Source organism: Serratia sp. TSO36, assembly GCF_057808395.1.
On the sequence record NZ_JBJZOU010000021.1, the window covers coordinates 284434 to 340705 of the forward strand.

55 protein-coding genes and 1 riboswitch (2 of these 56 running past the window's edge) are annotated in these 56272 nt (G+C 58.2%); of the genes, 19 read left to right on the forward strand and 36 right to left on the reverse strand.

What is annotated here, in order from left to right; translation table 11 throughout:
* Together srlR and gutQ are read left to right on the forward strand one after the other, a co-directional pair.
* Positions 1-720 carry the 3' portion of a glucitol operon DNA-binding transcriptional repressor SrlR gene (gene srlR, locus ACK3CV_RS18850; RefSeq protein ID WP_033635559.1) on the forward strand. Its footprint begins 54 nt before the window's first position, so only the last 720 of its 774 coding nucleotides appear in the window; the start codon falls outside the window, past its left edge; its stop codon occupies positions 718-720.
* Positions 713-1684, forward strand: a complete 972-nt coding sequence (gene gutQ / locus ACK3CV_RS18855) for an arabinose-5-phosphate isomerase GutQ (RefSeq protein WP_049194889.1) — start codon at positions 713-715, stop codon at positions 1682-1684. The genes srlR and gutQ overlap by 8 nt, the downstream gene beginning before the upstream one ends.
* Positions 1685-1723: 39 nt before the next feature.
* On the opposite strand, the gene ACK3CV_RS18860 is transcribed toward gutQ, so the two are convergent.
* From ACK3CV_RS18860 to thiM, 3 genes are all read right to left on the reverse strand, one after another.
* Positions 1724-2182, reverse strand: a complete 459-nt coding sequence (locus tag ACK3CV_RS18860; RefSeq protein ID WP_033644072.1) for an inhibitor of vertebrate lysozyme family protein — start codon at positions 2180-2182, stop codon at positions 1724-1726.
* A gap of 84 nt (positions 2183-2266) precedes the next feature.
* Positions 2267-3067, reverse strand: a complete 801-nt coding sequence (gene thiD, locus ACK3CV_RS18865; protein ID WP_033648851.1) for a bifunctional hydroxymethylpyrimidine kinase/phosphomethylpyrimidine kinase — start codon at positions 3065-3067, stop codon at positions 2267-2269.
* Positions 3067-3858, reverse strand: a complete 792-nt coding sequence (thiM, locus tag ACK3CV_RS18870; RefSeq protein ID WP_033644073.1) for a hydroxyethylthiazole kinase — start codon at positions 3856-3858, stop codon at positions 3067-3069. Before thiM ends, thiD begins: the two co-directional genes overlap by 1 nt.
* Positions 3859-3893: 35 nt before the next feature.
* Positions 3894-3990: riboswitch (TPP riboswitch) on the reverse strand.
* A 141-nt stretch (positions 3991-4131) separates the two neighbouring features.
* Between thiM and ACK3CV_RS18875 the strand changes: the two genes are divergently transcribed.
* Positions 4132-4557: a GNAT family N-acetyltransferase gene (locus ACK3CV_RS18875; RefSeq protein WP_033654547.1), complete on the forward strand. Its 426-nt coding sequence runs from the start codon at positions 4132-4134 to the stop codon at positions 4555-4557.
* A gap of 101 nt (positions 4558-4658) precedes the next feature.
* Positions 4659-5339, forward strand: coding sequence for a methyltransferase (locus ACK3CV_RS18880; RefSeq protein WP_164038101.1), 681 nt, complete (start codon positions 4659-4661; stop codon positions 5337-5339).
* Here the strand turns inward: ACK3CV_RS18880 and ACK3CV_RS18885 are convergent.
* Positions 5316-6545 carry an MFS transporter gene (locus tag ACK3CV_RS18885; protein WP_164038097.1) on the reverse strand — a complete coding sequence of 410 codons (1230 nt, stop codon included), beginning with the start codon at positions 6543-6545 and terminating at the stop codon, positions 5316-5318. The two genes, ACK3CV_RS18880 and ACK3CV_RS18885, sit on opposite strands and share 24 nt — an antisense overlap.
* Positions 6546-6640: 95 nt before the next feature.
* Between ACK3CV_RS18885 and ACK3CV_RS18890 the strand changes: the two genes are divergently transcribed.
* Positions 6641-7081 carry a winged helix-turn-helix transcriptional regulator gene (locus ACK3CV_RS18890; RefSeq protein ID WP_489009886.1) on the forward strand — a complete coding sequence of 147 codons (441 nt, stop codon included), beginning with the start codon at positions 6641-6643 and terminating at the stop codon, positions 7079-7081.
* A 105-nt stretch (positions 7082-7186) separates the two neighbouring features.
* The gene (rluF, locus tag ACK3CV_RS18895; RefSeq protein ID WP_164038093.1) at positions 7187-8056 is read left to right on the forward strand and encodes a 23S rRNA pseudouridine(2604) synthase RluF; all 870 of its coding nucleotides are present in this window, start codon (positions 7187-7189) and stop codon (positions 8054-8056) included.
* Positions 8057-8172: 116 nt separating this feature from the next.
* On the opposite strand, the gene ACK3CV_RS18900 is transcribed toward rluF, so the two are convergent.
* From ACK3CV_RS18900 to ACK3CV_RS18915, 4 genes are all read right to left on the reverse strand, one after another.
* Positions 8173-8625 carry a DUF943 family protein gene (locus tag ACK3CV_RS18900; RefSeq protein WP_164038090.1) on the reverse strand — a complete coding sequence of 151 codons (453 nt, stop codon included), beginning with the start codon at positions 8623-8625 and terminating at the stop codon, positions 8173-8175.
* Entirely contained in the window at positions 8618-9421 is an 804-nt protein-coding gene (locus ACK3CV_RS18905) for a DUF3289 family protein (protein WP_033655342.1), read from the reverse strand. Before ACK3CV_RS18905 ends, ACK3CV_RS18900 begins: the two co-directional genes overlap by 8 nt.
* A gap of 181 nt (positions 9422-9602) precedes the next feature.
* Entirely contained in the window at positions 9603-12665 is a 3063-nt protein-coding gene (locus ACK3CV_RS18910; protein WP_489009887.1) for an autotransporter outer membrane beta-barrel domain-containing protein, read from the reverse strand.
* A 195-nt stretch (positions 12666-12860) separates the two neighbouring features.
* A complete protein-coding gene (locus tag ACK3CV_RS18915; protein WP_025303891.1) occupies positions 12861-13175 on the reverse strand; it encodes a putative periplasmic lipoprotein in 315 nt (104 codons plus the stop codon).
* Positions 13176-13350: 175 nt separating this feature from the next.
* On the opposite strand from ACK3CV_RS18915, the gene ACK3CV_RS18920 reads away from it, so the two are divergent.
* Both ACK3CV_RS18920 and ACK3CV_RS18925 read left to right on the forward strand, forming a co-directional pair.
* Entirely contained in the window at positions 13351-13983 is a 633-nt protein-coding gene (locus tag ACK3CV_RS18920; RefSeq protein ID WP_041036315.1) for a response regulator transcription factor, read from the forward strand.
* Positions 13980-15761 carry a hybrid sensor histidine kinase/response regulator gene (locus ACK3CV_RS18925; RefSeq protein ID WP_060423167.1) on the forward strand — a complete coding sequence of 594 codons (1782 nt, stop codon included), beginning with the start codon at positions 13980-13982 and terminating at the stop codon, positions 15759-15761. Before ACK3CV_RS18920 ends, ACK3CV_RS18925 begins: the two co-directional genes overlap by 4 nt.
* Positions 15762-15775: 14 nt before the next feature.
* Here the strand turns inward: ACK3CV_RS18925 and ACK3CV_RS18930 are convergent, their stop codons facing one another.
* Entirely contained in the window at positions 15776-16609 is an 834-nt protein-coding gene (locus ACK3CV_RS18930; RefSeq protein ID WP_489009888.1) for an enoyl-CoA hydratase/isomerase family protein, read from the reverse strand.
* Positions 16610-16731: 122 nt separating this feature from the next.
* On the opposite strand from ACK3CV_RS18930, the gene ACK3CV_RS18935 reads away from it, so the two are divergent.
* Positions 16732-17094, forward strand: a complete 363-nt coding sequence (locus ACK3CV_RS18935) for a winged helix-turn-helix transcriptional regulator (RefSeq protein WP_033635579.1) — start codon at positions 16732-16734, stop codon at positions 17092-17094.
* 746 nt (positions 17095-17840) lie between these two features.
* Here ACK3CV_RS18935 and ACK3CV_RS18940 read toward each other — a convergent pair.
* From ACK3CV_RS18940 to ACK3CV_RS18970, 7 genes are all read right to left on the reverse strand, one after another.
* On the reverse strand, positions 17841-18653 hold the full coding sequence (locus tag ACK3CV_RS18940; RefSeq protein ID WP_204280374.1) for a hypothetical protein: 813 nt from the start codon (positions 18651-18653) through the stop codon (positions 17841-17843).
* A gap of 17 nt (positions 18654-18670) precedes the next feature.
* Positions 18671-19408 (reverse strand): SIR2 family protein, encoded by a 738-nt coding sequence (locus ACK3CV_RS18945; RefSeq protein ID WP_204280375.1) that lies wholly within the window; start codon positions 19406-19408, stop codon positions 18671-18673.
* An 859-nt stretch (positions 19409-20267) separates the two neighbouring features.
* Positions 20268-21194 carry a Bpu10I family restriction endonuclease gene (locus ACK3CV_RS18950; RefSeq protein ID WP_273784924.1) on the reverse strand — a complete coding sequence of 309 codons (927 nt, stop codon included), beginning with the start codon at positions 21192-21194 and terminating at the stop codon, positions 20268-20270.
* Positions 21187-22422, reverse strand: coding sequence for a DNA methyltransferase (locus tag ACK3CV_RS18955; protein WP_273784923.1), 1236 nt, complete (start codon positions 22420-22422; stop codon positions 21187-21189). Before ACK3CV_RS18955 ends, ACK3CV_RS18950 begins: the two co-directional genes overlap by 8 nt.
* A 610-nt stretch (positions 22423-23032) precedes the next feature.
* Positions 23033-23215: an addiction module antidote protein gene (locus tag ACK3CV_RS18960; RefSeq protein ID WP_273784922.1), complete on the reverse strand. Its 183-nt coding sequence runs from the start codon at positions 23213-23215 to the stop codon at positions 23033-23035.
* Between the two features lie 106 nt (positions 23216-23321).
* A complete protein-coding gene (locus tag ACK3CV_RS18965; protein WP_273784920.1) occupies positions 23322-23633 on the reverse strand; it encodes an addiction module antidote protein in 312 nt (103 codons plus the stop codon).
* 168 nt (positions 23634-23801) lie between these two features.
* Positions 23802-24185: a plasmid mobilization protein gene (locus ACK3CV_RS18970; RefSeq protein ID WP_337960777.1), complete on the reverse strand. Its 384-nt coding sequence runs from the start codon at positions 24183-24185 to the stop codon at positions 23802-23804.
* 542 nt (positions 24186-24727) lie between these two features.
* Between ACK3CV_RS18970 and ACK3CV_RS18975 the strand changes: the two genes are divergently transcribed.
* The 6 genes from ACK3CV_RS18975 (at position 24728) to ACK3CV_RS19000 (ending at position 28375) form a co-directional block, all read left to right on the forward strand.
* Positions 24728-24937 carry a TraC family protein gene (locus ACK3CV_RS18975; protein WP_015502448.1) on the forward strand — a complete coding sequence of 70 codons (210 nt, stop codon included), beginning with the start codon at positions 24728-24730 and terminating at the stop codon, positions 24935-24937.
* 2 nt (positions 24938-24939) lie between these two features.
* Positions 24940-25164, forward strand: a complete 225-nt coding sequence (locus ACK3CV_RS18980) for a hypothetical protein (protein WP_034025072.1) — start codon at positions 24940-24942, stop codon at positions 25162-25164.
* Between the two features lie 268 nt (positions 25165-25432).
* Entirely contained in the window at positions 25433-26227 is a 795-nt protein-coding gene (gene trbJ / locus ACK3CV_RS18985) for a P-type conjugative transfer protein TrbJ (protein ID WP_222836309.1), read from the forward strand.
* Positions 26228-26229: 2 nt separating this feature from the next.
* The gene (locus ACK3CV_RS18990) at positions 26230-26418 is read left to right on the forward strand and encodes a hypothetical protein (RefSeq protein ID WP_273784914.1); all 189 of its coding nucleotides are present in this window, start codon (positions 26230-26232) and stop codon (positions 26416-26418) included.
* A gap of 2 nt (positions 26419-26420) precedes the next feature.
* On the forward strand, positions 26421-28052 hold the full coding sequence (gene trbL / locus ACK3CV_RS18995; RefSeq protein ID WP_420703519.1) for a P-type conjugative transfer protein TrbL: 1632 nt from the start codon (positions 26421-26423) through the stop codon (positions 28050-28052).
* Positions 28053-28054: 2 nt separating this feature from the next.
* The gene (locus tag ACK3CV_RS19000) at positions 28055-28375 is read left to right on the forward strand and encodes a hypothetical protein (protein ID WP_034062118.1); all 321 of its coding nucleotides are present in this window, start codon (positions 28055-28057) and stop codon (positions 28373-28375) included.
* A gap of 645 nt (positions 28376-29020) precedes the next feature.
* Here the strand turns inward: ACK3CV_RS19000 and ACK3CV_RS19005 are convergent.
* The 5 genes from ACK3CV_RS19005 to guaB form a co-directional block, all read right to left on the reverse strand.
* The gene (locus ACK3CV_RS19005) at positions 29021-29878 is read right to left on the reverse strand and encodes a replication initiator protein A (protein WP_226453467.1); all 858 of its coding nucleotides are present in this window, start codon (positions 29876-29878) and stop codon (positions 29021-29023) included.
* A 304-nt stretch (positions 29879-30182) separates the two neighbouring features.
* Positions 30183-30413: a helix-turn-helix transcriptional regulator gene (locus tag ACK3CV_RS19010; protein WP_021241844.1), complete on the reverse strand. Its 231-nt coding sequence runs from the start codon at positions 30411-30413 to the stop codon at positions 30183-30185.
* Positions 30414-30698: 285 nt separating this feature from the next.
* Positions 30699-31907, reverse strand: coding sequence for a tyrosine-type recombinase/integrase (locus ACK3CV_RS19015; protein WP_273784909.1), 1209 nt, complete (start codon positions 31905-31907; stop codon positions 30699-30701).
* Positions 31908-32215: 308 nt separating this feature from the next.
* Entirely contained in the window at positions 32216-33793 is a 1578-nt protein-coding gene (gene guaA, locus ACK3CV_RS19020) for a glutamine-hydrolyzing GMP synthase (protein ID WP_164037980.1), read from the reverse strand.
* A 102-nt stretch (positions 33794-33895) separates the two neighbouring features.
* Positions 33896-35359 carry an IMP dehydrogenase gene (guaB, locus tag ACK3CV_RS19025; RefSeq protein WP_033635581.1) on the reverse strand — a complete coding sequence of 488 codons (1464 nt, stop codon included), beginning with the start codon at positions 35357-35359 and terminating at the stop codon, positions 33896-33898.
* 170 nt (positions 35360-35529) lie between these two features.
* Here guaB and xseA point away from each other — a divergent pair, with 170 nt between their 5' ends.
* Positions 35530-36906 (forward strand): exodeoxyribonuclease VII large subunit, encoded by a 1377-nt coding sequence (gene xseA / locus ACK3CV_RS19030; protein WP_049191607.1) that lies wholly within the window; start codon positions 35530-35532, stop codon positions 36904-36906.
* Positions 36907-36909: 3 nt separating this feature from the next.
* On the opposite strand, the gene ACK3CV_RS19035 is transcribed toward xseA, so the two are convergent.
* Positions 36910-39276, reverse strand: coding sequence for a glycoside hydrolase family 31 protein (locus tag ACK3CV_RS19035; protein WP_164037976.1), 2367 nt, complete (start codon positions 39274-39276; stop codon positions 36910-36912).
* An 11-nt stretch (positions 39277-39287) separates the two neighbouring features.
* The gene (locus tag ACK3CV_RS19040; protein ID WP_033635583.1) at positions 39288-40598 is read right to left on the reverse strand and encodes an MFS transporter; all 1311 of its coding nucleotides are present in this window, start codon (positions 40596-40598) and stop codon (positions 39288-39290) included.
* A gap of 358 nt (positions 40599-40956) precedes the next feature.
* Here ACK3CV_RS19040 and ACK3CV_RS19045 point away from each other — a divergent pair, with 358 nt between their 5' ends.
* The 3 genes from ACK3CV_RS19045 (at position 40957) to ACK3CV_RS19055 (ending at position 43468) form a co-directional block, all read left to right on the forward strand.
* Complete coding sequence (locus tag ACK3CV_RS19045; protein ID WP_060436591.1) at positions 40957-42039, forward strand: LacI family DNA-binding transcriptional regulator; 1083 nt, start codon at positions 40957-40959, stop codon at positions 42037-42039.
* A 62-nt stretch (positions 42040-42101) separates the two neighbouring features.
* A complete protein-coding gene (locus ACK3CV_RS19050; RefSeq protein WP_074027035.1) occupies positions 42102-43127 on the forward strand; it encodes a M4 family metallopeptidase in 1026 nt (341 codons plus the stop codon).
* Positions 43127-43468: a protealysin inhibitor emfourin gene (locus ACK3CV_RS19055; RefSeq protein ID WP_033648911.1), complete on the forward strand. Its 342-nt coding sequence runs from the start codon at positions 43127-43129 to the stop codon at positions 43466-43468. Before ACK3CV_RS19050 ends, ACK3CV_RS19055 begins: the two co-directional genes overlap by 1 nt.
* Before the next feature lie 4 nt (positions 43469-43472).
* Here the strand turns inward: ACK3CV_RS19055 and ACK3CV_RS19060 are convergent, their stop codons facing one another.
* The 13 genes from ACK3CV_RS19060 to pepB all read right to left on the reverse strand — a co-directional run.
* Positions 43473-43694 (reverse strand): zinc ribbon domain-containing protein, encoded by a 222-nt coding sequence (locus ACK3CV_RS19060; protein ID WP_164037974.1) that lies wholly within the window; start codon positions 43692-43694, stop codon positions 43473-43475.
* 12 nt (positions 43695-43706) lie between these two features.
* Positions 43707-44663 carry an AEC family transporter gene (locus ACK3CV_RS19065; protein ID WP_047730075.1) on the reverse strand — a complete coding sequence of 319 codons (957 nt, stop codon included), beginning with the start codon at positions 44661-44663 and terminating at the stop codon, positions 43707-43709.
* A 99-nt stretch (positions 44664-44762) separates the two neighbouring features.
* Complete coding sequence (gene der / locus ACK3CV_RS19070) at positions 44763-46253, reverse strand: ribosome biogenesis GTPase Der (protein WP_046897750.1); 1491 nt, start codon at positions 46251-46253, stop codon at positions 44763-44765.
* A 131-nt stretch (positions 46254-46384) separates the two neighbouring features.
* Positions 46385-47566 (reverse strand): outer membrane protein assembly factor BamB, encoded by a 1182-nt coding sequence (gene bamB / locus ACK3CV_RS19075; RefSeq protein WP_033648914.1) that lies wholly within the window; start codon positions 47564-47566, stop codon positions 46385-46387.
* A gap of 11 nt (positions 47567-47577) precedes the next feature.
* A complete protein-coding gene (locus ACK3CV_RS19080) occupies positions 47578-48198 on the reverse strand; it encodes a YfgM family protein (RefSeq protein ID WP_049194911.1) in 621 nt (206 codons plus the stop codon).
* Between the two features lie 13 nt (positions 48199-48211).
* A complete protein-coding gene (hisS, locus tag ACK3CV_RS19085) occupies positions 48212-49486 on the reverse strand; it encodes a histidine--tRNA ligase (RefSeq protein WP_033635593.1) in 1275 nt (424 codons plus the stop codon).
* 139 nt (positions 49487-49625) lie between these two features.
* Positions 49626-50747 (reverse strand): flavodoxin-dependent (E)-4-hydroxy-3-methylbut-2-enyl-diphosphate synthase, encoded by a 1122-nt coding sequence (ispG, locus tag ACK3CV_RS19090; protein ID WP_016929756.1) that lies wholly within the window; start codon positions 50745-50747, stop codon positions 49626-49628.
* Positions 50748-50792: 45 nt separating this feature from the next.
* Positions 50793-51728 (reverse strand): cytoskeleton protein RodZ, encoded by a 936-nt coding sequence (gene rodZ / locus ACK3CV_RS19095; protein WP_164141480.1) that lies wholly within the window; start codon positions 51726-51728, stop codon positions 50793-50795.
* Entirely contained in the window at positions 51718-52467 is a 750-nt protein-coding gene (gene pilW / locus ACK3CV_RS19100) for a type IV pilus biogenesis/stability protein PilW (protein WP_164037967.1), read from the reverse strand. Before pilW ends, rodZ begins: the two co-directional genes overlap by 11 nt.
* Before the next feature lie 98 nt (positions 52468-52565).
* Complete coding sequence (gene rlmN, locus ACK3CV_RS19105) at positions 52566-53762, reverse strand: dual-specificity RNA methyltransferase RlmN (RefSeq protein WP_004941426.1); 1197 nt, start codon at positions 53760-53762, stop codon at positions 52566-52568.
* A 232-nt stretch (positions 53763-53994) separates the two neighbouring features.
* The gene (gene ndk / locus ACK3CV_RS19110; RefSeq protein ID WP_004941424.1) at positions 53995-54420 is read right to left on the reverse strand and encodes a nucleoside-diphosphate kinase; all 426 of its coding nucleotides are present in this window, start codon (positions 54418-54420) and stop codon (positions 53995-53997) included.
* 162 nt (positions 54421-54582) lie between these two features.
* Positions 54583-55413, reverse strand: coding sequence for an enhanced serine sensitivity protein SseB (sseB, locus tag ACK3CV_RS19115; RefSeq protein ID WP_033635596.1), 831 nt, complete (start codon positions 55411-55413; stop codon positions 54583-54585).
* An 89-nt stretch (positions 55414-55502) separates the two neighbouring features.
* Positions 55503-56272: the 3' portion of an aminopeptidase PepB gene (gene pepB, locus ACK3CV_RS19120; RefSeq protein ID WP_164037964.1), read on the reverse strand. Its footprint extends 526 nt past the window's final position; only the last 770 of its 1296 coding nucleotides appear in the window; the start codon falls outside the window, past its right edge — the gene reads right to left on this strand; its stop codon occupies positions 55503-55505.

Here is a 56272-nt window from a genome sequence, read left to right on the forward strand (position 1 = left end):
AAAACGGCAGTGGACGCCCTGGCCGAGCATTTCTCCACCACCGGCACCACCATCCGCAAGGATCTCACCCTGCTGGAAGAAGAAGGCGAGGTGATACGTACCTACGGCGGCGTGGTGCTCAGCCGCGACGACGGCGATCAGCCGATCGATCGCAAAACCCATATCAACACCGAGAAAAAACGCCACATCGCCAGCGCCGCCGTGGCGCTGATCGCCGACGGCGACTCGCTGATCTTCGATGCCGGCAGCACGGTGCTGCAGATGGTGCCGCACCTGGCGCAGTTCAATAACATCACGGTGATGACCAACAGCCTGACCATCGTCAACGCGCTGGTGGAGCTGGACAACGATCAGACCATCCTGATGCCCGGCGGCACCTACCGCAAAAAATCGGCCTCGTTCCACGGCAGCCTGGCCGAATCGGCGTTTCAGCAGTTCAGCTTCGACAAACTGTTTATCGGCGCGGACGGCGTCGATCTCAACGCCGGCGTCACCACCTTCAACGAAGTGCACAACGTCAGCAAAGCGATGTGCGAAGCCGCCGGCCGCATTATTCTGTTGGTAGACTCCTCGAAATTCGGCCGCAAGAGCCCGAACGTGGTGTGCGAACTCAGCGCCGTCGACACGCTGATCACCGACCGAGACATCAACCCCGATTACCTCGCCGCCCTGCAGGCGAAAGGCATCAATATCCTTCTGGTAGGAGACCCCGATGAGTAACGCCAACGCCCTGCTCACCTTTGCCCGCGAAACGCTGGAGATCGAGCTGACCGAAGCGCAACGCCTGCTGGCGCGCCTGGACGACAACTTCGTCAGCGCCTGCGAACTGCTGCTGAACTGCCGTGGCAAAGCGGTAATTTCCGGCATCGGCAAATCCGGCCATATCGGCAAGAAAATCGCCGCGTCGCTGGCCAGCACCGGCACACCGTCGTTCTTCGTGCACCCGGCGGAGGCGCTGCACGGCGATCTCGGCATGATCGGCGCCGACGACGTGGTGGTGTTCATCTCCTACTCCGGCCGCGCCAAAGAGCTGGATCTGATCCTGCCGCTGCTGGCGGAGAACGGCATTCCGGTAATCGCCGTCACCGGCGGCAAAGAGTCGCCGCTGGCGCAGGCCGCCGCCTGCGTGCTGGATATCGGCGTCGAGCGCGAAGCCTGCCCGATGGGGCTGGCACCGACCTCCAGCGCGGTCAACACCCTGATGATGGGTGATGCTCTGGCGATGGCGCTAATGCGCCAGCGCGGTTTCAACGCGGAAGATTTCGCCCGCTCGCACCCGGGCGGCAGCCTGGGGGCGCGCCTGTTGAACCGCGTGCATCACCTGATGCGCACCGGCGATCGCCTGCCGCGCGTGAGCGAAAGCGCCAACGTGATGGAAGCGATGCTGGAGCTGAGCCGCACCGGGCTCGGGTTAGTGGCGGTCTGCGACGCGCAGCAGCGGGTGGTGGGCGTGTTTACCGACGGCGACCTGCGCCGCTGGCTGGTGAAGGGCAACAGCCTGCAGGATCCGCTCAGCCCGGCAATCACCCGCCCCGGCTATCGGCTGCCGGAGCAGTGGCGCGCCGGCGAGGCGCTGGAGGCGCTGCACGAACAGCACATCAGCGCGGCCCCGGTGGTCGATATGGACGGCGTGCTGGTGGGGGCGCTCAACCTGCACGATCTGCATCAGGCCGGCATCGGCTGATCAACGCCGGGGGCGCCATCATCGGCGCCCCCGGTCAGATCATTTCCAGTCGGGATTGTTCTCGAACTGCTGCTTCAGCAGCGCTTTCATGTCGTCATCCGGCTTGCCGAGCCACTGGTACTTGGCATACTTCTTCGGATGATCGACGGCTTCCGGCCGATCTTCCACTTCCACCCGCACGCCCCAGGCCTGGGATTTGTCCGCGCTGAACGCCACGATCAAAAAGTTGTTGCCGCAGTCGTGCGGTTTGCACAGATTGCCGACCAGATACTCTTTGCCCTTCCAGCTCAGGTTCTGCGCCGGCGTCGAGGTGCCGACGCCCTTGCGCGCCCAGCCCGGCATCCGCGCCTGGCCTTTCACCATGTTTTGCCAGCTGGCCTGATACCCCGGCTGCTGAATCAAATCCGACGTGGTGACGATCTGCTGGGCAAAGCTGCCCGCGCTGAAGCTGAGCAGTGCGCCGAAGAGGGCGCAACGCAGCGCCTGGTGTCCCGTCATAGTCCTTCTCCCTAGGTTAAATCAGGTTTCGCCCGTCAAACCGGGCCTGAACTAGTCAGACCACGGTTGCGGCAAAAAGTTGACTCACCACCAGGCGTGGAAATGATGCACCGGCCCGATGCCGTGCCCCACTTCCAGCGTGTCCGCCTGTTGCAGCGCTTGTTGCAGGTAGTCCTTGGCGGCGGCTACCGTAGCCGCCCAGTCGGCATGGCGCGGGCGCAGCGCCGCCAGCGCGGCCGAGAGCGTGCAACCGGTGCCGTGGGTGTGGCGGGTGGCAACGCGCGGCGCGGTAAAGCGCTGCTCGCCTTCTGCGGTAAACAGCCAGTCCGGGCTCTCGCTTTCGCTCAGGTGGCCGCCCTTCATCAGCACCGCCCGGCAGCCCATCGCCAGCAGCGCCCGCCCCTGCTCGCGCATCTGCGCTTCATCTTCCGCCGGCGCGCACGCCAGCAGCGCCGCCGCTTCCGGCAGGTTCGGCGTAATGATCGACACCAGCGGCAACAGCTCGCGCCGAATAGACGCCACCGCCTCCGGCGCCAGCAACGGATCGCCGCTTTTCGCCAGCATCACGGTGTCCAGCACCACGAATTCCGGCCGGTAATGGCGCAGCCGTTCGGCCACCGCCTGCACGATGTCGGCGTTGGCCAGCATGCCAATCTTGACGCTGTCGATGCGCACGTCGCTGAACACCGAGTCCAGCTGCGCGGCGACGAACGCCGGATCGATGTAATACACCGACTGCACGCCGCGGGTATTCTGCGCCACCAGCGCGGTGATCACCGAGGTGCCGTAGGCGCCGAGCGCCGAGAAAGCCTTCAAATCGGCCTGAATGCCGGCGCCGCCGCTGGGATCGGTGCCGGCGATGGTCAGGGCGTTAATGCGTTTCATCACAGATCCTCCCCGCGCAGCTGATACAGGGCATCGAGGAACGCCGGCGTAAAGCTGCCCGGCCCGCCGGCCTGCCTGGCCGCGAGGCCGCCACAGTGGGACATCACCCGGCAGGCGGTCGCCACGTTGTCCAGGCGATCGCCCGGCAGGGCGCAAAACGCCGCCACCACCGCCGACAGCGCGCAGCCGGTGCCCACCACCCGCGTCATCAGCGGGGAACCGCCTTCGATCGCCCAATCGCGTTGGCCGTCGGTGACGTAATCCACCGCGCCGGTGACCGCTACCACCGCGCCGCTGCGCTGCGCCAGCTCACGCGCGGCGGGCAAGGCCGCCAGCGAATCGTCGCCGCTGTCCACGCCGCGGCCGCTGGCCAGCAACCCGCTGAGCGCCATGATTTCCGAGGCGTTGCCGCGTATCGCCGCCGGTTTCTCGTCCAGCAGCTGTTTGGCGAAGGCGGTGCGGTAGGAGAGCGCGCCGACCGCCACCGGATCCAGCGTCCAGGGCTTGCCGGCCCGATTGGCGGCGGCCACCGCCGCCCGCATCGATTCGGCGCGCAGCGCATTGAGGGTACCGACGTTGATCAGCAGGCCGTCGGCCAGCGCGCTGAACTGCGCCGCCTCTTGCGGCTCCACCACCATCGCCGGGGAGGCGCCGAGCGCCAATAGCACGTTGGCAGTCAGCGATTGCACCACTTCGTTGGTCAGGCAGTGGATCAGCGGAGGCCGCTGTTGGAATTGGGTCAGACAAGCCGCGGCGCGCGCGCCGGGTAGTGCATCAGGTCGAGCGATCATATTCCTCCCAACCGGCGTTCAAGAAGGCGGCGCCGGCTGGGCGGCCGTGACTTCCCTACGCTGGCATTATCCAGATCAGGTAATACGGGTATTTCTCAGCCTTCACGCAGAAGGGCACCCCGAGTCATGAAAATCAATAGGTTGTGATCAACGTTGCGTTAATCCCTGCAGGGGATCATGCCAGCGGCGGCGCGGACAAACAAGCGAATAAATTGCCCGGCGGGCATACGCCGCGCAATGCGCTATAGTGAGCACAAACCACCGGGAGATGCCATGCAGATAAGACCCTACCAAGAGACCGATCGCCCCTTCCTGCGCACGCTGTACCTGGCGTCGCGCAAAGCGGCGTTCGGCTGGCGCGATACCTCAAACTATCAGTTGGAAGATTTCGACGGCGCGACGCTGGGCGAAGCGATTTGGGTGGCGGAAGACGGCGGCGTGCTGCTGGGATTCGTCTCCGTCTACCGCGAAGACAACTTCATTCATAACCTGTATGTCGATCCCCATCAGCCGCCGCGCGGCGTCGGCAGTGCGCTGCTGCAGGCGGCGGAAGCTACCTTCACCGCCACCGGCTCGCTGAAATGCCTGGTGAAGAATGAAAAGGCGCTGGCGTTCTACCGCAAACACGGCTGGCGCATCATCTCTACCGGCAACGACGGCGAAGAAGATTATTACCTGCTGCATTCGCCGGCCCGCTAACGCCGCCTTTCCCGTCACAGAACCCATTAATGATAATGGATTTCATTATCACTTAAGCATACCCTTCCTTGTCTCTCTCAATGAACTTGGCAAGGAAGGTTATGCAACACCAAACGGATACTCGCTTCCCCGATGCCGCGGCGGCGGACTACGATCGCCGTATTCTGACCCTGGTGCCCGGCTATCACTTTGCCCAGGCGCTGCTGACGGCGACGCTCGCGCAAACGCTGCCGAATGACGCCACGCTGTTGCTGGCCGGCTGCGGCACCGGCAGCGAACTGTCGGCGCTGGCCGCCGCCAACGCCAGCTGGCGTTTCAGCGCCGTGGAACCCTCCGCCGGCATGCTGGCGACCGCGCGTGCCAAGGCCGAAGCCGCGGGTTACGCACAACGGGTGAGCTTCCAGCCCACCTTGCTGCAACAAGCGCCGCAAACCCGCCACGACGCGGCGGTGTGCTCATTGGTGCTGCACTTTATCGCCGACGATGGCGCCAAACTGGATTTTCTGCAGCAGCTGGCGCAGCGCCTCTCCCCCGCCGCACCGCTGCTGCTGTTCGACTATCAACCGGAGGGCCTGCCCGCCAGCCACTACCAACATTGGCTGCAAAGCGCCGGGCACTCGGCGGCGCAGGCGCAGGAGGTGATCGAACGCACCCGCCGCAACTGGCACCCGATGGCGGCGGCACGCAGCCGTCTCCTCCTGGCGGAAAGCGGCTTCACCGCGCCTCAGCAGTTGTGCGGTGCGCTGGGCTTCCAGCTTTCACTGCTCCACCGCCGTCGCTGAGGGCGGCATGCCGCGCAGCGTCAGCCGCCAAAACAGCAACGCGCTTAGGCTGACGCCCGCCCCCAGCCAGCAGACGCCGCTCCAGCCCGCCCAGGCATACATATGGGTGCCGGCAAAGGCGCCCAACCCGCTACCGACGGCGTAAAACAGCATGTAGCAGCCCACCAGCCTGCTGTGCGACTGCGGGTGCGCGCTGAAGATCATGCTCTGGTTCAGCACGTGGATCGCCTGGCCCGCCAGATCCAGCAGCACGACGCCCGCCACCAGCCAAACCAGGCCGCTGCCGAGCAAACCGAGCGGCAGCCAGGCCAGCGTCAACAGCAGCAGACACACGCCGCTGGCCGCCTGCCCCAGCCCGCGATCCGCCAGATGCCCGGCGCGTACCGCCGCCAGCGCGCCCACCGCGCCGACCAGACCGAACGCCCCCACCGCGGCATGGGTGAAGTTGAACGGTGCCTGACTCAGCGGCAACACCAGCGAACTCCAAAAGAGGCTGAAAGCGCCGAACATCAGCAGCGCCAACATGCCGCGAATTTGCAGCGTGCGGTCATGCAGCAACAGGCTCAGCATCGAACGCAGCAGCGCGGGATAGCTCAGCGTACTGGGAGCGGTGCGCGGCGCAGGCAGCAGGCGCGACAGGATCGGCAGCAATACCAGCGTCACTCCGGCAGAGAAGAAGTACACCGTGCGCCAACCGCCAACGTCCGCCAGCGCGCCGGACAGGGTGCGCGCCAGCAGCAATCCCAGCACCACTCCGCCCTGCGCCGCGCCGACCACCCGCCCGCGCTCCTGCGGCGCCGCCAGGGCTGCGGCGTAAGCGATTAGCCCCTGCGTCATGGCGGTGCCCAATAAGCCTACCAGCAACATCCCTACCAGCAGCCAGGGCGCGCTGTGCGCCCAGCCCACCAATAGCAGCGCGCCGATCAGCCCTAGTTGTTGCCCCGCCAGCAACCGATGCCGGTTTAGCCGATCCCCGAGCGGCACCACCAACAGCAGCGCCAGCGCGCAGCCCAACTGAGTCACGCTGATCACCATGCCGACCGCCGCCAGGCTGATGGAAAAATCATGGGCGATGGCGTCCAGCAGCGGCTGCGCATAGTAAACGTTGGCCACGCTGAAGGCGCTGGCGGCGGCCAACAGCAGCACCAGAGGGGCCGGCAGGCGCCCCAGCGCCGCACAGGGGGGATCCAACAGTTTGTCGCTCATCGCACACCTCAATGTGGTTTCATTATTAAACTCAATGAACTTTAGGCGCAGAGGTTTTATAATGCAACCAGAATGTGCAGCTGGAGATAAACGCCGTGAAACGTAAAAGCCTGGAAGACGCGCCGTGCCCGGTGGCGCGCACGCTGGATGTGATTGGCGACTGGTGGTCGCTGCTGATCGTGCGTGACGCCTTCGACGGCGTCACCCGCTTCAGCGAATTTCAAAAAGGGCTGGGGATGGCGAAGAACATCCTTGCCACCCGCCTGCGCGCGCTGGTGACGCACGGTGTGCTGGAAATCGTGTCCGCCGCAGACGGCAGCGCCTATCAGGAATATGTGCTGACCGAGAAAGGCCGCGCGCTGTTTCCGGTGATCGTCGGCCTGCGCCAGTGGGGGGAAGATCATTTGTTCGCAGAGGGAGAAGCGCACTCAACGCTGGTGGAAAGCGACAGCAGCCGCCCCGTCCCGCGCCTGACGCCGATCGGCAGCGCCGGGCAGACGCTCACCCCGCTGAATACCCGGGTGGTGAAGGTATGAATAGTCTCAATAAGGCCTGCGTTACCTTGAGCTATTACATCTATTCTCTAACAGCTTCCGCAATCCCCTGCAGGTAATGTATAGTCCGCGTTTTACGGAGATCCCATGCTGACTAACTCATCCATTCGTCTGAACAAATACATTAGCGAGAGCGGTATCTGCTCACGCCGCGACGCCGATCGATACATCGAACAGGGCAACGTTTTCATCAACGGTAAACGCGCCACCGTTGGCGCTCAGGTATTTGCCGGCGATGTGGTGAAGGTTAACGGTCAGCTGATCGAACCGCGCAATGAAGAAGATCTGGTGCTGATCGCGCTGAACAAGCCGGTCGGCATCGTCACCACCACCGAAGACGGCGAGCGCGACAACATCGCCGACTTCGTCAACCACAGCAAACGCATTTTCCCGATCGGCCGCTTGGACAAGGATTCGCAGGGGCTGATCTTTCTGACCAACCACGGTGACCTGGTCAACAAGATCCTGCGCGCCGGCAACAATCACGAGAAAGAGTATCTGGTGACGGTCAACAAGCCGGTGACCGACGAGTTTATTCGCGGCATGGGCGCCGGCGTGCCGATGCTGGGCACGGTGACCAAAAAGTGCAAGGTGAAGAAAGAGGCACCTTTCGTGTTCCGCATCACGCTGGTGCAGGGGCTGAACCGCCAGATCCGCCGCATGTGCGAACACTTCGGCTACGAGGTCACCAAACTGGAACGCATGCGCATCATGAACGTCAGCCTGAAAGGCTTGCCGCTGGGCGAATGGCGCGATCTGACCGATGACGAGCTGATCGAGCTGTTCAAACTGATTGAAGGCTCTTCATCCGAGGCCAAGCCGGCGAAGAAGGCCCCGGCCAAATCCGCCGCGGCGAAAAAGCCGAGCGCCGGCGGGCCGAAAAGCGCCGACAAAGCCGCTGCGCCGGCCGGCCGCAAGCGCTTTACCCAGCCAGGGCGCAAGAAAAAAGGGCGTTAAACGCCCTTTCTCCCTCGCTCAGCCCGCACTGGTGTGGGCTTGGCGAGGGCGAAAGCCTGAGCACCACTTAGGCGAGTCTGATTGAAAGCGAGGAAAAAATCAGAGGGTAAGAGTCACTATTTTTTTAACAGCGTGGTCTTACCGTCAGGCTCTTGAGCGAAAGTCTTCCCATCCACACTGATAAAAACTCTTTTATTAACATCACCATTAATAATCATCGCTATATCCTTATAGACACATTTATTCTTGGTATCACCCTCACTAAGACAATGATAGTCATCAATACTTCCATCATTGCTGCCAGTCGGAGCGGCAACATAGCCGTCAAAATTCATTACGGCAACGGTAAAATGATTCTCGTCTTTGATAATATGATACTTATCCTGAAGTTTATCTTTATTATCATTCCACCAAGATATTTTACCTTCCGTGGTCAGCGGAAGGTATTGAACATAAACAGCAGCACCATCAACCCGCACAATATTAGCCGGCCTGACAAGCACCCAAACCAACCAAAGAGCCGCTACGGCGACCAAAGAAAAGAACGCAACCTTTTTTTTGTTAAGCATAGTTTTCACCTGTCACTATTATTTTCGCGCCAAAGTTGGTGAAAAAGGGTCTAAACGCGAACTCTTTATACCTTTGAAGTACAAACCAAATCCTGAAAAACCCAATAGAACTAAACTTTAATTTACTAATGTCTTCTTTATCTAACCCAAAATGATCCTGAGCTTTATAGCTAATCACAGCAGTATATTTATTATCTTGAAAAAACAAAGAATCAATACTGATCTCTGTACTATTGACCTCATGTACACTGACTCCCATTCCATTTATGCAGTCTTCCCAGCGAACATACTTTGGCAAACGGCTCTGTGATAACTGAAGAGTAAATGCATCTTTATTCAACTGATATGAGTTAAAATCAAATGTATCGAGAACACTTTTAATTCGAATTAGCGTACTATTTTCTGATTTATCGCTCAGTATCAGCCTTTTATAGGCCAAGTCCATTTGAACATCTTGAAAGTCAGTTCCGTTATTGTACTGCATATGATTGAAAAGTTTAACTATCAGCCCTTGATAAACGCCAGTAAAAGAAAAGTATCTCGATGCAGCTCTCAGCTCATCAAAAAGCATTGCAACCGCCTTTTCTTTTCCAGCTGCCGGAATATTTCGCGTTGCCGGATGGTCATAGGGCGATTTATAAGTACTCCAATCGATAAACGTTGATACTTGCCCCAAACGATATCGTTGCTTAAGTGTACGTTCATCCATATCGCCATATTGCATATCATCAGCAAAACGGTCGTTAAAAGGCTTCTTGCTGGTGAAAATCGTTAACGGCCTTGTCAAGTCACGCATTGGAAAATCAGTCCCTTGCCCATGCTAAGAAGAACATTAATCATACAGGCAATCCCGCCCTGCTCATATCGGGAAATGTCTTAGCGCCCCCTTACGCAGGCTCACGGGAAACTTAATGCCCACCATAAAAAAGGCCCGCATCAAGCGGGCCTACAAGTACCAGAGAAGTCTAGAGGAAAAATCAGAACGACCAGCGCAGGTTGGCGTTGACCGAATTAACGCGGGTATCGGCGCCGAATTGCCCCTGATAGCCGACATCCAGCGTCGCGGCGCGCGACAGTTTCACACTCACGCCGATATCGCCCACCATCACGTTGTCATCCACGGCCTGGCCCTGAGTGACGAACGCGTCGCTGCCGGCAAACGCCATGCGCGATGAGGTGTTTTTATCGCCGTAGGCGTGCTGCCAGCCGAGCGAGCCGTAGAGGCTGACGTTCTTCGGCAGTTCGGTCACGCCGCGCACCCCGAGCGTGGAGTAGAAGGTATTCATCGTTTCATTGCGCACGCTCAGCGCCGCCGCGCCCCCCGTCTCCTGGAAGCTGTCGGTATGCAGACGGATGTAGCTCAGGTTGATGAACGGTTCGACGTTCATCTCCGGCTGGCCAAAACGGTAACCCGCTTCGGTGAACGCCAGCAGCGAGTTGGCATCGTAGTCCGACTTCAGCCGATCCGAGAAGCCGCTGAAATCGACGTTGCGCTTGCCTTCAATCTTGTGCCAGGTGTAACCCAGCGCGCCGCGCAGCGAGAACGCATCCTGCTGCCCCGCCGCATACAGGCCGAGGTGGTAGTTGTCGGTATCGGCCTTGGAACGGCGGCTGTCGACGTCGTAGTCGCCACGGCTGTAACCGAAGTAGCCACCGATGCGCACGTTATGGTCCGCCAGCTTGCGATCCGCGCCCAACAAGAAGCCGGTGGTGTTGCCATCCAGCTTGCCCACGTTGCCGTTGCCGCTGTTTTTGCCCCAGGAACTGAAGGTCTGCCCCCAGACGCCGCTGTTTTGCGCCTGCGCCGGTTGCACCAGCGACATCGCCAACGGCGGTATCGGCAGGCTATCGTTGTCGAACAGGCGCAGCATGCGCTGGTTCAGCACGTTGAACAGTTGGGTGCTGCCGGCGATCAGGTTAGACTGCATCGACGGATAGACTTCGCCGGACAGCTGATTAAACGCCTCGCGCGCTTCCGGCGCACTCAGCAGCAGCAGCGAGTTGTACAGCGCCAGCGAAGGGCCGCTCTGCGTCAGCGTCGAGAGCGCACCGGCGGTATTCCACTGGTTACCGCTTTCGGCCACCGTTTGGAAAATGCCCGGCTTGCCGCTGCCTGGGTTCTCGCCCCCCGGATTTTCACCGCCTGGGTTTTCCCCACCCGGATTCTCGCCCCCTGGATTTTCACCCCCTGGGTTTTCCCCGCCCGGATTCTCGCCCCCTGGATTCTCACCGCCTGGGTTTTCCCCACCCGGATTCTCGCCGCCAGGATTTTCACCGCCCGTGTCTTTCTGCGCGATGGTCAGATCCACGGCGTTGGCGCTGTGGTTCAACGCCACATCGAGGAAGGCAGACTTGGAGACCGCCGCCGCGAACTGGCCGTCAATGCCGCCGTCCGAGGTCAGAATGCGGTAGCTTTGGCCGGTTTTATAGCTGGTTTGCGGATCCAGCGCCGTAACCTGCACCTTGGCCCGATCGCTAATGGTAGTTTTGCCCGCCACCAGCAATTGGTCGCTGCGGCCGTCACCGGCGATATCGACGTCATAGAAGGATTCGCCGATAAAGTTCAGGTAGCGTTTCAGCGTCAGCGTGCCGATATTGCCGTCGCCGGGCGAGATATGGCCGCCGGACTGGATCTCGGTCTGGCCCAGCGTGCCGTTGCCGCCCAATGTGCCGCCGGCCTTGATCGACGCGGCGCTGCTGTAGCCCTGCCCGTTATTGACGTCGGAACCCGCCGTCGCGTTGAGGATCAGCGTGCCGCCGTTCTCTGCGCTGAGGGTTTGGATCTCGAAGATGTCGTCTTCTTGCTGGGTATTGATGTCGCTGGCGATGATGAGCTTGCCGCCGCGCGCGGTGACGTTCGCCTGCAGCTCAGAGAGATCGCCGTTCAGCGTCGTGTGCCCGGCGGTGTTGATCACCTCGCCTTCGCCGCTCATCTTGTTGCCAAAGACGTAATTGCCGTCGGTATGGTTAAAGTACACATAGCTGCCGAACAGCCCGCCCCGCAGGGCGATCGCCGTCTGGGCATCGATAGTGCCTGCGGCGCCCGCCGCGCCGAGCGTCGGCTCGGTCAACCCGGTGCCGGTATCCATATTGCCGCGGCTGCCGATAATCAGCGCGCCGCGGTTAGAGCCGGAGCCGGTCTTGCCCAGCACCACTTCGTTGCCGCCGGCGGAGAATGTCCCGCCATCCATGACCGCCAACACGCCGTTGCCGTAATCGCCGACGTTGACGCTGCTGCCGCTGGTCACGCGCGAGCCGCTGCCGGCGATCGTCAGCTCGGCAGTTTTACGCGCGCCGGAGACGCCCGCCACTTCGATGCTGCCGACGCTGACCGCGCCGCCGTTCAGCACGTCCAGATCGCCGTAAAGCGTGAGCGCGCGGCCAACGTTCCATTGGGAATTGGCCCCGGTGACCGTGGCTTTCGGGCTCAGCGTATCGGTCTCGCCCGGCCCGCTGCCATTGCCGATGCGCGCGTCAAAGGCGGTATTCAACACCGCGCCGTCTTCAATCGCCAGCGTGGATCGTGCCCCTAAATCGGTGCCGACGCTGAGAAAATTGCTGGTGACGCGAGAACCGGCACCGGTGGCAATCAGGTGGCTGTCGTAGCCACGCGTGGTGCCGACCACGATCTCTTTCGCGCTGGCCAGCGCGCCGTCTTCAACCCGCAGGGTGCCCCGCCCCAGGTTCAGGCCGCCGCGCAGCACGAACTGATCGTTCACCGCGTTCAGCTCGGCGTTCGGCCCGCGGACCGTGACCAGGCTTTCATGAATTTGGCCGTTGAACATCCGGCCGATATTGATGTTATAGGCGCTGATCTTGCCATTATCGATCAGCAGGTTGCCGCTTTGATTACGGCCGACGTAAACGTCCCCGGTGTAGGCCAATGATTCGGTAATTTTTGCGTCGCCATCAAAAATGGCATCGTCTGCGCGAGCGATATCGGCGGGCGCCAGCATCAGCAGCGGCGCAGAAAATAGAGCGAGGTAAAGTTTGGAAAGCGGTGTTTTAACCGCTAAAGGGTGCGATGTCTTGTCATTCACGGGCTATCTCCGTACTCGTTGGCGTGATGGCGCGAAATTTATTGTTATAGGGAAACTCAATGCACTAGAGGAGGTGTAAGGCGTTATTTCGCGCACGCCGGTTTAGTGATCGTCGAAGCAAAAGCTTATTGCCCCCCGGCGCTGACGCTCCGACGATGGAAAACCAGGAAGCGGCAATACCGCCCCCAAAGCGAATTATTTATGCGTGACCACCGGCGTACAGGTCGGCGCGCTCAGCGACGGCGACGAACCTAAAATTCCCGGCATCATCAGCGACGAGCAATCGAAAATGCGGCCTTTTTCCGTGGTGGCGCGATAAGAAAGTTTTTGCCCGCCCAGCGCATCCGGCTGTGCGCCATTGACATTGGTCACGGTAATTTCGTCCGATGAGCCCAGGCCCAGCATTTTGGCGGTTTCCGCCTGCAGTAATGGAATGGCCTGATCGGTTTTCAGGGTGGAACAACCGGCTATCATCATCGTAACGGTTAAAGCGATAAGTGGTTTTTTCATAAATTATCCTTTATAACCAATCAGTTAAAATTATCGATTGGCTTTATGTTTTCTCTTATCCAAATCCTCGAATAATATATTTCCCTTTCCTAAACGAAAAAACCCTCCTAAAGTAGGGAGGGTTGATAATAATTCATCAGACCTATCTGAACTGTGAAGGCGAAAGGAGAATCCTTTGGGGCAGGATTATGCGTTGGTCGTTGATGACCATCCATTGGTAGCAAGCGGTATCGCTAACTTTCTCAGCACGCATTGCCGATTCAAACAGGCACATGTGGTGACCAATGAAGAAAATTGCTACCGTCATATTAGGGAAAATGGCCCACCGCGTTTACTGGTGATCGATTTTTGGCTCTCTTCCGGCACCGCATTGAAATTACTCAAAGAAGTAAAACAACGTTATTCTCAGGTGCGTATTTTGGTGGTCAGCGGCGACGAAAATAACGATATCTGGCAGAAAGTGCACAATGCCGGCGGGCATGGGTTCGTATTAAAAAATGAACCCCCGGAATTATTCGCCAGAGCGGTTTTTGCGTTGAATAATAATCAGGAGTGGTTCCCGGAAGGAAATGAATCCGCCATTAAAAACAGTCATGAACATTTAAATAAATTCAATTTAACGCCGAGACAAATCGACGTATTGACTATGATGCTGCGCGGCCTGCCGAATAAAAGGATCGCGACGCAGCTGTCTATTTCCGAACCCACCGTGAAAGAACATATCAGTAATATCTTGAAAAAGATCGGCGTCAACAGCCGGGTGGAAGCCATCACGCTGTTGCACGGCAAACGGGATCCGTCGCCATGAAGTTTTTCCAGAATTTACAAAATGATGGCATCTCCTCACGCGCGCAGATCCGCCTGCTGGACAACACCTTCATGCGGTTGGTGTTCAGCTTCACCGCCGTGCCTTTCGTCGGCATCCCGTTCGCCATCTGGATTTATTTGCTGGGGGATGAACTCGGCCCAACCATTGCCTGGATCATGGTTTACCTGCTATGCGCCGTGGCGATCAGAATATGGCATCGGCGCTACCAACGCGAGGCCAAAGAAAATGATGAAGACGCCGTGCTGCGCCGCTGGCTGCCGCGCATTAATAAGGTGGCGTTTATTCACGGGGTGGGGATCTCCTCACTCTATTTAATTACCCCGCAGACCCATAACTTTGACTTTTTTCTGCTGCTCAATATCAGCATCGCCGCGATCGTCGCCGCCAACGCAACGCATCTGACGCCGGTTATCAGCACCTTTACCCGCTTTTTCTTCGCTTCCTGGGGGCTGCTGAACCTCGGCATCATCTGGCGGCTGGAAGACGTGATGTTCATCGTGCTGATGCTGAACTTGCTGTACGGCTTCGCCATTTACCGCCACGCGTTAACCTCGCATGCGTTCTTTATCCAGCAGGCGTTGCTCGAAGAACAAAGCTCGCGCCTGGCGGAACAGTTCCGGCAAGCTAAAGAGGAGGCGGAACAGGCGCTGCTGGACAAGAACCAGTTCCTGACCACCGCCAGCCACGATCTGCGCCAGCCGGTGCACGCCATGGGCTTTCTGATCGAAGCCATCATCCACAAGAACCGCGACGACAGCCTGACGCCACAGCTGCTGGATCTGCAGCAGAGCGTGCGTTCGGTGCATTTGATGTTCAATTCATTGCTCGATCTCAGCAAGATCGAGTCCGGCAACGTGCGCACCGCCGCCACCCATGTGGATATCGGCGCCCTGCTCGACTCGGTGATCACCCTGTTCCGCGAAGAGGCCAACAGCCGCGCCCTGGCGCTGCGCACCTGGCGGCCTAAACGGCGCATCAGCGTGATGGGCGATCCGCTACTGGTGCGGCAATCGTTGATCAACCTGATCCAAAACGCCCTGCGCTACACGCAACGGGGCGGCGTGCTGATCGCCATCCGCCCGCGCGGCGCCGAGTGCCTGGTGGAAGTATGGGACACCGGCGTAGGCATCGCCGACGAAGAGAAAAGCAAAATCTTCTCCCCTTACTACCGCCCCGAACTGGCGTGGAAAATCGACAGCGCCGGCCACGGGCTGGGGCTGGCGGTAGTGGCGCGCTGCGCCAAGCTAATGAAGGTGAAGTACGGCATGCACTCCGTCGAAGGCAAAGGCTCACGCTTCTGGATGCGCTTCACGCAATACATCGGCGAAGACAAAGCGCCGGAAACCGCGGCCGCCTACGACAACACCGCCACGCCCATCCGCTATGCGCCGCTGCGCGGCGCCTGCCTGGTGGTGGACGACGATCCCTTGGTGACTTCAGCCTGGGAGAGCCTGATGAGCACCTGGGGCATCACCGTGCGCTGCGCGGCCTCCGCCGAGGAAGCCTTCGCCATCGTCGACGACGGTTTTACGCCGTTCGCCGTGCTGTGCGACCAGCGCCTGCGTTCCGGCGAGAGCGGTTTCGACATCCTGAAAGCGCTGTTCGAACGCCTGCCGGACGTGAGCGGCGCCATGGTCAGCGGCGAGTTCAACTCACAGATATTGCAGGAGGCCGAGCAGGAAGGCTATCTGGTGCTGCGCAAGCCGCTGGAGCCGGCCAGGCTGCATGCGCTGCTGACGCAGTGGGGGGCGGGCTAGCGCGCGGCGGTGCCTTAGCGGGCAAGATGCCGCAGCAGGCCTTCAAGGTTGCGCTCCCCCTCCGGGGTTTGCGCACCGGCCTTCAGCCCGCCGCGAATCAACCGCTCCGCTGCCGGGCGTGCGAACAATCCCGCCCAGGCGTCGTGCTCGCGATAAAAACCGGCCTGCAGATCCGGCGCAGGCATCGCCTGTTTGGCCGCCGCAATCACGCCCTCTGGCAATGCCGCGATATTGCGCGCTAACCGATCGACGAAATCATCAAGCTCGGCGGCTGGCAAGGCACGGTTAATCCAGCCATAACGCTCTGCGGTAGCGGCATCGAAAAGCTCGGCGCCCAGGATCACTTCCAGAGCGCGGCCGCGCGTCATTCGGCTCGTCAGATACTGCGTCGCGCCGCCGCCGGGCGTAATGCCCATCAAGGCCTCGCACTGGGCCAGTCCCGCCGTTTCCCGTTCAGCGAAAGCCATATCGGCCGCCGCCACAAACTCGGCGCCGCCGCCGCGCGCCAGCCCGGCCAGCTTAACGAGAGTGACCTGCGGCTGGCTGCGCAGCAGTTCGCCAAACGCCTGGAACGGATTAAGCCCCTCCGGCGCGTTGCTCGCCAGTTCGTCGAAAGCGTGCGGCTCATCGATCAAGGTCATGTCGACGTGAGCAATAAAGAACGCTGGGTTCGCGCTCTGGAACACCAACACCCGCGTATCCGGATCGTCACGCACCGCGAGCAATAAACGGCTGATTTCCGACATCAGCGCCACATCAAGAACGTTTACCGGTGGGTTATCGATAGCGATCGTCATCACGCCGTGTGCATGAGACAGCCTGAGTTTGCTGAAATCTGTATCTGTCATCTCAATGTCCTTTCACCTGGGGTACAAGTGCGGGTTATTCGCGCCGTTTATCGAATGGTATACTTTGCATACCTGGCGTCAATTACGCACCTTAAGCATCCCAGGGATGCGGGAGGATACCGATGGATAAGACCGATGTTGTTTACCGCGCCGACTGCCCGAGCCGCATCGTGCTCGATCAGATTGCCGATAAATGGTCCATGATGGTGCTGGAAGTACTGCGCGAGCCGCAGCGCTTCAACGCCATCAAGCGCCGTCTGGATGGCGTCACGCAACGCGTGCTGACCCAGACCCTGCGCAAGCTGGAACGCAACGGCATGGTGCATCGCAAAGTGTTGGATGGGCGGGTACTTGGCGTCGAGTATTCGCTGACGCCGCTCGGCAAATCCCTGCAGGGGCCGTTCTCGATACTGTTCGATTGGACGTTAGGGAATATTGAGGCGATTCAGGAGTGCCAACGCAAGTATGATGAGCAGGACGAGTGATGTAATATCCATAAAAACAGAAAATTAATTCAGGAATAATTTAACTCAAAAAATTCAGAACATCAATTAGATGGCCACCGAAACGGCCATCGCAAAAATACATATAGAACAAAAAATTACCGAACATACTTGAATTTAACGAACTTGTTGATGAAAGCATTAAGCCCATCACCCTTTTCGGCTAGCCTCTTCATCGTCTCTACATTTTCTGCACCAGCACTCGCGTAACTATAGGTATAAGGTCTAGCAGTACCGTCGAACCATACTGTTATGTATGTATCCCCTACATCATAACCTCGGACACCTGAATCATGATTAATATCTCTATAAACTTGCACTTTAATCTCTTAATTAATAATTCAACATGAATCTATAACCAAGAAAAACACTATGACAAGGATTTATTAAAACATTAAACAAACAAAAAATGAACATATATGTTATGAATTACAAAACATGGTTAATTACCAAGCAAATTAACCTACTTTGATTTATAACCAATCAAATAATTATTCACATGAGTAACTAAAAACTCCAGCGTATCGCAATACATCCATTATTGTTAAATGATAGCTCATTTAATAGCACATACGCATTTAGATATCTTATTATCCGCTAGCAAATTTGCAAGCACAAAGGTTTATACACATTGACAAGGGATTTATTTTCCAATAATACAGATAACTCTGCTATAGTTAATACGCTGGTATAACTTAACCAGCGTTAGCCTTTAAAAACTTACATATCTAAACCCAACCATTCCGTAATCTATCATACAGGCAGGCGAGCTTTTTAAAGTAAGTCGCATAACTAGAGTTTTCAGGATTAAGTTTTTCAATGTTCTTAATCAAAAAATCACTTGTAATATCTAGTTCTAATTTATCCCATAAAAAAGGAAGATAAATCGCCGCAGACTCTGGTGTATTATGCTCTATAATATATTTTGTATCTTTATCTTTAAATTTTTTAACAAAATACCTTAAATAACCAGCGCATTGATAATTTTTGTCTATTCTGGAAACCCACTTATCTAATTCCAAATGAGAGCTTAGATACTCATCACAATTTTTAATACCTAGCTTATTCAGATATTTAAAAACAGGGATATTAGGAGAGCGCTTGCCAGCAACTGGAATTACACTAGTGATAACACTATTAGCATCATACTCTTTATTGTCTAATAGTAAATCTTCAAATAAATCCAAGTTACTAATCTGTGTATATCCCACTAAACCAACTTCCTCTTCTCTCTTTCTTGCAGCTGCTACACCTACCCCAACGACAAATTCAACATCCTCATGTTTCTCTACTTCATCAATATCTACAACATAAATTTTCTTCTCCGGCTCATTAGATTGAACTAAGTTATAAAGTTGTTCCTTACAATAACGTAATATACGCGCGGGTATTTTTCTTTTATTTTCAGATATAGCTTCATATATCGGAGTAAAGTCATCAGCTCTAATAAGAGTAATCGGAATTTGTACCCGCTCAATAGTTGTATATGTTTCTGATATTGAACATTCTAATAACCCTTCCTCTCGTTCAACAAATATCAAGTTATTTCTTAGTTGCTCTATATTTTCTCGGCCAATACAAACGATATTGAACTTAATAAATCACTGATATTTTTATCAGATAATGAATACCCAATAAAAATCACAGGATGCTCAACAAATATTGTTATTAACTTCGAGGCTAAATATGGATTTTTCTGGTTAAACTCTTGATAATCATTATCTGTCATTATTAACGTTCGTGGTTTATGAGCACTCCCATGAATTTTATAAATCTCAGCAATTGATTGTGGGTTGGAGAACAATAGTTCGTTTTGGCCTGTATATACCTTGTAGTCAGGAAATAGTTGCTCTAGAAAACAGTCCCAATTCGTAGTTATCACACCATCAACATTTAAATTTGATAATAGCACTATCTCATTAAAGTACTTACTTTCATGAAGTGGAATATTAATTGCATTAGTTAAAAAATCGCAGATTTCAAATCTCAAAGCAGACGTTTTATCGGTAACACGCTTGCTATGCTTCTCACGACTAGCAGTGTAACGTGCATCTGACCACCATTCATTGTTAAAGTCCTCAGCAATCAACCGCGCTGCAGTTGGGTATGTCCCATCACCAGTAGAGAGATAATACTCAAATGGTTTACCCGTTACGCAAAATTTTTCTAGAAGTGTTTTCCAATCAGGCAAGCCAAGATACCGACGAGAAAAACCTGAACCGATAAAGAGGAATGGGCCTGAGCTACGATCCTTAAATATAGTTATTAGTGATTCTTTGAGTTCTTCGTTATTCATTTTTAACCCCATCGATATGCTGTGCTATCTAGGATGATAAATTTTTCATCCTAGTTATATACTAATAACCCAAGTAGCAACTAAATTCTATGCGATGCGTCCAAAAAATTGATAACAAATTTTTATATTTATTATGCTAATGATGTTTATGGCTATATATCACGCAAATATGCACAAAATCACTAAATAATATAGGATGCGTGCACGGAGCAGCATCCTGAAACCCCCAATATTAGGGCTCTACATTCATTGTGGCGACTGGTTCTAATAGGAATCTATATTCGTAACTCCTAAAAGCAACGCGATGCTGTTACTGGTAGAGCAAAAATCACTCTTTACGATATAAGAACAGCTCAAATCAGACTAGGTTAATAGCATCTAGCATACAGCCCATCTTTATCATTATTGCAATTTTAGCAAGATAGTCTTAAGAAAAAAGCCCGCATCAACGCGGGCTTAAGTATACTTTTTGTTATTCAGTACCAGCCTACGCCAGACACCAAATCATTCCCACTCAATGGTAAATGACATGAAAAAAACCTTATAAATCAACACATTTCAATAATATGCTTGGCAACATACCATGGAGAATACCATGCTTGATTTCTTCTGTATTCAATTGACATAAGGCTCATGGCGACCTCATTGCATTCTGACGCCACTGAAGACCACCAAAAGCAACGCTTTGGCCAATAGGCTTCCGGTCTCGACTGCGGGCGGTCCAACGAATGGTAACCATCATAACCTTCACCGCCTAGGCGACCAGCCCCTAAAGTCATAAGACATCTTTGGCCTTGAACTAATTTTGGCGCAGTCACTCGTAATTTACGGACTTACCGCAACAAGCACACATCCTTTTTCAGAAATACCCACGCTCTAGCACAATATCCTCTGAATCGTGCTCTTCGGCAGGGAAGCATTCATTAAGGTGCCATATCAATCTCTTGAAGCCCTCAAAACTCAGTGGATAGCTATCCAGAAAATCACTGTACCATTGCCTTTTCTCGCGCCGCCCTTCCGCAGTGGAGAAAGTTGATCGCTGATTAGAGCCCAGCCGCTTGGCTCTTCTAAGTACAATCACTTCATCCATTGCCGTCAGTTTTGTGTTGATCGGCGTCATATCTAACCACTCGCAGAGCAGCACATACTTTGACCCAGAAGACACTCGTTTAAGCTCCCCTGCTGTCGCGGCCGCTTCTTGGAACATTGTTTTGTCAAGGTTTGTCTTTATTTCTGTAGCGAAATAGGAAATATGAAAATCTTGCTCAAAGAAGTCGTCTGGGTTTGATGGAGTCGTGATCCGCAGTTTATGCTGACGCGTCACAGAAAAATCTTGATCTTTTCTCTTGACATAAACCCCTCCGCTAGACAGCGCAAGCAGCGGACCTTCGAAGGAAAGGCCGGCAAAACTCGCTTTCGGCCCACACTCAAGCCCCTTTTGCCGTGCAAAGCCTGGGATAAGGCGCGCATCAAACAAACGCGGAAGGAACTCTTCAAGGATCGTATTATCTAGCTTGAGCTGCCCTTTCTGACGATAGAGAAAGTCTTCGTCAGAACAAAAAATAAGATCAAACTCTACTGATTTCTTGTATGCATTAAGAAGACTCACCAACTCGTTTAGCAGCTCATCGCCCTCACTTCTGAGAGCATTCATTTCCGCTACCCATGTATTATAAGTCTGTATCTGCGCCTCAACCCGTGGCTTGTCACTTGCGGGGAGTTTTGCATTATGCGCTAGCGCATGCAACTTGTCTCCATGCGCCCGCGCTTGAACAACATCAATCATTATCTGAATTCCTAACTAGCGGAGAAGGTGTAATTTTATTTACTGAAGCAACGGCCTCTGAGATTTCTCCTCTCCGCTCTTCAGGACAATACTCCAGTGCGTTTGTCAGCGCCTGAGCCCCTACTGCTCTTCCAATCTCCACAGCTTTATCTAGCGCACATTTATTGGGGATCATAGTAAGGACGTCTTCATATATAGACTCGCCAAAACGGTTCATGAACTTCCGCTCATTCCATTCAACAAGCTCAAAACCCATCCCCTCACAAGCAATAGCGCTTATTAACTCCCCATTTCTAAATGAAACTGACCGAACATTCGACTCGCGCCCAAGAACTATAGTCATCTTTGCTCGTTCCTTTAGAACACGGTCTGCCTCTACAAAGAATTGCGCAATATCCATACAGTACTGCACAACAGTCATATATCTGTTTTGCCGAAACTTTCTATTTGCTCCGATCTCGGATTTCGCTGCAGAGAGCGGCTGATGTCCAAGCGCCTCTATTATCGGACGATAATTCTGATGGTAATTAAAAACATTTATATAAGGAGGTGACGTAACCAAGTAATCAAAGGTATTCTCTGACTCACCCACAGACCTAGCATCACCGAGCTTTGCAGAAAGTCGACCCGGATAGCTGATTGAATCAAAAACAACAGATAAATAACGCTCAACCCCTCTCGTTATTTTATCTCCAGCAATCAACCTTCCGTTAGAAAACAGAAAAAGAAGCCCCCCCTCCAAGGCAATTCTTTCCTTTTCGCCCAGATCCAAGCTGGAGAGAAGAGTGGCGGCCTGCTCAACCTCAACGCCCTCTTGTTTCTCACAACTTAGCGATTGAAGATCCCGACAAAACTCGCGCACGCGAGCAATGATCGACCAACGGCATCCAGGCTCAACCCCTGCCAACTCGCTGACTTTTGCTAGACAAACAGCAGCGGGATTAACATCCATCCCTAGAGCGTTGATGCCGATCCTAGCGGCTTCGCGGAGGACTGTGCCACTCCCGCAAAATGGGTCAAGGACGTAGTCTCCCTTCTTGCAATGTTTTGAAAGGAGGTATTCAATTAACTGAGGGCTGAACTGTCCTCGCCAAGGCAAGGCGCTAGTCCGCTCCTTTTCGACGATGTCAAGACGATGCTGATCGTCACTTTGCTGAACACGCCCAGAAAACGTAGAATAGCTAAGCGCCTGAGCCGCATCAAAGTCCTGAATCAGGACACTTTCCATACCTATAATTTCCCAATAAATGTGGCTTATCCCCTGCTAAAAGGCTCACTATGAGCTTTTTGGGCTGTCTACATGAGTATCGAAGGGCGGACCAGCTTGCTGACCTTGCGCTGAACGATGAACGTAGGCACGCATAAAATCACGGATAAGCATGGAGGCCGAGCGATCATCCGCTTTAGCAGCCCGAAGAAAGGCATGCTTGAGGTCAGCGTCAACGCGGCACGTAAAGTTTGTCTGTACCATCCTGCACACTCCAAATTGTACCGCACTGATTATGCACTAACAGCGTGATAACTTAAAGAGTGCAGTTGATCGGCCGTAAGGAGTTGTCCCGCCGGGAGAGAGCGGCCTGCCACATTTTCACGATCTCTATCACCATGCCGCTTAGCGTTGCCAGCACCGCCGCCCGTCCAACCTTTTGCCAAATCATCTCCAGCGTGTTATCGCATTTGTCCGTCAGATGTGCAAAGATAGGAAGGTCGTTGATGTTGGTCTTGCGGACTACCGAAGCCTTTCAAAACGGCATCTTAAAATCGCCTATTTGTGTGGCCTGCTTCAATACGCCCAATAGACCTAGAAGGGGATTTCGGAAGTAGCTGATGGGCTCCCGTCACGCGCCCAAGCTGATCGCTTCATCGTTTTCATTGCCTGAAGCAGTGGCCATCTGCCGCAACAGAATGATCAGTTCGGCTGGATCACCATTGCGGCGGACTTCCGCAAGCAATTCCGCCGCATAGGTCGGATCGGCGTGGAAGCACTCAGCCATCGCCGTGTCGTGCGATCTGTCTTTCATTTAGTGCCGTCCTCCTTTCTCCGATCACAATAAAGCATGCGGTAATCCAAGACAATTTCAGCGCCTCGTTTTGGATTGTGCAATCCAAAGCGCAGCCCGCAGGCTATCAGTGCCCGGCCGGTGCGGGCCCGCCGTGAGTCGGCTTGAAGGTGAGCCGCAGACCAAGCGCCTGGGCGACTTTCACCACGGTTACGAAGCTCGGGTCGCCATCGCCTGAAAGGGCCCTGTCCAGCCCTTGGCGGCTCATTCCCACGTCGCGGGCAAGCTGGCTAAGGTTGCGAGTGCGGGCCAAGTCTCCGAGCGCCGCCGCGATCAGCGCGGGGTCGCCGTCCTCCATCACGGCATCGAGATAGGCCGCAATATCGTCCTCGGTCTTGAGATAGTCCGCCGTGTCGTAGTGGCTGAATTTGACTTCCATCTTGGTCACCCTTCCACTGCGCTGCAATGGTCTTGGCTAGGGCAATGTCCCGCTCCTGACTGCTCTTGTCGCCTCCACAAAGCAGCACCACCAAGCGGGCGCACAACCCGGCCATCCTCGAATAAGCACCAAAAGCGAAAAACTGAAACGACCCGCATGGGCCGTTTGTCATTTCCGAGTAAAGACGATAGCACTCATCTGCTCTCGAATTCCTGCCTGCAACTCTCGGAATTCGATCATCATCCGCTCGACGTCTATGGGTTTTGCACCTTGGCCGCGCTTTTCCGCGAGCCACAATTTCAGCAACCCAGCCACCCGGCCAAGGTCCCCGTTTACCTTCACAAGATCGGTTACGGCCGACAGGTCGGAGCGTGCCCTGATCGGCGCGTTGAGTCCGGCAACCTTCATATAGGCGGACAACGACAAACCGGCCTGAGCGGCCCGGTCGGCCAACTCTGCCTTTTCGTCATTGTTCACCCATACCTCTATTCGTTGGCCTCGGGGTCGGGTTCCTCGGCCCTTCCCTTTCGGCTTCTGTTCTTCGTCACTCATCAGTGCCCCTTTTCTATCGCGCCCGATGGCGCGGATTGGTGTCGTTGTCTTGCCCAGTTTGCGCCTCCTTTTTGGTGCCCGTGGCTCCTTTGTCGCGGCAGCGACCGTCAGCCTCGCAGAGCAGGATGCCGTCGATCCGCAGGTGAGTAAGGGGCGGTGTTGGACTGGTGCGGGCTTGCCCGTACCGGTACAACACACATCCTGCCTGCTACTTCTCTGCGATTTTATGCGACTGGAACAGAATGGCCAGTAGAACATGGTGCAATCGCGTACATTCGCGCTAATTCGCATACATTCGCGTAGTGTCGCATTAATCAATTCTTGTAATCGCATAGAATCGCGTAGATTCGCACATAATCGCGTTTACGCTTGAGTTCATGACCATCATGGATGGTCTGACACCAAAAGTGAGAGATTTTGAATGGCCATCTTCCCCGCTAGCCGAAATCTACGCCTTGTAAATTTCTCGACCCGGATGAGAACATAGTCCCGTTCACACGCTTTTTTTCAAAGCTCAATCATCAAGAAACAACGGAGTAGTCATGGCACGAAAAACCCTCGCAGAGCGCCGTTCAGACGCCATTTCAGAGCTTGAAATGGCGAAAGCAAGATTGGCAAAACTCGACAATGAGGCTGCCGAACGAATCGGAAGAATTGCAATAAAATCAGGATTGGTTAATCTTGAGCTGACGGACGAACAGGTCCGGGAAGAATTCGACAGGATCGTAGAAAGGATCAGCAAGGGGAATTGATCATGAAGACAGCTCACCGCATCGGCGTTTTGGCCACTCAACTCAACGAACTGCAAGCCTGCCTCGGTCGCGCCAGTGGACGGCCCAGCAAGAACGTTACGGAAGCCCAGCGCATTGCGGCCGAGCTGGCTTCTTCCCTCGAAGATTGGCACCTTGAGACGCTGCACATTCCTAAAGCAGAGCGCGGCTCGTACCGTGTGCAGAACCCCTATTTCGTGACGCACTAACCCGCCGCCGCCTGATCAAAAGCCCACTTCGGTGGGCATTTTTTTTGTCCGTAAAACGTATTAGAGCGGACTGCCGTGTCCCTTCCACCCTTCAAGAAAAGTCCGTTTCAAATCAGAGTGTTGGGAACTACCTTCATCAAGGTTGGCGGACAGTTTGCGGACACAAGTCATTGAATTCTATGCGGATAGAAGATTATCCGCATATTTGAAACCGCCCCATATCGGTCAATAATCAAACCTCGGATGATGACAAAACGAGGTATTCGGTATGGCAATAGAATCAAGAAAAATGGCGGTTTTTACTGTCCGGAAATTCGGCCGAGGCGCGGCGCTGGCACTGGCAATGGCAAGCACGGGACTTGGTGTAACTCTCTACATGGCACCTGCCCCGGCTTACGCCATCTACTGCTCGAACTGCTCGACGTTCTATCAACAAATGTTCGAGTACGCCGAGGCGGTCAACACCGCGCTGAACACTGCCGAGCAACTGAGCACGCAGATTCAGCAGTACCAAAACATGGTCACGCAGGGCACGGGCTTGCCAGATTCGATGTTCGGCAGCATCGCGGCCGACCTGAAAAGCGTGGTGAATATCTACAACCGCTCGCAGGCCTTGGGCCGCCAAATCCAGAACATGGATGCGCAGTTCAACACGGCTTTTCCCGGCTTCGAGTCCTACCTGAATCAAGCAGCGAACTCGGCAGAGGTCCCGGCGCGTGATCGCTATCAGAAGTGGTCAGAACAGGGCCGCGACAACGTGAGAACAGCGCTGGAAGCGGCGAGCGTCAATACCAGCACCTTTGAGTCTGAGGACGCGCAGCTAGACCGCATGGTGGCTCGCTCGCAATCGGCCGTGGGCCGGATGCAAGCGATTCAGGCGGGCAACGAAATTGCCTCGCAGAACGTGCAGCAGCTCCAGAAGCTGCGCGATCTGCTGGCCACGCAAATCAACATGCAGGGCAACTTCATGGCTCAGCAGGGCGACCGGAAGGCTGCCAGCGAAGCCGCCGAACAGCAGTTTGAAGCGCGCAAAAACACACGTGGCGGCGTGAAGGGGTACTGAAAATGACTATTTCGAAATGGCTCATCGCCTTGATGTGCGCCGGGTCCGCACTGGCCGGTTCCGTGGTCACTGTGGTGGTTCAAAGCAACAGCGAGTGTGCGGCGGTGGCTGAGCAGCAACGGCAACAGCGTGACGCTGATGCCTCGTTTGAGGCGCGCCCGAACACTCGCGGCGGCGTCAAGGGGTACTAGCTATGGATCGTCGTCTATTGTTGTTCCTCGTCTTGGCGAGTGTGTTCGCGGGCGGGGATGCTATGGCCGCGACCGACCTTTCCCATGCCGATACATCGGTTCAAGGCCTACTCGACCTCGTTTTGCAGCAGTCGCACCAGTGGTCAGGAAAGCTATATGACTACGCAATCAGACTGTTTTGGCTGCTGGCCTCTATCCAATTCGTCTGGACGTTCATGCCTCTGGTCATGAAGCAAGCCGATTTGGGCGAGATTGTCGGCGAGCTGCTGCGCTTCGTGCTGGTGATGGGTTTCTTCCTCGCAGTCATGCAGTACTCGGTGGAGTGGTCTACGGCCATTGTCGATAGCTTCCGCGATGCAGCGGCATCGGCAAGCGGTCTCGGTCGTGCACTAGAACCCGGCGATATGCTTTCAGTTGCACTGGATTTCGGCCGCACCATGGTGGAGGGCATTTCAGTGTTTTCTCCGGCTAAGGGGATTCTTATCGCTGTATGCGCTGTGCTGGTATTGGCGTGCTTCGCCTTCATCGCCGCGTTCATGTTTGTGACGCTCGTAGAGTCCTACGTGATCATCAACGCATCCGTACTGTTCTTTGGCTTTGGTGGCTCGCAATGGACGCGGGACTTTGCGATTGCACCTATGCGTTTCACTATCGCAATCGGTGCCAAGCTGTTCGTTCTGACACTGCTTGTCGGCCTGATCGTGCATTCGGCTAAGCAGTGGTTAGCAGCCTATACCAATGATGAAGCGTCGTTGATGACGATGGTCGGTCTGGCCTTGGTGTGCTGCTACCTGACCAAAACTATTCCTGACCTGATCGGCGGCATGATTAGCGGCACGTCGATGGGCGGCGGCTCGGCCATCGGCGGAATGGCAGTAGCCGGTGCTGCCGGGGCAGCTGCGGCAGCGGCCACCATCGCCACGGCTGGGGCGGCCGCTCCGGCAGCGGCCGGTGCTCTCGGTGCGGCCGGTAGTGGTGGTGCAGCCGGTGCAGGTGCGGCGGGTGCCGGTGGCATCGGTGGTGGCGGTTTGGCCGCTGCGATCAGTTCCAGCTTCGCCGGGGGCAGCGGTGCTGCCGGGGCAGTAGGTGCTGGCAGCTCGATGACCGGCGCGGCGTCATCCAGCGTCGGTACCAGCATCGGCGGCTCTGCGACGGCCAACGGCGCGTCGGCTGGTTCGCGGGTCGGCGGAAGCGCTGCCCATGCGGTAACGTCCGGGCCTGCTCCGCAACCCAGCAACGGCGTACAGCAGGCCGCCAAACAGGCTGGGAAGGCCGCGCAGGGCAACGACGACAAAGACCAACAGGCGACACCAAAAGGGGGAGTGGTCAGCTCCGGCAACGCCCTTTCGCAAGCGGCCAATGGTGGCGCAAAAATGCTTGGCGTGATGGCCTCGATGGCAGTGCCGGGCATGGAGAACGCGCACGCCTTGTCTCTTGGCGCAGGATCTCCGCCACCTGTCCCTGACGATACAAGTTCGGCCGCTCCGGCCAATGGAGCGGAATCAGCCGCGGAACCTACACAAGCGGAAGCCAATGTCATCCGTCCGGCCTCGGACGCCAGTTCTACACCCAGCCGCCTCGCCTCGCTCAAGGTGCCGGGCACGGCCTCGAACAACGACCAACCGGAGAAATAACCATGATGGACATTCTGATGTTCGCTGGATTCGTAGTAATCGCCTCGACCTTCGCCATCGGCATGTGGGCGCTCGGCCGATGGCTGCGTAGCAAGGGCTACGGGCCGCAGCTCGATAAGCTGGATCGCCAGTTCACGGCCTTGCAGCTTCGGGTAAGCCCGCTCGCCCTGTCAGCTTCCTATCGCATGTTTTCCGGGGCACAGGCGCTGAATCGCCTACCGCTGCTTGGCAGCAAGAATAACGCCGCTCTGAACCAGCAAGTGTTGATGGCCATCCAAGCCGCACAGGAAGCCCAGAAGCGAGAGAAGCCCGGTAATCGCTGATCGCTGGCCAGCCCCACACAACCCCGCCTCAGTGCGGGGTTTTTTGCCTTCCGCACGCCCTCCGTCTATTACACACCCTGTAACGCTCTGCGCTGCGTCCTGAGCAATTTTCGCCACTATGCGCACCCTCACCGTTACCTCACCCTTAAAAAGCGTTTTTGGCAGCCCCTGTGACCTTCTGGTAGGCGCGATGGGTCATTCGCCCTAGGCCTTTCCTTTGGGTGTCCATTCAGATGCCGCAGACGGCACGATGTACCAGGTGGTTGAGGTGGTGTGTGTTCGACGGAACGAAGCGACGGGAAGCCCGCAGGGAGGTGCCCCATCAGTCGCCGACTTTTACAGCCGGAGCGGGTTTTAAAGTTTTAATTAAGTTTTAAAAGATTTAGAGAGAAAATCTGCCAAATTTCTCTTTAATTTCAATAACTTACAGAAAACCCCGGTCCCTAATAGACGGGTTTTGGCCCCTAATAGACGGAATCCGGTCCCTAATAGACGGGGATTAGCCCCTAATAGACGGACTATCCACAGGTTGTCGGCCCCTAATAGACGGAACAGGTACCAGTTTGGGTCCTTTGTCCGGAAACTGTCCGCCAATCAAACGACAAAGGCCCGGAATCGGGCCTCATGAATACATCTCACCGTCTATTAGGGACCGGGAGAATCTGCTTGCACGTTCCGGTGCCTCATAATGAGCTGCGGGCCGCTCTGTCCGGGTTCCTCCGTCAATGTGTACTCGGGCAGGTCATTCGCGGTGATGATCTTTCGCAGGTTCTCGGTGAACTTCTTGAGCGTCCCCGTCGAACCACTGCGCTCGTAAATCGTGGCAAAGCTCCACTTGGCCTCTGTACGCCCAGCGGCCCTTCGCGCAAGCCGATACAAATACCGGCCGATGCCCGGCTCGATCAGGAAGTAGTCCGGGTGCACAGTCAGAACCTCCGGGCGCTTGCCATCGACCACCTCGCGGTAAATCCACTCCGGGGCTTCGATCTCGACCGAGCTGATCCTCTTGGTGTCCGTGCGGGACAGAACACGATAGCGCGCAATCAACCCTTCGGCCTCCGTCGTGCGGAACTTACCGTTTTCGCGTACGGTCTTGATGGTTGTGCCTCGCAACCGATCTAGCGCGGCCTCCACCTCTTCAACCTGACGGCTACCGTCACCGCGCCGGGCGAATTTGAGAATGTCACTGACATGCGGCCGGAATACTCTCCCCGGCTTGTCGCCCTTTCCTTCTCGATAGCGGTTCATAGCTTCGGTCAGGTGGGACACCAGCATCAGCACAATGTCGTAGTCCCACACTGAGGCCATACCGTGCGCGCCTGCGGACACTTCCACGTATCCATCCGGCAGGTCATAGCGGACCAGTTCACCGGCTCGCTTATCCTTCTTGGACAGACGGAACACGGCCACGTCCATGACGCTGCGGCTGTCGCGGGTGCTTACGTCATAGAGCGTTGGAGCGAAGAAATCTGACTGCTCGTCACCCTTGGGCGGTTTGCGCACAAGGGTCGCCGGTTGTGAACTATGAGCTGCCGGGCGGCGTTCTTGGTCTGCTTCGCGTTGCAAGCGAGCGGCAGCGTGCTCGTATGTCTCGCCGGGGAGCGCTGCCGCCTCGATGCGCTCCCTGTTTCGTCTCCGGATGTTCTCACCAAGGCGATCCAGCGCGCCTCCCAATTCGCCTAGCACGGCGCCTATCGGCTGGGGACCGCTGTGCCTGCTAGTCATACGGGTAGCCCATCCCGCGCCGCACAAAGTCGGTAGTAGGCAGCTCGCTCGCGGGCACCGCCTGCATACCTCTGGCCACGGTTCAGGCGCCCATTCCGGGCCGGGGGGCCGGGCTGGAATGTTTGCACGCATCAATCCATGCCTCGACCTCGGCCAAATCCCATACGACCTTGCGGCTACTAAGTGCGATGCGCTGAGGGAATTTCCCCTGCTTTTCAAAGTTGTAGATCGTGCGCTCGCACAGTGGAATCATCTCTAGCAGCTGCTTTTTGCTAATGAGAACTTTACGCGCTCTCCTTAATTCTCTTTCCACACCGAATACCTCATTTTGTCATTGTCTGAGGTTTAATTATTGCTACACAATGCCGGTGATTTCCAGCATTTCAGTACGATTTTTTTCAATTAAATCAATCACTTAGTGTCCGAAAATTCACGGTTTGACGGACAATCTTGATAACTCAAACCGCTGTTTTTATTAGGTTTAAAATAGGCACAGAAAGCCAATTTATTGCGTCCGGAAATTCATACGTTTTACGGACAAAAAAATGCCCACCGAAGTGGGCATTTCGCGACAAAATGCAGGTCTCAAGGCTCCGAATCAGTCCTTGGGTCGAGGTTTCCTGAGTGTCCACTCGTCAATCATGTCCGCCCAATCCTGTAGCATTGCCCGGCGCTGATCGCGGTACTCGGCCTTGTTGTAGACGGCTCGAACGCCCTTCTGTTCGTGCGCAAGGCACTTCTCGATCCAGTCAGTGTTATAGCCCGCCTCATGCAGTAGCGTGCTGGCTGTGCGCCGCAAGTCGTGCGGTCCGAACTTGCCAAGCGACTGCCCTTCCTTCTGAGCTAGACGATAGGTCAGCGTGAGCACCTGATTGAGCGTGGCGCTGCTCATCGGCAAGTCCGAGTCATAGCGAGATGGCAGTACGTACTCCGAACCGCCCGCGAAGGTTTTCAGGGCAATGAAAATGTCCAGCGCCTGCCTAGACAGGAACACCAAATGGGGGTTGCGGCGTTTCATCCGCTCCTTGGGGATTGTCCAGAGCGCGTCGGTGAAATTGATCTCGCTCCACGTCGCGTTAGTTAGTTCGCTTTTGCGTACCATCGTCAGCAACAGCAGCTTGGCGGCCGCCCGAATGGAAGGCGTGGTGCCAATGCGCTCCATGTACTGGTACATCAAGCCGATTTCATCGGGCGTCAGTGCTCGATCTCGCGGCTCGAACTTGGCGATAGTCGAGGGGCGCACCAGATCGGCCGGGTTCTCGACCTTCTGGCCGCGTTCGATGGCCCAGCGATAGACCTGCAAGACGATCTCTCGCGAATGCACCGCCGTTGCCGGTGCGCCTCGCTCTACAATGGCGTCTGTCAGCGCTCGCAAGTCTTCATGGGTAATCTCTACCAGTTTTTGGTTGCCAAATTTCGGCTTTAGCTCGCGCTCGTAGACTGAGCGGCGCATGTCTCGGGTATTGGGGGCCATCTGATAGCCGCGCAACCACTTCTCGGCCCACGCGCCGAATGTCTCTGCATCCTTGACGCGGGCTTTGTCCCGCGCCTTCTCCTTGGCTGGAGATTTCCCTGCGGCGATCATCTTCTTAGCTTCGCCCAGCCGTTCGCGGGCTTCCGCTAGCGTGATCCCTCCGACACCGTAGCGGCCGAAGGTGATTGTCTCCTGCCTGCCGTGGATCGAGTAGTTGTAGCGGAATGAAATCGAACCCGCAGGCGTGATGGCCACGTAGAGGCCGTCACGGTCATTCACTTTATAGAGCTTGTCCTTCGGCTTGAGGTTGCGCAGCTTGGTATCAGTCAGCATGGTCGGGTTGGGTTTCCTCTCAAAAATACCATGCTCAAAAAAGCCCCACACATCCTCAAAAACTTCTTTCAGGACAATGAGTTATCTAAATTCGATACCATGAACACCCCATCAGAAGCGGCATGGTATCGAGTGCCGAACATGGCATCAGGTTCAAATCGTACCATCTACCATGCCATAAAAACGGGGTGCTTGGCGATGCGAAAATTTGCCAGACAGTGCCACACCAAGAACGAAAAAAGCCCGCAGTTACGCGGGCTTAGGGGTGTTTTAATGCACTTTGGTGCCAGTCTATGCCGGACGCGGGATCATTCCCACTCGATCGTCGCCGGCGGCTTGCCGCTGATGTCGTACACCACGCGGGAGATGCCGTTCACTTCGTTGATGATGCGGTTGGAGACGCGGCCGAGGAAGTCATACGGCAGGTGCGCCCAGTGCGCGGTCATGAAGTCGATGGTTTCTACCGCACGCAGGGAGACCACCCAGTCGTATTTGCGGCCGTCGCCCATCACGCCGACCGAACGCACCGGCAGGAATACGGTGAACGCCTGGCTGACTTTGTTGTACAGGTCGGCTTTGTGCAGCTCTTCGATGAAGATGGCATCGGCGCGGCGCAGCAGATCGCAGTACTCTTTCTTCACTTCGCCCAGCACGCGCACGCCCAGACCCGGGCCCGGGAACGGATGACGGAACAGCATGTCGTACGGCAGGCCCAGCTCCAGGCCGATCTTGCGCACTTCGTCTTTGAACAGCTCTTTCAGCGGCTCGACCAGGCCCAGCTTCATCTCTTTCGGCAGGCCGCCCACGTTGTGGTGCGATTTGATCACGTGCGCTTTGCCGGTGGCGGAAGCGGCGGATTCGATCACGTCCGGGTAGATGGTACCCTGCGCCAGCCATTTCACCTGCTCTTGCTTGCAGGCCTCTTCGTCGAACACTTCAACGAACACGCGGCCGATGATTTTACGCTTGGCTTCCGGCTCGTCCACGCCCGCCAGTGCGGTCAGGAAGCGGTTTTCCGCCTCGACGTGCACGATGTTCAGGCCGAAGTGGTCGCCGAACATTTCCATCACCTGCTTGGCTTCGTTCAGGCGCAGCAGGCCGTTGTCGACGAACACGCAGGTCAGGCGTTTGCCGATGGCGCGGTGCAGCAGCATCGCGGTCACGGAGGAGTCGACACCGCCGGACAGGCCGAGGATCACGTGGTCTTCACCCACCTGCTCGCGGATGCGCTCAACCGCATCTTCGATGATGGTGGCCGGGGTCCACAGGGCTTCACACTGGCAGATGTCCAGTACGAAGCGCTCCAGCATGCGCTGGCCCTGGCGGGTGTGGGTCACTTCCGGGTGGAACTGCACGCCGTAGAAGCGTTTTTCTTCGTTGGCCATAATGGCGAACGGGCAGGTGTCGGTGCTGGCGATGGTCACGAAGTCGGACGGGATCGCGGTCACTTTGTCGCCGTGGCTCATCCACACGTCCAGCAGCGGTTTTCCGGCCGGGCTGATGGCGTCTTCGATGTCGCGCAGCAGCGCGCTCTCTTTGACGATTTCCACCTGCGCGTAGCCGAACTCGCGTTCGGTGGAACCCTGCACATGGCCACCCAGCTGCATCGCCATGGTCTGCATGCCGTAGCACACGCCCAGCACCGGCACACCGGCGTTGAACACGTAGTCCGGGGCGCGCGGGCTGCCGGCTTCGGTGGTGCTTTCCGGGCCACCGGAGAGGATGATGCCGCTTGGGTTGAATTCGCGGATCTGCTCTTCGCTAACGTCCCAGGCCCACAGTTCGCAGTAAACGCCGATTTCGCGCACGCGGCGGGCGACCAGTTGGGTGTATTGCGAACCGAAGTCCAGTATCAGGATGCGATGCTTATGGATATTTTGTGTCATGTGAGGCGAATTCCAGCAACAAGAGAAAAAGAGCGAAAATGTGTGTTTCGGGATGGGGCTTAACGCCCCACCCCGGCCTCTCACTCAGGAGAGGTTAAGGCATTAGCCCATGCGGTAGTTCGGCGACTCTTTGGTGATGGTCACGTCGTGCACGTGGCTTTCCTGAATGCCGGCGCCGCTGATGCGCACGAACTCCGCCTTGGTGCGCAGATCGTCGATGGTGGCGCAGCCGGTCAGGCCCATGCAGGAGCGCAGGCCGCCCATCTGCTGGTGCACGATGGCTTTCAGCATGCCTTTATAGGCCACGCGGCCTTCGATACCTTCCGGCACCAGTTTGTCGGCGGCGTTATCGGTCTGGAAGTAACGGTCGGAAGAGCCTTTGGACATCGCGCCCAGCGAGCCCATGCCGCGGTAAGATTTGAACGAACGGCCCTGATACAGCTCGATTTCGCCCGGGGATTCTTCGGTGCCCGCCAGCATGGAGCCAACCATCACGCAGGATGCGCCCGCGGCGATCGCTTTGGCGATGTCGCCGGAGAAGCGGATGCCGCCGTCGGCGATAACCGGGATGCCGGTGCCTTCCAGCGCTTCCACCGCGTCGGCGATGGCGGTGATCTGCGGCACGCCCACGCCGGTCACGATGCGGGTGGTGCAGATGGAGCCTGGGCCGATACCCACTTTCACCGCGCTCACGCCGGCTTCAGCCAGCGCTTTGGCGCCCGCTGCGGTCGCGACGTTGCCGCCGACGATCTGCAGATCCGGGTATTTGGCGCGGGTTTCGCGGATGCGCTGCAACACGCCTTCGGAGTGGCCGTGCGAGGAGTCGATCAGCAGGACGTCAACGCCTGCCGCCACCAGCGCGTCAACGCGCTCTTCGTTGCCGGCGCCGGCGCCGACCGCCGCGCCCACGCGCAGACGGCCGTGCTCGTCTTTACAGGCGTTCGGCTTACGTTCCGCTTTTTGGAAGTCTTTAACGGTGATCATGCCCAGCAGGTGAAAGCTGTCGTCCACCACCAGCGCTTTTTCTACGCGCTTTTCGTGCATCTTCTGCAGCACCACGTCGCGCGCTTCACCTTCTTTCACGGTGACCAGGCGATCTTTCGGCGTCATAACCGCGGTGACCGGCTGGGTCAGATCGGTCACGAAGCGCACGTCGCGGCCGGTGATGATGCCGACCAGCTCGTTGTCTTCGGTGACGACCGGGTAACCGGCGAAGCCGTTGCGCGCGGTCAGCTCTTTCACTTCCTGCAGCGTGGTGGATGGGGTAACGGTCTGCGGGTCGGTAACTACGCCGCTTTCATGCTTCTTCACGCGGCTGACTTCTTCAGCCTGGCGCTCGATGGACATGTTTTTGTGGATGAAGCCCAGGCCGCCTTCCTGCGCCAGCGCGATGGCCAGGCCGGATTCGGTAACGGTATCCATGGCTGCGGACAGCATAGGGATGTTCAGGCGGATGGTTTTGGTCAGTTGAGTGCCGAGCTCTGCGGTGTTAGGCAGAACCGTGGAGTGGGCTGGAACCAGGAGGACGTCGTCAAACGTCAGAGCTTCTTTAGCGATACGTAGCATGGGCAATATCTCACCAGGGTGGGCTGTGAAAAAGATAAAATATTGCCGCGGCATTATACAGAGCGGAATCGGTTGCCTCCAGCACTTTCTTACAAAAAGTCTTGATTACCTTTTTCAGCCATGTAGTATCGACCAATTAAGTGATTGTTTTGAAATTTGATCTGGGTCACATGTCGCTACCTGTTTCGCCTTCCATTTTTACCGTAAGCCGCCTCAATCAGACGGTTCGCCAACTGCTGGAAAGGGAAATGGGGCAGATTTGGCTCTCCGCCGAGATCTCCAACCTCTCCCAGCCCGCCTCCGGCCACTGGTATTTCACGCTGAAAGACGATCGCGCCCAGGTGCGCTGCGCGATGTTCCGCAACAGCAACCGCCGCGTCACCTTCCGGCCGCAAAACGGCCAGCAGGTCCTGGTGCGCGCCAGCATCACGCTGTATGAACCGCGCGGCGACTACCAGCTGATCGCCGAGAGCATGCAGCCCGCCGGCGACGGCCTGCTGCAGCAACAGTTCGAGCAGTTGAAACAGCGCCTGAGCGCCGAAGGACTGTTCGATCAGCAATTCAAGCAGCCGCTGCCCGCCCCGGCCAAACGCGTCGGGGTGATCACCTCCGCCAGCGGCGCGGCGCTGCACGATATTCTGCAGGTATTGCAGCGGCGCGATCCGTCGCTGCCGATCGTCATCTACCCCACCTCGGTGCAGGGCGCGGAAGCGCCGATGCAGATCGTGCGCGCCATCGAGACCGCCAACCGCCGCGACGAATGCGACGTGCTGATCGTCGGCCGCGGCGGCGGTTCGCTGGAGGATTTGTGGAGCTTCAACGACGAACGCGTGGCGCGGGCGATCTTCGCCAGCCGCATTCCGATCGTCAGCGCCGTCGGCCATGAAACCGACGTCACCATCGCCGACTTCGTCGCCGATCTGCGCGCACCGACCCCTTCCGCCGCCGCCGAACTGGTCAGCCGCAATCAGCTTGAGCTGTTGCGCCAGCTGCAGTCGCAGCAGCAGCGGCTGGAGATGGCGATGGATTACTACCTGGCGCAGCGCCAGCAGCAGTTCACCCGCATTCACCACCGTTTACAGCAGCAGCATCCGCATCTGCGCCTGGCGCGCCAGCAAACGCTGCTGTTCAAGCTGCAGCGCCGGATGGAAGACGGCATGCAGCAACAGCTGCGCCTGGCCGCCCGCCGCAGCGAACGCGCCCAGCAGCGGCTGGCGCAAGTGCAGCCGCAGGGCCGCATTCACCGCTATCAACAGCGCGTGCAGCAGCAGGAATACCGCCTGCAGCAGGCGATGGAGCGGCAGCTTAACGCCTACCGCCAGCGCTTCGGCGTGGCCTGCAGCCAGTTGGAAACCGTCAGCCCGCTGGCGACGCTGGCGCGCGGCTACAGCGTGACGCAAACCCCACGCGGCGAGCTGCTGAAAACCACCAAACAGGCGCAGGTCGGCGAACTGCTGAAAACCCGCCTGCAGGATGGCTGGGTAGAAAGCGAGGTGAAAACCATCACCGTCGCCAAGAAGCCGCGCAAGAAACGCGCGGCCGAGTAACCCCTACTCCAGCGTAAAACGCTCGCCCGGTTCGCCGTTCACCCACAGCGCGCGCATTTCGCCTTCCGGTAAACTGAGCGCCAACGTGCGCCAGGCCGGGCGGAAACGCCCTTCCGTCGTGATATCCAGCATGATGCGCTGATGGTCGCAGCGCATTTCCCAGCGCAGCCACAGCGCATCGCCCTGTCGCCAGCCCTCGCTTTCACCGTCGTCCTCAAACAGCAGCCCGCTGCTTGCGCCGCAGCCCTTGAGCGGAAACAGCCGCAGCTCGCGCCGATCGTCGGCGGCCACGTCCACATGCGCCAACCGCTGCGACAGCGGCAGCGCCGCCCCGGCGCGCACCAGCAGCGGCACACGCTCCAGCGGCGCCGCCAGCATCACCGTCTGGCCGCCGCCGAACCACTGGCCGCTGTAGAAGCAGTACCAGCCTTCGCCGTTGTCCGGCAGATACACCGAACGGCGACGTTGCCCCGGCTCCACCACGCTGGCCACCAGCAGATCGCGGCCGATCAGAAAATCGTCGTTCTCGCCGAAGGTGCGCGCATCCTGTTCATGATCGAGGAAGGTCGGGCGCAGCATCGGCTCGTCGTCGGCGCAGGCCTGCCACAACAGGGTGTAGAAATACGGCATCAGCCGGTAACGCAGGTTGATCGCCTCGCGCACTGCCGGGGTGGCGGCCGGGTACATCCAGGGCTCATTGACCGTGGCGTCGTCGTTCCAGGAGTGAATGGTGAAACGCGGATGCATCACGCCGTTTTGCACCCAGCGCACCAGCAACTCCGCATCCGGTTTGTCGCCGGAGAAGCCGCCGACATCGTGGCCGAGGTTATACAGCCCGGACAGGCTCATGCCCAACCCCATGCGGATGTTGTAGCGCAGCGTCTGCCAGCTGGTGCGGTTGTCACCGCTCCAGGTCTGCACGTAGCGCTGCATGCCGGCACAGCCGGAGCGCGAGATCAGGTACGGCCGCTTCTGCGGCGCGAAGCGCTGCTGAGCCTCCATCGAGGCGCGCATCATCAGCAGCGGCATCACCGGGCGGATGTGCTTGATGGCGATTGGCCGCCCGAAGCCGTGGCAGCGCGCTTCGCCATCCCACACTTCGTACTCGTTGTTGTCGTTCCAGGTCGAGTCGATGCCCATCTCCAGCAGCTGCTGCGTGACGCCCTGCTGCCACCAGCGCACCGCCGCAGGGTTGGTGAAGTCGAGGTGCGATCCCTCGTCGTCCCAGAAGCTGGAGCGTTCGGGCGCGTCGCTTTGCGAATCGCGGATAAACAGCCCCTGCGCCGCCACCGCCTGATACTGCGGGTGATCCTGCAGCAGGCACGGCTTGATGTTGGCCGCCAGCCTGAGGCCGGCGTCGTGAAACGCCTGGCTCAGTTGCTTGGGCTGCGGCACCTTGTCGTAGTTCCAGTTGAACACGTAGCGCTTGTTGTTGATCGAGGTGTAGCCCGACGACAGCTGGAAAGAGTCGCAGGGAATGGCGTGTTGGCGACACAGCGCGATGAACTGCTGCAGCTGCTGCTGGGCGTCCGGCGCGTCGGTGTAGTGCATGGTCGAACCGCTGTAGCCCAGGCTCCACTTCGGCCCGAAGTGGGTGCGGCCGGTCAGGCGTACGAAGGCCTTGGTGACGTCCACTACCTTCGGCCCGAGGAACAGGTAGTAATCCAGATCGCCCGCTTCGGCCTGATAGCGGCGATAGGCCGCGTGGTAGTTGTCGATCTCGTTGCCCAGATCCAGCCAGCAGCTGCTCAGGTTGTCGTAAAACAGGCCGAAGCTCGCCTCCGGCCCACGGGTGATGGTGAACGGAATGTGCTTGTACAGCGGATCGGTGCTGGCGGCGTTGTAGCCCATGGCGTCCAGGTTGCGCATTTCGAAGCGGCGGCCGGTGCGTTCCAGATCGCCGGCCTTCTCCCCCAGGCCGTAATAACGCTCATCGGCGAAACGCCGCTGATAGTGCGCCACGCCGTCGCCGTGCGCATTGAGCAGGTAGGCGCTGGTCGGCCGATCCGCCGCCAGCGGCCGCCATTCGCCGGCGGCGTTGCAATATTCCCATTCCAGCCACAGCGGCTGATGCACCGTCACGCGCAGCAGCGGCGTGCTGACCATCAGCCGCTCGCCCTCCTGGCGCAGCTGATAGCCCGGCAGGCTGAAGCCGGCGACGCTGAGCCGATCGCGCCCCTCCCAGGGCACATCCTCCTGCGGCGCGATGCTCCAGGTGCGATCCAGCGCCAGTTCGCCCTCACGTTTTATCAACACGCGGAACAGACCGTCTTCCAGCACGTACAGGCAGAAACGGTGGCGTTCATCGACCAGCAGCTCAACGTGGTCGGCATGCTGCGCCGCCAGCGTCCAGTTTTTCAAGGTTTTCATAAGCATTCCACTTAGCTGTGTGAAGGTGTTTTCTTACCGCCGCGTTCGGCGATCAGGGCAATCAGGAACAGGGCACCGATCAGATCGAAGAAGCCCATGGCGATGAACAGCGGGTTGAAGCCGATGGTGTCGGATACCGCGCCGATCAGCAGCGTGAACAGGAAGCTGGCGATCCAGGCGCTGGATCCGCGCATGCCGTTGACCGTCGCCATCTGGTTTTTATCGAACGACTCCACCACCAGCGCGCTGAGCATGCAGGAGATCACCTGGTGGCCGAAGCCGCCGATCGAGATCAGCGCGATCGCCACATAGGGATCTTGGGTGATCGCCACGAACGCCAGCGACACCATCAGGAAAGCGCCGGTCACCGAGCTGGCGACCACCGAGTTGACGCGGCTGCAGCCGAACCATTTGCGGTACAGGGTGGTGAGATAGCCGCTGGCGACGCTGCCGATATCCGCCGCCAGAAACGGCAGCCAGGCGAACATCGCGATCTGTTTCAGATCCATGCCGCGTTCGGTGGCCAGGTACAGCGGCACCCAGAAGCTGAATACCGCCCAGGCCGGCTCGGCGAGAAAGGCCGGGATGGCGATGCCGTAAAACTTCTTGTTCTTGCACAGGCTGGCCAGCGAGGTGAGGAACGGCAGCTTAGGCAGCACCGGTTCGTTGTCTTCGCGGATCAGATCCAGCTCTTGCTGGCTGAGGTTCGGGTGCTGCTGCGGCGAGTGGTAGAACAGCCACCACAGCACCACCCAGATCAGCGCCAGCCCGCCGGAGAACAGGAAGGCGCCCTGCCAGCCGAAAGAGACGTGAGCGATGACGATGATCGGCGGCGCCAGCATGGCGCCGATGGAGAAACCGACGCCGGCCCAGCCGGCGGCGATCGGCCGCTCCTTCTTCGGGAACCAGTCGGAGATCGCCTTGGCGTTGGCCGGGGTGGCCGCCGCCTCCGCGCCCCCCATGAAGAAACGCAGAATGGCCAGTTGCAGCCAGCTGCCTGCGCCGGCGTGCAGCATGCATACCACCGCCCAAATACCGGCGCAGATCAGAAAGCCCATCTTCAGGCCGATAACGTCGATCAGCCAGCCGCAGATCGGCTGAAACACCGTGTAAGCCAGTTGGAACGACGCCACCACCCAGGCATATTGCTCGGTGCTCATGTTCAGGCTGGTTTTCAGCTCCGGCGCCAGAATGCCCAGCGAGTTGCGGGTGATGTAGTTGACCGTGACGCCCAGCAAGAACAGCGCCAGCATCCACCAGCGCAGCGATTTGAACTTGCGCCGGCCGCTCTGCGCGACCGCCTGATTGATCTCCACACTCATCGGTTCTCTCCCCGCGGCCGCCGGCTACGGCGACGCGCGTTTTGGTAGGGTACGTTGTGCTATCAAACACGGGGCGGTGAAAACGGGTCGGCGCCGTATCATTGGCCGACAGATAATCACAACCCCATGATTTATTTTTGTTTTCTTTTTCGCACACCGTTAAAATTGGACTGACAGGTCGCTAAAATTGGTGTACCAATGCAGACTACTCAGCGAGAGCGCGCAGCGAAACGGGGTTTTTTGCAAAGATTTTCACAGACGGGTGAAAAAATAGTCATAATGACCAAGAAATCCGGTCAAGACGCTGAAAATCTGCAATGAAAATATTCTCACGGACGAATTTGAAGGAGATCACAGAATGAACGGAAAGCTGAAAATTCAGGAGATCGCTCGCCAAACCGGGTTGTCGATCAGCACCGTTTCCCGCGTGCTGGCGGGCAAGGCCAACACCAGCGCCGAGGCGCGCCGCAAGGTGCTGGACTGTGCGCAGCAAAACGGCATTCTGCAGGGCATTTCCAGCGGCCGGCTGATGCTGAACAACGTGATGGTGTTCGCGCCGCAGCGCGCGTTCGACGTGCGCACCGACATCTTCTACTACAAGGTCATTCAGGGTATCGCCGCCGCGCTGATGGAGCACGAGGTGCGCATCCGCTACTGCGGGCTGGAAGAGCAACACAGCGACGGCGCGCTGTTTCTGGAAAAAATGAGCGACCCGCACACCGAAGCGGCGCTGATCATCGGCATCGACGACGAGCATATCCACACCCTGGCCGCCGATCTGCACAAGCCCTGCGTGCTGATCAACTGCAGCGATCGGCAGATGCGGCTGGACAGCGTCTCGCCGGATCATCAGCTGATCGGCGACTATTCCGCCAGCTACCTGTTCCAGCAGGGGCACAGCCATATCCTCAATCTGCAATGCCTGCGCCGCCACACCATGGAGCTGCGGCTGGCGGGCATCCGCCAGGCCTACGCCCGGCATCATCTGCCGTTCGACGACGGCCGCCATCTGATCACCACCTCCGGCTTCGGTGGCGAAGAGGCCGAGCAGGCGCTGACCACCTATCTCGATGGCATCCACGGCCACGCCCCGCTACCGACGGCGATCCTGGCCGGCGGCGACTACATGGCGGTCGGGGCGGTCAAAGCGCTCAACAAGCGGGGGCTGAGCGTGCCGGGCGACGTCTCGGTGATGAGCACCGACGGCTTCAATCTGGCGGAAATCCACGATGTGCCGCTGACCTCGGTGCAGGTGCCGCGCGACGAACTGGGTTACGAGGCGATCCAGCTGCTGCAGCGGCGCATGCTGCGCGCCGACGCGCCGCCGTGCAATCTGCTGCTGCACGGCCGGCTGGCGGTGCGCGCCTCGGTGCGACGCATCAGCCCGCACAAGACCGCGCCGGCGGTGAGCACGCATGACCACAGGCTTTATGACGAGTAGGCTACACTTAGGCACAGTGCATTCATTCGATGAGGTAAAATTTTTGCCTAAGGAGAGCCACTATGCCAGCCCAGCGCATGCGTTCCGTCATTCCTCCCTACATGCTGCGCCGCATCATTGAACACGGCAACGCCCCGCAGCGCGACTGCGCGCTGCACACGCTGAACCACGTGCAAAGCCTGCTCGGCAACAAGCCGCTGCATTCGCCGACCGAGAAAAACGCCCGAGCCGGCGAAGCGCTCCGCGATATCTACGACGCCCAGAACGGCACCCAGCTGCCCGGCAAACAGGTGCGCAAAGAGGGCCAGCCCAGCAACCACGATGTGGCGGTGGACGAAGCCTACGACTATCTCGGCGTCACCTACGATTTCTTCTGGCAGGCCTACCGCCGCAATTCACTGGATAACCAGGGGCTGCCGCTGGTCGGCAGCGTGCACTACGGCAAGGAGTACCAGAACGCCTTCTGGAACGGCCAGCAGATGGTGTTCGGCGACGGCGACGGCGAGATCTTCAACCGTTTCACCATCGCCATCGACGTGGTCGGCCACGAGCTGGCGCACGGCGTGACCGAGAGCGAAGCCGGGTTGATCTACTACCAGCAGTCCGGGGCGCTCAACGAGTCGTTGTCCGACGTATTCGGCTCGTTGGTCAAGCAGTTCCACCTGCAGCAAACCGCCGATAAAGCCGACTGGCTGATCGGCGCCGGGCTGCTCGCCGAGGGCATCAAAGGCAAAGGGCTGCGCTCGATGTCGGCACCCGGCACCGCCTACGACGATCCGCTGCTGGGCAAAGACCCGCAGCCCGCCAGCATGAAGGATTATATCCAGACCAAGGAAGACAACGGCGGCGTGCACCTCAACTCCGGCATCCCCAACCGCGCCTTCTACCTGGCGGCGACGGCGCTGGGCGGCTTCGCCTGGGAGAAAGCCGGTTACGTCTGGTATGACACGGTGTGCGACAAAGCGCTGCCGCAAAACGCCGACTTCGCCACCTTCGCCCGCACCACGGTGAAACATGCGCAAGCGCGTTTCGACCAGAGCGTGGCGGACAAGGTGCAGCAAGCCTGGCATCAGGTGGGGGTGGAATAATGAAACCGCTGCCGACGCTCAATCAGGATACGGTCATTGAGCTGGCGCGCGAGGGAGGCTTTGCCTACATTCCCAAACTGGCGGGCCAGCGCCGCATCGCGCTGGCCGATATCACGCCGGAGCAGCGGCAGCGCCTGAATCAGTTGCTGAACCAGACGCTGCCCTACGCGCAGGAAGAAGGCCAGCCCAGCTCCCCCGGCTGCGGCGACCAGCGCTACTACCGCGTGCAAATCAACTACACCAGCCCCACCCTGAGCACTGAGATCGTGCTGTTAATCCCGGAAAGCAGCGCGCCGCAGGCGCTGGTGGATCTGTGGAAAACCGGCCAGGTGGATGAGTGAGGACTTACAGCGGCTGATAGCTGAAATTCACCCGTTTTTTGGAGATCAGCCCGTGCCCGTTCTGGCACAGGTAATCCACCGCCCCGCAGGCTTTCAATTCTTGCAGCGGCTGCCCGCACTCCGGGCAGCTCGCCAGCTGCCGATAATCGCGCTGGCAGGCTTCACAAAGGTAGTGACCCGCTACCCACTTCATGGTCTGACGGCATTGCGGACAGTGCGCTTCCATAACGACTCCAGGTTAAATCGCGCCCCATGAGCGCAAGAAATAAATCCCCAACGCGGTGGTGAAGAACGAACCGACGGTGGTGATGGCGATAATGTTGGCCGCCAGCGTGGCGTTGCCGCCCATGGCGCGCGTCATCACATAGCTGCCCGACGCGGTCGGCGTGGCGGAAAACAGGAAGATAATGCCCAGCGCAGCCCCCTGAAACCCGCACAGCCAGCCGGCCAGCGTCATCAGGCACGGCACCAGAAACAGCTTGGCCGCCGACGACAGCGCCGCCACGTTGGACGAACGGAACATGGCGCGAAAATCCAGGCTGGCGCCGGTGCACAGCAGCGCCAGCGGCAGCGACAGCGCAGAGATATAGCTGCCGGTCTGGCGGATCACGGTCGGGATGCCCAGCCCGGTTTGCGCGTACAGCAGCCCGCACACCAGGCCGATGATCAGCGGGTTGGTAACGATGCTGCGCAGCAAAGACAGGTGGCTGATTTTCTTGCCCTGCCCGCCCTGCAGGCTGCGCGTGAGGGTGATGACCGACAGCACGTTGAACAGGATCACCGTCACCGTCAGGTACAGCGAGGCGAGCGCAATGCCTTCGCTGCCGTAGGCGGTCATGGCGTAGGCCAGGCCGACGATGGCGGTATTGGCGCGGAAACCGCCCTGCACGAACACCCCTCGCTCACGCGGCTCTTTCACCAGCCACTTGGCGGCCAGCTCCAGGAGCAGGAAGGTCGCCAGCGTGCCGACCGCGCCGAACAGCACCAGCGGCAGGTTGCCGAGCAGCTGCGGGTGGTTGGTGGCGATGCTGAAAAACAGCAGGCATGGCAGCGCCAGATTGAACACCAGGCGGGTCGCGCCGTCGACGAAGCGGTCATCCATCAGGCGCCAATGGCGCAGCAGGATCCCCAACAGCATCATCAGCAGATTCGGCACGGTGACGTTGAACGCAAAACTCCAGGTTTCCCAGGACATGGTGTTCCTTCAGGCAGGCGAGGTAATCTTCAGATAATAAAACGATTTCGGGCCAATAAAAAAGGGGCGCGGCATCACTGCCGCGCCCCTCATGAGCGATTACTTGCTCTTTTTCAGGTGGCTCATCAGGCGCTTGCGCTTACGCATCTGGGTCGGCGTCAGCAGGTTGCGTTTGCCGGCGAACGGGTTGTCACCCTCTTTGAACTGGATGCGGATCGGCGTCCCCATCACGTTCAGCGAGCGGCGGAAGTAGTTCATCAGGTAGCGTTTGTACGAATCGGCCAGATCGCTGACCTGGTTGCCGTGGATCACCACGATCGGCGGGTTGTAACCGCCGGCGTGAGCATATTTCAGCTTCACGCGGCGGCCGCGCACCAACGGTGGCTGGTGATCGTCAACCGCCATCTGCATGATTTTGGTCAGCATCGAGGTGTTTACGCGGCGGGTTGCGCACTCGTAGGCTTCCTGCACCGATTCGAACAGGTTGCCGACGCCGCTGCCGTGCAGAGCGGAAATGAAGTGCACGCGCGCGAAGTCGACGAAGCCCAGACGCAGGTCGAGCATCTCTTTCACGTGCTCGCGATCTTCTTCGCTCATGCCGTCCCACTTGTTGACCGCAATCACCAGTGAGCGCCCACTATTGAGGATAAAGCCGAGCAGCGAGAGATCCTGATCGGAGATGCCTTCACGCGCGTCGATCACCAGCAGCACCACGTTGGCGTCTTCAATCGCCTGCAGGGTCTTGATCACCGAGAATTTCTCGACGGTTTCGGTCACCTTGCCGCGTTTGCGCACCCCGGCGGTGTCGATCAGCACGTATTCGCGTTCGTCGCGCACCATCGGAATGTAGATGCTGTCGCGGGTGGTGCCCGGCATGTCATACACCACCACGCGCTCCTCGCCGAGGATGCGGTTAGTGAGCGTAGACTTACCGACGTTCGGGCGACCGACAATCGCCAGCTTGATCGGCAGATCCTGCGGGTTGAACGCTTCTTCCGGCTCTTCGTCTTCTTCGCCTTCCAGCGTTTCGCCGTTTTGCTCGGCCCAGTAAGCGGCGTTGGCCTCTTCCTCGGTCAGCTCGACGTCTTCCGGTTTTTCCGGCACAAACGGCACCAGCACGTGTTCGATCAGTTGGGTCACGCCACGGCCGTGGGAAGCGGCGATAGCGTAAACTTCACCCAGGCCGAGCGAGTAGAAATCGGCGGTGGCGGTGTCCGGATCCAGGCCGTCGGTCTTGTTGGCCACCAGGAAGGTCGCCTTCTGGCGGCTGCGCAGGTGCTGGGCGATGCCCTGATCCGCCGGCATCAGGCCGGCGCGGGCGTCGACCATGAACAGCACGATGTCCGCCTCTTCGATCGCCAGCAGCGACTGACCGGCCATGCGCGTTTCGACGCCGTCTTCGGTGCCGTCGATACCGCCGGTATCGACGATGATGAATTCATTGCCTTCGATTTCAGCACGACCATACTTGCGGTCACGCGTCAGCCCCGGGAAATCCGCCACCAGCGCATCGCGCGTATGGGTTAAACGGTTGAACAAGGTGGATTTACCCACATTCGGGCGCCCGACCAGCGCGACGACAGGTATCATTGTTGAAGCCTCATTACTTAATAATCAATGCGTTACTGCACTGTGGATAGACACCAGCGGTACAGCTTATAAAAATACGAAACGGCCCCTGAACACTCAGGAGCCGTTTTCAAGCCTTGCGACGAGCGGCGTTAGCGGGTGAAAGCGTAAACTTTCCCGCCGCGAGCCTGGATGACCAGCTTGTCGCCGGCCACCATCGGCGCAGACAGGAAGCCGGAGCTGTCCACTTCCTGCTGGGCGACAAAACGGCCATCGGTGGTGTTGATCCAGTGCAGATAGCCTTCGGCGTCACCGGTCACCAGATAACCATTATACATCACCGGCGGCGTCAGGTTGCGGTGCAGCAGATCGCTCTGCGTCCACACGGTCACGCCGCCTTCGGTGCTGAGCGCGACTACGCGATCGTTTTGGTCGATCAGGTAGATGCGGCCCGCGTCGACGATGAAATCGTTCACCGAACCCAGCTCGCGTTTCCAGATAATCTGGCCGGAACGCAGATCCAGCGCCGTCAGGTTGCCGTTGTAACCCAGCGCGTAGACCACGCCGTCAACGATCACCGGCGTGGTGTCCACGTCGTTCAGGCGATCAATTTCGGTCGCGCCGCTCGGCTGAGAAATACGCTGTTGCCAGATCAGTTGCCCCTGCTGCATCAGCACGGCGCTGACGCGGCCATTGTCACCGCCGACGATGGCGGCGCCAAAGGCGACGGCCGGCGCGGATTCACCGCGCAGCGACAGCGAAGGCATGTCCAGGTTAACCGTCCATTTCACCGCGCCGTCGGCTTCGTTCAGCGCCTGCAGCATGCCGTTGGAGGTGTGCACCAACACCATGCCGTCGCTGACAACCGGACGGGAGATCGCTTCGCCGGCCACTTTGGTCTGCCAGGCGATGGCGCCGTCGGCGGTGTTCAATGCGTAAACCACCGCTTTTTCGCTGCCGACGTAAACCTTGTCACCCGCGACCGTCAGGCCGCCGGACAGCAGCGCAGACAGGTTGCTGGAGAAGAAGCCGGTCTTCTCGGAGAGATTGACCTTCCACTTCTCGTTGCCGCTGTCGGCGTCCATCGCTTTCACGATGCCGAAGCGATCGGCGGCGTAAATGGTGCTGTCCTGATAGGCCGGACGCAGGTGGGAGTAATACTCACCGATGCCGTCGCCCACCGAGGTGCTCCACGCCTTGCTCGGCGTAAACTGATTTTCAACTTTCGGCAACGGCGACATGGTAACCACGTCTTCTTCGCTGTTAAACAGCGAGCAACCACTCAGCAAGGCAGCGGAAACCAGTCCGACCAAGAGTGTTTTACGCAATTGCATGGGAATTCCCCTTAGCTGGACAAGTTATTCAATTTCATGCGCAGCAGAACCTGCAGCGCCTGAGAAGCGTTGGACTCAATGCCCTTGCTGTAAGCTTCGCGCGCGCCCTTGACGTCGCCCTTGGCCAGCAGCACATCGCCGCGCACATCCTGCATCATCGCCGCCCAGCCTTCGCCTTTCACGCCATCCAGCGTTTTCAGCGCTTCATCCAGCTTTTTCTCCTGCAGCTGGACGCGCGCCAGACGCAGGTCGATCATCGCCAACAGGTTGTCGTCTTTGGTCTGGCCCTGCGCCAGCGCCAATTGCTGTTCCGCCTTGGCGAAATCATTCTGTTCGACAAAGTGCTTGGCCAACTGCAGCGCGGCCAATACGCCGTAGCTGTTGCCGTTAGCCTGGACAAATTTCTCCGCGGCAGCCACGTCATCCGGCTTGCCGGCCGCCAGACGATCGCTGGCTTCCTGATAGGATTGCGATGCCGCCATCATGTTGGAGTTTTCATGGCTCTGCCAGTAACGCCAGCCAACCAGGGCACCAATTCCGAGCACCACGCCCACCGCCAGCGCTTTGCCGTTCTCGGCAAAGAACCGACGCAGTGCGTCGACTTGTTCGTTTTCAGTGGTATAGACTTCCACGGTGTCCTTCTCCTTAACCTAACATCAAAGCCAGACGCGCAGCGACTTCGCTTTGCGCCAGCGTTTCTTGTTCACCACTGCGCAGGTCTTTCACCACCACCTGCTGCGCCGCCACTTCGCTCTCACCCAGGATCAGCGCGATGCGCGCGCCCCATTTGTCCGCACGGGTGATCTGCTTCTTGAAGTTGCCGCCGCCGTAATTGGTCATCAGCTTCAACTGCGGCGCGGCGTCGCGCACCTGTTCAGCCAGCTGCATCGCCGCGCTCTGGGTGCCCGCGCCGGAAGAGATGACATACACGTCGATAGCCGACGGCGCCTTGAATTCCGGGTTAACCGCCTGCACCAGCAACACCAGGCGTTCGAGGCCCATGGCGAAACCGACCGCCGGGGTGGCACGGCCGCCCAATTGCTCGACCAGGCCGTCGTAACGGCCGCCCGCGCAGACAGTGCCCTGCGCGCCCAGGCTGGTGGTCACCCACTCAAACACGGTGCGGTTGTAGTAATCCAGACCGCGCACCAGGCGCTCGTTAACGGTATATGGGATACCTGCCTGCGCCAAAAGTTCACACAGACCGGCGAAGTGAGCACGGGATTCTTCGTCCAGGTACTCGGACAGGCGCGGCGCGTCGTTCAACAGCGCCTGCACCTCAGGATTCTTGGAGTCCAGCACGCGTAGCGGGTTGCTGTACATGCGGCGTTTGCAGTCTTCGTCCAGCACCTCGACGTGCTGCTCCAGGAATGCCACCAACGCGTCGCGGTAGTTGGCGCGCGCCTCCAGCGAACCGATGGAGTTCAGCTCCAGCTTGACGTGCTCGGCGATGCCCAGCGCTTTCCACCAGCGGGCGGTCAGCAGGATCAGCTCGGCGTCGACGTCCGGGCCTTGCAGGCCGAACACTTCCGCACCCAGCTGATGGAACTGACGGTAGCGGCCCTTCTGCGGGCGCTCGTAGCGGAACATCGGGCCGATGTACCACAGACGCTGTTCCTGATTGTACAGCAGACCATGTTCGATGCCGGCGCGCACGCAGCCAGCCGTCCCTTCCGGACGCAGCGTCAGGCTTTCGCCGTTGCGGTCTTCGAAGGTATACATCTCTTTTTCCACGACGTCGGTCACTTCACCGATCGCGCGTTTGAATAACGGGGTCTGCTCTACAATCGGCAACCGGATTTCGCTGTAACCGTAGCTGCCCAGCACCTGCTTGAGGGTGCCTTCAATACGCTGCCATAATGCCGTTTCTTCCGGCAGGTAGTCGTTCATGCCGCGAATGGCTTGAATGTTCTTTGCCACGTGAGTTCTCTGTCCGTTGTCTGTAAAAATGAACCTGATTATAGGGACTTTGCCGCCCGGTATTCAACGCGGATGCGGTTTTCTGCCCTTCAGGTTCATAAACAAGCGGGCCAACAGGCCCGCCGTGTAGCGATAACGCTTATTTTTCCAGCAGATTGACCGTGATGCGGTTGCTTTCGTCCATCATCGCGGCCTTGGCGCGAATTTTCGCTTCCAGCTGGTCGATCATCTGTTCGTTGTCGAAACGCTCTTTCTGGCGCACACCGTCTTCATAGAAGCCGCTCTTCTTGTGGCCGCCGGTCACGCCCATGGTGGACACCAGCGCTTCGCCCGGGCCGTTCACCACGCAGCCGATGATCGAAACGTCCATCGGCGTGATGATGTCTTCCAGGCGCTGCTCCAGCGCGTTCACCGTGCCGATCACGTCGAATTCCTGACGCGAACAGGTCGGGCAGGCGATGAAGTTGATGCCGCGCGCGCGGATGCGCAGCGACTTCAGGATATCGAAACCGACCTTCACCTCTTCGACCGGATCCGCCGCCAGCGAGATGCGCAGGGTGTCGCCGATGCCTTCAGACAGCAGCATGCCCAGGCCGATGGCCGATTTGACCGACCCGCTGCGTGCGCCGCCGGCTTCGGTGATGCCCAGATGCAGCGGCTGATCGATGCGCGAGGCCAGCAGGCGGTAGGATTGCACCGCCAGGAACACGTCCGACGCCTTGACGCTGACCTTGAACTGATCGAAGTTGAGCCGATCGAGGATGTCCACGTGGCGCATGGCGGATTCCAGCAGCGCTTCCGGCGTAGGTTCGCCGTACTTTTCCTGCAGGTCTTTCTCCAGCGAGCCGCCGTTGACGCCGATGCGAATCGGGATGTTCTTGTCGCGGGCGCAGTCCACCACCGAGCGAATGCGCGATTCGTTGCCGATGTTGCCCGGGTTGATGCGCAGGCAGTCTACGCCGTATTCGGCAACCTGCAGTGCGATGCGATAATCGAAGTGGATATCGGCGACCAGCGGCACGTTGACCTGCTGCTTGATCAGCTTGAACGCCTCGGCGGCGTCCATGGTAGGAACCGAAACGCGGACGATGTCAACGCCCACGCGCTCCAGCGCTTTGATCTGATTAACCGTTGCTTCAACATCGGTGGTACGGGTGTTGGTCATCGACTGCACGGCAATCGGCGCGCCATCACCAATAGGCACCTTGCCGACGTAAATGCGTGTAGATTTTCGACGGTTGATGGGCGCTTGGTTATGCATTACTTACTCTCCATTGCTGCTCTGACATCACGACCAGCCGCGCGATTACTGCGCGGCGACGGTCAGGCGAGCAACACGGTTTGACTTAACGAACCGGCTTAAATCAACCGGCTTACCCTGATACTGGATCTGTACTGCCGCCGGCGCGCCGATGGTCAGTTTATACGGCGCAGTGCCGGCCAGGTTCAGCTTGCCACCCTGCTTCTGGGTGCCGCTGAACAGCGTCTTACCGCTCGCATCGGTCACCTGCAGCCAGCAGTCGGCGGAGAAATCCATCACCAGCGCATTCGGATCGGCCACCGGCGCGGCCACGCCCGCATCGGCGGTCGGCAACGGCGCCTGTGCCGCCGGCGCGGTTTCCGGCAGGGTGGTCTGGCTTGGCGACACCACGGCAGGCTGCTGCTGAGCCGCTGCGCCGGCATCGGCCGGCGCGGCGCTGTTGTCGGTCAACGGCACGTTGGTGCCGGTGTCGGCATTGCCGTCGGTCAGCGGCACGGACTGCCCTTCGTTATTCTGCGAAAGCTGTGCCGAGGACTGATCGGCCATGGTGGCGATCTCTTCCTGCTGCGCCTTGTGGTTTTGCCACCACCAGGCGCCGGTCAGGCCGATCACCACGAACACGATAAGCCAGGTGAAGCTCATCAGCCAGCCGTCGCGTTTCTTGCGGCGCTTGCCCAGCGAGAAGCTTTGCATCGGCGCCACTTTCGCCATCTTCAACGGCGCCTGCTTGGCCAGCATCGGCAGCAGTTCGTCTTCCGGCAAATGCACCAGCTTGGCGTAGGAACGGATGTAGCCGCGCACGAAGGTGGACGCGAGGTCAGCGGACACGCTGTCTTCCTCGATATCGCGCACGGTGGACATTTTGAGACACAGGCGTTCTGCAACGGTCTGTTGGCTCAGCCCGAGTTGCTCACGGGCCTGACGCAGGCGCTGGCCCGTCGTCATGGATACGGTTTTATCTTGGGAGGCTTCAGTATTCATTAGCTAAGAACTGCTGGTACTGTTTGGATTGTGGAAAACTTCGCGCTAGCTGCTTGCCATAGCGTTGAACGCTATCCTGACGGCCGGCTAACGCGGCGAAACGAATCTGTAACCATAAGCTGCTGGCGCTGGCCGGCAGAACATGCTGATAAACATCCAATAAAAGTTGCGACTGGGCGCGCTTCCCTTCTCCAAATTGCTTTTCGGCCTCCGCCAACAGCGGAGTGCCTTTGTCCGGATCGACCTTCAGCGCGCGGCTCAACAGCGTGCGCGCTTCATCGTTTTGTCCGGCCTTGAGAAAACAGTAACCTGCGTTTTCCAGGCTGTCGGCGACCTGGCCATAATCGGGCGCCAGCGCCGCAGCGCTAAACTGCTGTTGCGCCGGTACATACTGCCCTAAACCGCAAAGAAACGCACCGTAATTATTCAATACGGTGCCATTGCCCGGCGCAAGTTTGAGCGCCTGCCGATAACGCTGTTCGGCCGCGGTATTTTCACCGATCCGCTGCTCATAGAGCGCCATGCCCAACTGCGTGCGGTAATCCTGCGGAGCTGCGTCCAGCGCCTTTTCCAGGTTCTGGCGCGCGGCGTCCATGTCGCCTTGCTGCAGGTACTCCAGGCCCAGTTGCAACCGCGTCTGGCCCGCCTCAGAGACTTGCGCTTCCTTTTCCGGCGCTGAACCGGAACACCCGGCCAACAACCCGGCCGCCAGCCACACACCCCACAGTTTCAGCTTCATGCCCGCATTCATTTCCTTATCGGCCGTCAGCTAACGCCCGCCAGCGACACGCTTTCGCATAACAGGCTGTTAGATAACAAAAAATGGTGCTATAGGATTCAGACCGCCCGTACGTTGATAGGTTCCCCGGCCATTTTCTTCTTCAGGGTACGCTTGGTACGGTCGATCACTTCACCCGCCAGTTGCCCGCAGGCGGCGTCGATATCGTCACCACGGGTTTTACGAACAATAGTCGTAAAGCCGTATTCCATCAACACCTTGGAGAAACGATCCACCCGGCTGTTGGAGCTGCGGCCGTAAGGGGCGCCCGGGAACGGGTTCCATGGGATCAGGTTGATCTTGCACGGCGTGTCTTTCAGCACTTCCGCCAGCTGATGCGCATCGTCGGTGCTGTCGTTGATATGATCCAGCATCACGTACTCGACGGTCACGCGGCCCTGGTTGGCGTTGGATTTCTCCAGATAGCGGCGCACCGCGGACAGGAAGGTCTCGATGTTGTACTTGCGGTTAATCGGCACGATCTCATCGCGGATGGTGTCGTTCGGCGCGTGCAGCGAGATCGCCAGCGCCACGTCGATCATGTCGCCCAGCTTGTCCAGCGCCGGCACCACGCCGGAGGTAGACAGGGTCACGCGGCGTTTGGACAGGCCAAAGCCGAAGTCGTCGAGCATGATTTCCATCGCCGGCACCACGTTGTTCAGGTTGAGCAGCGGCTCGCCCATCCCCATCATTACCACGTTGGTGATCGGGCGTTGGCCGGTCACCTTCAGCGCGCCGATGATTTTCGCCGCGCGCCACACCTGGCCGATGATTTCCGACACGCGCAGGTTGCGGTTGAAGCCCTGCTGCGCCGTCGAACAGAATTTGCACTCCAGCGCGCAGCCCACCTGCGAGGAGACGCACAGCGTCGCGCGGTCGGCTTCCGGGATGTACACGGTTTCGACCTGCTGATCGCCGACTTTAATCGCCCACTTGATGGTGCCGTCGGCCGAACGCTGTTCTTCCGCCACTTCCGGCGCGCGGATTTCCGCCACGCGTTGCAGCTTGCCGCGCAGGACTTTGTTGATGTCGGTCATCTGCTCGAAATCGTCGCAGCAGTAGTGGTAAATCCACTTCATCACCTGATCGGCGCGGAACGGTTTCTCGCCCATTTCGGCGAAGAACTCGCGCATTTGCTGGCGGTTCAGGTCCAGCAGGTTGATTTTGGCCGCAGCCGGTTGCTCCACGTTAACGGAGGGGGTAGTCAGCGAATTATTTTCAGACACGGTGTGCTCGGACGTGATGGGTTCTAACATAATGATCTCTGGCCTCGTTATTACACGTTATGGCGCTAAAGAATGGACAGTAAGTTGTGCATTTCAGCCCGCATGATTCGGGTGGCGGCACTAAAAACACGCCCCTGACAAGTCGTCTTATCAGGGGCGCGGCATTGTACAAATTTTAGTAGCGGGTGGCTACGGCTGAAAGGCATTCAGGGCATTTTTATTGTATCAGCCGGTGAATGCCTGGCTATCAGCAACGGCACGATTAACGTGCGCAGATTTCGCTTTCGTTGAAGAAGTAAGCGATTTCGCGCTGTGCGGATTCAACGGAGTCGGAACCGTGAACGGCGTTAGCGGTGAAGCTGTCCGCGTAGTCGGCACGCAGGGTACCGGCCAGCGCGTTGTCCGGGTTGGTTGCGCCCATGATGTCGCGGTTGCGCTGCACGGCGTTTTCAGATTCCAGAACCTGCACCATGATTGGGCCGGAGGTCATGAACTCAACCAGACCGTCGAAGAATGGGCGGCCTTTGTGCTCAGCGTAGAAGCCTTCAGCTTGCTCGCGAGTCAGACGCAGCATTTTAGCGGCGATGATTTTGAAACCGGCGCGCTCGAAACGAGCGTAGATAGCGCCGATGTCGTTGTTGGCTACAGCGTTTGGTTTAACGATGGAAAAGGTACGTTCTACGGTCATGATGGCCTCTGTATGACTTCCAAAACAGGCCGGTCTGCAATGTTGCCGGCCTTCTCAAGTGGCGCAGATTATATGTGCGCCGTTAACGCTTGCCTACGGGAAAAACAACATTTCATTAAAAAAATATGATCTTCATGATTCATTTTCGACCACGCGGCGGCGCTACTGGGTCTTGTCGGTAGACGGGATCAAATTGCGCAGCCAACTGCCCCAGCGGCGCTGATAAAACGGCTGCGTATGGGAGATCAGATAGTGGCTGATGCCGCGCTCGTTCTCCGACACCAGGCAGAAATCCACCGGTTCGTCGTTCGGCGCCGTTTCGCTGGCGACGCTGCCGGCCTCGTTGATCAACGCCTCGATCTCCGCCGGCTCGGCGTCCACTTCCAGCCCGATCAGCAGATTCGGCTTCTCGTCCGCCGCCTGATCGTGCATCAGCGCCAGAAACGCGCGGCGCACCGGCTTGCGCTGGCTGAACAGCGTGGTCAACGCGTCCACCATCGCCGACGGGTACTCTTCGGGTTGCCCCAGCAGGATTTGGGTCTCTTTGTCGACGTAATGCTCCACCGGTTTGACGACGCCGCCGGTCGCCAGCAGCATCGCCACCTCTTCCGGATAGAACTCCTTGCCGTACTCCGCCTTCGGGTTGAGGAACAGATCCGCACCCTGGGTGATTTCGAACAGCACCCGCGCCGGCATGGCGATGAACGGCTGTTCGTCCTCAACGGCTTTCTGCAGCGCTTCCAGCGAGGTGAAGAACGGAATGATGCTGCCGCCGTCCTGCTTCTCCCAATGCTGGATATTGACCGGCGTATCCGCGTTCAGCGCGATGTCGCCGTCCTGCTGCACCTGCTCGCTGTCGCCGAGGATCAGCACCGTGGCGTCGAGCAGTTCACGGAAGAACGCCGGGCGGTGGGCCGGCTCCGTCACCGCCAGCTTCAGCAGGCGTTCAAGTTCGTTCTCGCTCGGGGCGGCATCGTGATGATGGGCACTCATGGCAAACTCCAGGGATAAAATAGCGAGGCCCAGCATGCTGGGCCCCGAAGATAATGCGCATTCTAGCCCCCGACGCGGCGGGCGTTCAATTATTTGGCTTTGCTCAGCAGCAGATTGGCCAGGGTACGCACGCCCAAACCGGTCGCGCCGGCCGACCACTGCTCCACCGCGCCTTTGCGGTAGGTGGCGGAACAGTCGATGTGCAGCCAGCCTTGTTGGTAATTCTTGACGAAATGCGACAGGAAGGCCGCCGCGGTGCTGGCGCCGGCGGTGTAGGCCGGGCCGGCCACGTTGTTCAGCTCGGCGAAGTTGGACGGCAGCTGGCTGCGGTGGAACTCGGCCAGCGGCAGACGCCAGAACGGCTCTTGCTCGGCGGTGGCGCTGTTCAGCAGCTCCTGCGCCAGCGCGTCGTCGAAGCTGAACAGCGCATGGTAGTCGTTGCCGACCGCGGTTTTGGCGGCGCCGGTCAGGGTGGCGCAGTCGATAATCAGCTGCGGGTTCTGCTCAGAAGCGTCGATCAGGCCGTCGGCCAGCACCAGGCGCCCTTCCGCATCGGTGTTCATCACCTCAACGGTTTTGCCGTTGCGGTAGCGAATGATGTCGCCCAGTTTGAAAGCGTTGCCGCTGACCATGTTGTCGGCGCAGCACAGGTACAGCTTCACGCGTTGCTTCAGGCCGCGCGCCGCCGCCAGCGCCAGGGCGCCGGTGATGGTGGCCGCACCGCCCATGTCAGCCTTCATCGAGTCCATAAAGGCGCTCTGTTTCAGGCTATAACCGCCGGTATCGAAGGTGATGCCCTTGCCGACCAGGCAGGCGAACACCGGCGCGTCCGGGTTACCGGTCGGGTTGAAGTCCAGCG

Excerpts from the sequence above, each read along its gene's own strand:
- gutQ (WP_049194889.1), top strand. The coding sequence starts at position 713 with ATGAGTAACGCCAACGCCCTGCTCACCTTTGCCCGCGAAACGCTGGAG.
- ACK3CV_RS18860 (WP_033644072.1), bottom strand. The coding sequence starts at position 2,182 with ATGACGGGACACCAGGCGCTGCGTTGCGCCCTCTTCGGCGCACTGCTC.
- thiD (WP_033648851.1), bottom strand. The coding sequence starts at position 3,067 with ATGAAACGCATTAACGCCCTGACCATCGCCGGCACCGATCCCAGCGGC.
- thiM (WP_033644073.1), bottom strand. The coding sequence starts at position 3,858 with ATGATCGCTCGACCTGATGCACTACCCGGCGCGCGCGCCGCGGCTTGT.
- ACK3CV_RS18875 (WP_033654547.1), top strand. The coding sequence starts at position 4,132 with ATGCAGATAAGACCCTACCAAGAGACCGATCGCCCCTTCCTGCGCACG.
- ACK3CV_RS18880 (WP_164038101.1), top strand. The coding sequence starts at position 4,659 with ATGCAACACCAAACGGATACTCGCTTCCCCGATGCCGCGGCGGCGGAC.
- ACK3CV_RS18885 (WP_164038097.1), bottom strand. The coding sequence starts at position 6,545 with ATGAGCGACAAACTGTTGGATCCCCCCTGTGCGGCGCTGGGGCGCCTG.
- rluF (WP_164038093.1), top strand. The coding sequence starts at position 7,187 with ATGCTGACTAACTCATCCATTCGTCTGAACAAATACATTAGCGAGAGC.
- ACK3CV_RS18900 (WP_164038090.1), bottom strand. The coding sequence starts at position 8,625 with ATGCTTAACAAAAAAAAGGTTGCGTTCTTTTCTTTGGTCGCCGTAGCG.
- ACK3CV_RS18905 (WP_033655342.1), bottom strand. The coding sequence starts at position 9,421 with ATGCGTGACTTGACAAGGCCGTTAACGATTTTCACCAGCAAGAAGCCT.
- ACK3CV_RS18915 (WP_025303891.1), bottom strand. The coding sequence starts at position 13,175 with ATGAAAAAACCACTTATCGCTTTAACCGTTACGATGATGATAGCCGGT.
- ACK3CV_RS18925 (WP_060423167.1), top strand. The coding sequence starts at position 13,980 with ATGAAGTTTTTCCAGAATTTACAAAATGATGGCATCTCCTCACGCGCG.
- ACK3CV_RS18930 (WP_489009888.1), bottom strand. The coding sequence starts at position 16,609 with ATGACAGATACAGATTTCAGCAAACTCAGGCTGTCTCATGCACACGGC.
- ACK3CV_RS18935 (WP_033635579.1), top strand. The coding sequence starts at position 16,732 with ATGGATAAGACCGATGTTGTTTACCGCGCCGACTGCCCGAGCCGCATC.
- ACK3CV_RS18945 (WP_204280375.1), bottom strand. The coding sequence starts at position 19,408 with ATGAATAACGAAGAACTCAAAGAATCACTAATAACTATATTTAAGGAT.
- ACK3CV_RS18950 (WP_273784924.1), bottom strand. The coding sequence starts at position 21,194 with ATGATTGATGTTGTTCAAGCGCGGGCGCATGGAGACAAGTTGCATGCG.
- ACK3CV_RS18955 (WP_273784923.1), bottom strand. The coding sequence starts at position 22,422 with ATGGAAAGTGTCCTGATTCAGGACTTTGATGCGGCTCAGGCGCTTAGC.
- ACK3CV_RS18960 (WP_273784922.1), bottom strand. The coding sequence starts at position 23,215 with ATGAAAGACAGATCGCACGACACGGCGATGGCTGAGTGCTTCCACGCC.
- ACK3CV_RS18965 (WP_273784920.1), bottom strand. The coding sequence starts at position 23,633 with ATGGAAGTCAAATTCAGCCACTACGACACGGCGGACTATCTCAAGACC.
- ACK3CV_RS18970 (WP_337960777.1), bottom strand. The coding sequence starts at position 24,185 with ATGAGTGACGAAGAACAGAAGCCGAAAGGGAAGGGCCGAGGAACCCGA.
- ACK3CV_RS18975 (WP_015502448.1), top strand. The coding sequence starts at position 24,728 with ATGGCACGAAAAACCCTCGCAGAGCGCCGTTCAGACGCCATTTCAGAG.
- ACK3CV_RS18980 (WP_034025072.1), top strand. The coding sequence starts at position 24,940 with ATGAAGACAGCTCACCGCATCGGCGTTTTGGCCACTCAACTCAACGAA.
- trbJ (WP_222836309.1), top strand. The coding sequence starts at position 25,433 with ATGGCAATAGAATCAAGAAAAATGGCGGTTTTTACTGTCCGGAAATTC.
- ACK3CV_RS18990 (WP_273784914.1), top strand. The coding sequence starts at position 26,230 with ATGACTATTTCGAAATGGCTCATCGCCTTGATGTGCGCCGGGTCCGCA.
- trbL (WP_420703519.1), top strand. The coding sequence starts at position 26,421 with ATGGATCGTCGTCTATTGTTGTTCCTCGTCTTGGCGAGTGTGTTCGCG.
- ACK3CV_RS19000 (WP_034062118.1), top strand. The coding sequence starts at position 28,055 with ATGATGGACATTCTGATGTTCGCTGGATTCGTAGTAATCGCCTCGACC.
- ACK3CV_RS19015 (WP_273784909.1), bottom strand. The coding sequence starts at position 31,907 with ATGCTGACTGATACCAAGCTGCGCAACCTCAAGCCGAAGGACAAGCTC.
- guaA (WP_164037980.1), bottom strand. The coding sequence starts at position 33,793 with ATGACACAAAATATCCATAAGCATCGCATCCTGATACTGGACTTCGGT.
- guaB (WP_033635581.1), bottom strand. The coding sequence starts at position 35,359 with ATGCTACGTATCGCTAAAGAAGCTCTGACGTTTGACGACGTCCTCCTG.
- xseA (WP_049191607.1), top strand. The coding sequence starts at position 35,530 with ATGTCGCTACCTGTTTCGCCTTCCATTTTTACCGTAAGCCGCCTCAAT.
- ACK3CV_RS19035 (WP_164037976.1), bottom strand. The coding sequence starts at position 39,276 with ATGAAAACCTTGAAAAACTGGACGCTGGCGGCGCAGCATGCCGACCAC.
- ACK3CV_RS19040 (WP_033635583.1), bottom strand. The coding sequence starts at position 40,598 with ATGAGTGTGGAGATCAATCAGGCGGTCGCGCAGAGCGGCCGGCGCAAG.
- ACK3CV_RS19045 (WP_060436591.1), top strand. The coding sequence starts at position 40,957 with ATGAACGGAAAGCTGAAAATTCAGGAGATCGCTCGCCAAACCGGGTTG.
- ACK3CV_RS19050 (WP_074027035.1), top strand. The coding sequence starts at position 42,102 with ATGCCAGCCCAGCGCATGCGTTCCGTCATTCCTCCCTACATGCTGCGC.
- ACK3CV_RS19055 (WP_033648911.1), top strand. The coding sequence starts at position 43,127 with ATGAAACCGCTGCCGACGCTCAATCAGGATACGGTCATTGAGCTGGCG.
- ACK3CV_RS19060 (WP_164037974.1), bottom strand. The coding sequence starts at position 43,694 with ATGGAAGCGCACTGTCCGCAATGCCGTCAGACCATGAAGTGGGTAGCG.
- ACK3CV_RS19065 (WP_047730075.1), bottom strand. The coding sequence starts at position 44,663 with ATGTCCTGGGAAACCTGGAGTTTTGCGTTCAACGTCACCGTGCCGAAT.
- der (WP_046897750.1), bottom strand. The coding sequence starts at position 46,253 with ATGATACCTGTCGTCGCGCTGGTCGGGCGCCCGAATGTGGGTAAATCC.
- bamB (WP_033648914.1), bottom strand. The coding sequence starts at position 47,566 with ATGCAATTGCGTAAAACACTCTTGGTCGGACTGGTTTCCGCTGCCTTG.
- ispG (WP_016929756.1), bottom strand. The coding sequence starts at position 50,747 with ATGCATAACCAAGCGCCCATCAACCGTCGAAAATCTACACGCATTTAC.
- rodZ (WP_164141480.1), bottom strand. The coding sequence starts at position 51,728 with ATGAATACTGAAGCCTCCCAAGATAAAACCGTATCCATGACGACGGGC.
- pilW (WP_164037967.1), bottom strand. The coding sequence starts at position 52,467 with ATGAAGCTGAAACTGTGGGGTGTGTGGCTGGCGGCCGGGTTGTTGGCC.
- rlmN (WP_004941426.1), bottom strand. The coding sequence starts at position 53,762 with ATGTTAGAACCCATCACGTCCGAGCACACCGTGTCTGAAAATAATTCG.
- ndk (WP_004941424.1), bottom strand. The coding sequence starts at position 54,420 with ATGACCGTAGAACGTACCTTTTCCATCGTTAAACCAAACGCTGTAGCC.
- sseB (WP_033635596.1), bottom strand. The coding sequence starts at position 55,413 with ATGAGTGCCCATCATCACGATGCCGCCCCGAGCGAGAACGAACTTGAA.